This is a genomic window from Brevibacillus porteri (genome assembly GCF_003013475.1).
In the GTDB taxonomy this organism is placed as follows: Bacteria; Bacillota; Bacilli; order Brevibacillales; family Brevibacillaceae; genus Brevibacillus; species Brevibacillus porteri.
Window position 1 is genome coordinate 1 of sequence record NZ_PXZO01000021.1, and the last position, 56,277, is coordinate 56,277.

A 56,277-nucleotide genomic window follows, 5' to 3' on the forward strand; every position below is an offset into this window, starting at 1 on the left:
CAAAAGATTTTACAGTCTCTTTCTCGTTAATCTGGAAGAGGGGATGCCCCCTCTATGCTAGTTATCGTCTGCTTCTGCTTCTCTGTCTATTTCTTCAATATCTTCGTCGGTAATATCAAAATGTTTTTTTAAGTTCGATAAAGTTCTATTTTCAGGCTGATTACTATTCAGCCACTCGTAGAAATCATCTTCTCCGATATAATCAATCAATATTTGCTCAATGAAGTACTCGGGATCGTCAAAGTTGTCATGGATAGGGGAGTGATCGCTATGATCACAATGATCACTTTCATTGGACATTAGTGCAGAATTTTCAAAAATTTTTGGCCAAAAATACGCTGGGTCGATTGTATCTGAAAATTTTGGGTTCTCTTTACCTTCGTTATTTATATCAAAGTGAAGGTGGTAGCCTCTTCCTTTGTCTTCTCCGGGTGCTCCTGTGTTCCCAGATGTACCAATTCTTTCGCCTCTAGAAACCACTTCATGCTTTTTAACTATGTATTTATCTAGATGTAGATACCTTGCTATCAGTCTATTCCCATTAGGATCTTTATCGTCATGTCTAATCGTCACATATTTAATTGGCAACTTTGTATATACACCAACGTCAAGAACTTTGCCATCAGCTACTGAATAAACTGGTTCTAACTTTACTCCAATATCAATTCCTTTGTGTTTAGTACCACCTGGCTCTTCGTCTCGGTAATGTCCAGTAATTTCATTACTTGTAGTTGGCCACCTCCACCCCAGCGAAGAGTATGGATCATCAGGAGTGGACATAGTTTTTACATCAGTGGCTTGAGCTAAAGAAGTACTACTAATACTTAGTGAAATTACTGTAGTAAGTAATCCCAAAGTAAATCGTTTCATTGATTCAGAATCCTCCCTTTTTTGTGCGAAAATGTAAATATTATACAAATTAATTCTAACATTAATAATAAAAAATTCAATATATTTTATGGTCATTTATTTTTAGATTTCTTAACGGAAGGGTGGATATTTGGTAGCGATTATGCTTTCCCCCGATCATGTACCATTTCAGTTTCTCACGAAACACCTGGTCTGCAAGGGCCAGTTCAACAACAAATGCCTGAGCACTCCCCAGCGACCGATTTCGAAATAAAGGCCCTCTCCAACTAATGGAAAGGAGAGAGGGGTCTTTAAGTACATATCATTTAACATAGAATAAAATCCGTGACCCCGTTACAGGTGAGGAGATGAATCCAGATGAGCGCCTGATGCGTTCCATCGAGGAGCAAATCGGCATCTCGGAAAATGCCAAGCGGGCCTTCCGTGAAGAAATTCTCATCCATATCTCGGCCTATGCACGTAAAGGGAAGCGTTTTGACTACAGCACGCATGATCGTTTGCGGGAAGCTATCGAGAAGAAGCTGTTTGCCGATCTGAAGGATGTCGTCAAGATTACGACCTCGAACAAAACACCGGATGAGCATCAGCTCAAGAAAATTAATGAGGTTACCAAGCGTCTTATCGAAGAGCATCAATATTGCCCGGTTTGCGCAAATGAGCTGCTGCGCTACGTGGGAAGCCTGTTGAACAGATGACAGAACGTTGGCGACATGAGGGGCACGTCATAATCATATTCGGCGCAGATAGCGCCAGTTGCTAGCACGAAAAGGCATACTATATCGCATGCACGCTTTTAGTAGCAGTTGGATCGATTTTGACACAAAAAGTAGTGAGAGATAATGCAGAGGATCGAGCAATTATTGAGGAGCAGGAAAGAGAATTTAACTGGAAGGTATCGAAAGTGGAGAAAGAAACGCCGAAATAGCCCAATAAAACCGTCAGAGTCATGCCCTGACGGTTTTTCGAATGAGCTCGATAAACTCCTCTGCTTTCTCGATATGTGGAGAGTGCCCCACATTTTCCATGACTATCTCCTGATAGGAACCACCAGCGCGCTGATATTGTTCGAGCACGTTTCGAATTTGGGAGACCATCGGCTGCGGAGGATATTCGTCTTCCCCCGGCCATCCGGGGACATAGCCAAGCTTGCCCAGTGTACCGAAATCAGCAAGCGACTGATCCGAGATAATGGCATCATCCGCACCGCGAATCCATAAAATCGGACACTTCGGCTCCATCTGGACAATACCGGACAAATTTACGTATTTGGGAGAAATCGCATTCGTAATCCCTGTTGTCCCAGGAGCAACACCGGGCCAATCGTTTACGTATTCAAAGGCACCAGGGTAAAAGCCCTCTCCCGTTCTCGTAGAGATTATCGCGCTCACATAACGGTCTTCCTGCTCTGGGCCAACCTGGAACGGCGGTTTGAAATAAAGCTGGTTCATGACATTGCGAGGACTGGAAGGGGATTCATTGCCCATATCTTTGGCAGCTATCCTTTTGACCAGCTCGGAGTTGACAGCTCCTCCACCTGAGCCTGAGAAGCTGCTGTAGCACGGGGTGCCAGCTATATCCTTGATTCCACCAAAGCCGTAAGGAGACATGGGGGCGATTAGAATCAGGGAGCGTACTTCCTGCGGGTGATCGATGGCAAACTGCATCACGATCCCACCGCCCAACGACCAGCCGGCAAGATGGACGGGTGTTGGCAAGTCCAATGCCCGAATAAACGAATGAAGGTCATCCGACCAGTCTCGCAAACCGCGTGTCGCATCGATGGGCAATGCTTCACTTGCTCCATAGCCACGCATATCAGGTGCGTACACACGGTACTGGTCACATAGAGCCGCAATGGTATCATCCCAGAACAAGTTGGCTGATGCATTGCCGTGAATGAGGAGGAGCGGTTCTCCTTCTAGTACGCCAGCTGTAAGATAAGAAACGAGCAGTCGATCGGTCTGAATCGTTTTTGTTTCGATTCGTGCATCCATCCATGATGTGCTCCTTTCACTGTATAAGATTATAAATATCAGAATATTTACATTATATATCTGTTCGGTTACAAAATGAGAAAAGAAAACAACCGCCCGTGAAAGGCGGTTGCAGGAAGGTTACATATGGAGACCACGCATCTGTTGTTCGATTTTCTCAAAGCCGCCAGAAACCTTAACGACTTCGTCTTTTTGTTCAGAAACGAGAACAAGCACTTCTTCCAGGCTCTCTTTGTTCTTGTCGGTAATATCTGCGTTGACTTCAACTTTTGCGCCGACTTCTTGAATCATACTGTGAACATGGATAATGAACTCTTGCAGGTTTTTCGTTTTATCCGCGAAGTTTTGCATGTAGTTGTCTACATTGGTGAACATTTCTTGTACTTCAATGATGCCCTCGCTATTTTTCTCAAAAGAAGTCTGTGACTCAGAAATCATATCTGATACGAGCTTCATTTTTTCGCGAATGGTCATGAGCAGGTTCGAGATCGACTCAGAGGATAGCTTGGAGGATTCAGCCAGCTTGCGTACTTCATCTGCTACTACAGCAAATCCTCGGCCGTGTTCGCCTGCGCGAGACGCTTCAATCGTGGCATTGAGTGCCAACAGATTGGTTTGTGCAGAAATCTCGGAAATGGTTTGAATGATTTTCCCAATCGATTCGGTTTCTTTATTGAGCTCTTGAATCAGCTGGTTCGTACCTTGGATATCCTTGATGAATCGTTCAAAGTCATTGCCGATGTTGCCGATGCGTTTGCCGCTCTCATTAGTGGCTTCTTTGGTCGATTCAACGTAATCATGCATCTCCGTAACAGAACGGGTCATGTCCTCCACTTGCAGATTCGTAGAGCTCATTTCCCGACGCAGCTCGTCCGTATTGCTGGTCTGAACCGTAAAGGACTCCATAATGTCTTGCAGGGAAGCGACAGTTTCGACTGCGCGAATATTTACACCGTCCGTCACCTTGTTCAAATTCTCTTGATAGTCTTGCATAGAGGTGAGTGATTCATTGATCTGATCCAGAACACGTTGCAACGATTCCTTTGAGGCAATCGCTTCTTGTTTTTGTTGCTCACTTTCCTCTTGCAGCTTGTTATTGAATACAGCATGCATCATGCTCGTGACAGAGACGAAGCAGAAGGTAAGCAAGAAGTACATCAGATCAAGGTTGTTTGTCGAATGGAAAATCGTTTCTCTCTGTGTCAGGAAGTAGTAAGAGACAATGCCCAATGTCGATACAATCGTCAAAATATTGATGAGTCGGTTTTGATAAATCCCCATGACTGCTACAAAGAACATAATGGTCATGATATTGATCATATGCGGGTCCAGTCCAACTACGATGAACATAAAAATTCCGATTACGGCGAAGTTGAAAAACTTCATGAAGGGCGCTGCTTTTTCACGGAACCTCGGGCGATTGGAGATGTAAGTAAAAGGTGCCAGCACGCCATACAAAATACCCAGTATCGTGAAAACGAATGTGTACGATACGCCTAGAAAAAGGTTTAGGACCTGAACTACCGTAATAATACTTGCGAATACGATTACGACCCAATTGTTTCTTCTTCTCAATAGATCAATGTTATCCATGTTACCCACCTACCTCGACTTTTACTTGGTTGGATGACGACGAATTGTACCAGGAATATTTCGGATCGTGCTTATTGTCATAGACATCTTTTAGATGGAAGAGGGTCGGAATGGCATCGGCCCCTTTGTAAAAGACGATATCTTTGGTCTGAGTCGCCTTTACTTGATACTTCTTGTTAATGAACGTAAAAAAAGTCGGATCTGCTACCCCGATTGCGTGGGTATAACCGTGCTTTTCAGCGTAATCTATCATCAAGCAAATTCCTTTTTGCCCTAGTTGTCCGCGGTATTTCGGCAAAACAGCGAGACTGTCTACCTCCATTACTTTCATATCTTCTGTAACAACATCCTGAAAAAGTGATTTCATATAAGCACTTGATTTGGAAAAGGGCGTCATTTCAAATGTTCCACCTGCTTCACCATCTTCGGCAAGTAAGAGGAACTGAGCCGAGCCTTCTTTCGCATGCTCCATCTCGAAGCCCATGCTTGTCCATACTGTTTCTTTGATTTCATGAAATTTTGCTAACTCTTGTACGGTTTCTACTTGTTTGTACATAACTTCTCCACTCCATCATTTTCTCTGATTGAACCATGTTGTGTATGTTTGACGTCACTAAAGTTATGTTTTTCCATCCGATACGAAAATGAAAGTGCTTTCATCCTCCTTTCAAAAATGTAAACACAAAAAAAGGCCGTTCCATCGAAATGGAACAACCGAAGCTACCAACATCGAATAAATGGTCTCAAGATGATGGCAACCCGGCTATCATGGTCAAAGACTGTAGACCCGTGGTTTTGCGTCGCCACCTTTCGATGACTTTGCCTTTTGCATTTTTTAGCAGAAGTTGTAAAGATGTGTCGAATTTTGCTAGACATAATCATGCAAAATATAAGCCAAAAGATATATTCTTGTCAAGTTTTGGTAGGGAAAATAAACTAATTGTTCATAAAGCATAGACGTAGAAAAAACCAGTTGTGTGATCAACTGGTTCTTCGTTATATAAGCGTTAGGGTAGGGTACGCAGAATGTCTAAAACTTCACTAGGCTCCATGCGTTTTTTGTAATCAGGATCTAAGCCTGCTGAACGGATTACGCCCTGGTTGTCGAGGATATAAGTAGCAGGTATGGGGAGTGTCCATGAATCTTCGCTATTAAAACGATGGAGATCAATATCCAATGATCGGTAGGTATCATGTAAAAAATCAGGCAGTCTGAATCTGAGTTTATATTTTTCTGCTACTTGGTTATTGGTATCGCATAACACGGGAAAGCTCAGCCCGTTTTTCTCTTGCATAGTAAGAGAGTGTGCAGGAGATTGTGGACTAATGGCAAACAATTGGGCACCCAGAGAGGTTATCGTATCGATCTGTTTTTGGTATGCTTGCAGCTCCAAATTGCAGTAGGGGCACCATGATCCACGGAAAAATGTGAGGACGACGGGACCTTTTCCGATTTTTTCCGACAAGGTAATGGTTTTGCCAGTGTGATCGTTCAACGAGAAATCAGGTGCAATCGAACCAACCGGCAAGCCCTTTGCGTGTCCAGAGGTCCGCAGCTCCTCGATTGATTTTGTAAATGCATCTGTTACTTCACGAGTGAGGAAGTCTGCTATTTGTATGGTTGTAAAATCTAGCTCTTCGCGCAGGCTCTGAAAATGTGGTTTATCCATATGTCGTTCCCCTCTTTTTCGAAAGAATAGTAAAAGCCATAGCTTTACGATATCTTTCTTTTGGAGGGAAAGATGTAACCTGGATTACATTCTCTTCAAAATTTCGTCCCGATGAATGGAAATGGATTTAAAGCCTGTTTGAATCAGTTCTTCTCTTACTAAAGCACGTAATGCTACCGTCACAGCTTCCCTGGATGCCCCGACAAAATGGGCGAGTTCTTGATGGGAAAGAGGTATGTCAATTTGTTGAAATGCCGAACTGTTAGGAGTGCCAAATTGATCGGCAAGCCTTACTAATGTGGAAATAATGCGATCTTGTAAAGGGAGAAGAGCAAGATTTTCGGCTGCCTGGATGATCGAAACCATTCTATCGCTAATGATCTTCATGATCTTCATCATCAGTTGCGGATGTTCGATTATGTAGCTCTCAAATTTTGCTTTGCTCATTTTACAAATGAGGCAGTCTTCGATGGCTTCTATATACATCTCCCGTGTACCTAATGAGAGGAGATCCACTTCTCCAAACACATTGCCTTCCCCGAGGATATCGAATGTGAACTGCCGCCCATCCCGATTTACTTTATATAAACGTACTTTCCCCTGTTTGATGAAGTAAAAGCCCTCTGAAAAAGTTTCTGGTGTTTGAATGCACGTATTTTTGGGAAAAGGGGATAAGGAGGTTAATTGATCGATTAAGCGCAAACTTTCCTCGGATAATGAATTTAACAAATAAAATTGAGATAAATATGTGATTTGGTTCATCATTTCTGTTCGGTTTGGGTCTTCAGAATCGTTCTTTTCGCTTTGGTGACAATTCTTTTCGTTTCCTTTGTATCAGAGATTCTTAGCCAATCGTCACCCGTTTCTTCTAATTGATCAACAAGTTGAGAGAGATAAACATGAGGCAGAACGCTTTGTACCAGATGAATATGATCAACAGCCTGCCATTCAGTCAAATTGACGCTTTCTAATTCTCCAGCATGAAGGAGTGCTAAAACATTGTCAGGGATGAGCGAGGCTTTACTTGCTCCTTTTCTCGTGTGTACCGAATCCGGCATTTTCAACAAACCCCTTTTCACAGAAATGGTAGACATTCAAAACGGAATAGCTGCAACAAAAGTATACCTAAAAAATCACCCATAACAAAAATTTTCCAACCATCCGATAACTAGAAGGAATAGGAGGGGATTTTATGAAGGAAGTAAAGGTGATTCAATTTTACTTTTCCGGAGGCGGTGAAACGATTAGCGTTGAAACGACGGAACCGGAAGAGATCATTCAAATGGTCGCTAATCAAGACGGTGGATGGCTACAGTACGATGATGTTGTTATCAACGTCAGAAATGTTTCGTATATCAAAGTACGCAGTCAGGCGTAAGGATAGGAAAAGCGCGTCAAGCTCTTCAGGAAAAAGCTCTCCTTTAAATGAGGAGGGTTTTTTCGTGTTGGAGGTAACGCCGCTGGTTATCCTAATTAATAGAAGAAAAAGGAGGGTGACAAGATGACGCTGGAAGAAGTCATGCAGAAGCTCGAAGCGATGGGGACAGAGCAGACGAAAAAAACGTTATTGCGGCATGGAGCAAAAGAGCCTTTGTTTGGCGTGCGAGTCGGCGATATGAAAAAGCTGGTCAAGGAGGTCAAGCGTGATCAGCAGCTCGTCCAGGCGCTGTACGATACGGGAAACTACGACGCCATGTACTTGGCCGGATTGACGGTTGACCCAAAGAGCATGACAAAAGAGCGGCTGCAGACTTGGGTCAAGGAAGCGTCTTGGTACGCGCCCGCCGAATATACGGTTGCGAGTGTAGCGGCTGAGAGTCATTTTGCCATGGAGTTGGCACGAGAATGGATCGAGTCAAAGGAAGAGATGGTAGCCACATGTGGGTGGAATACGTATTCGAACTACTTGTCGATTGCTCCCGATGAACAGCTACATAAAGAAGAAATCAAACGGCTCCTCATGAGAGTGAAGGAGACGATTCATCAGGAACAAAATCGCGTACGGTACACCATGAATCAATTCGTTATTTCAGTAGGGGCGTATGTACCGGAACTTCATCAGGAAGCGTTGGAAGTGGCCGCAGCGATTGGCAAAGTACATGTGGACGTCGGACAGACAGCGTGCAAAGTTCCGTTGGCTACGGAGTATATCAAAAAGATAGAAGAACGAGGGAGTGTCGGAAAAAAGAAAAAGACATGCATCTGCTAGTCGGGCATTTTACTCATTCATTTGGCGTATATTTCTAAGGTGCTTTTGTTTGCTAAAGTATCGACTATTCCTTGCTAATGTGCTATCATGATACCTTGTTAACGTATTACCACTTTATCAGAGTAAAATATAGAGTAGGGAAACGAGGGGGATCATCACGATGAAGAAAATAGCATGGATGTCTTTGTTGTTGAGTGCGATGGTTTCATTGGTAGTGGGCTGTTCCAGCGCAAAAACTGGTGCTGACGCGAACAAGCTGATTATCGGAATTGATGATAAGTTTGCACCAATGGGATTCCGGGATGAAAAAAATGAGCTAGTCGGTTTTGATATTGATTATGCGCGTGCAGCCGGCGAAAAAATGGGAAAACAAGTCGAGTTTCAACCAATCGATTGGAGTGCAAAAGAGTCTGAACTAAATAGCGGTCGTATCGACTTGATCTGGAATGGATATACGATTACAGATGAGAGAAAAGAGAAGGTTCTCTTTACCAAGCCTTATCTGAAAAACGCGCAAGTAGTGGTCACGATGGCAAATAGCAACTGGACCAAGCTGTCAGACTTGGCTGGTAAAGCAATTGGTTTGCAAAAGCTGTCTTCCGCAGCTGACGCTGTCAATGCAAGTGACATGAAAAATCAGGTCAAATCAATTACAGAGTATCCTGATAATGTACTGGCATTGAGCGATATGAAGATTGGCCGCGTGGAAGCAGTTGTCATCGACCAGATTGTAGCCGATTACTACATGGCAAAAGAACCTGGAACCTTTAAGCTGTTGGAAGAATCACTTGCACCTGAGGAGTATGGAGTGGGCGTCAAAAAAGGGAACGAGGCGTTATTGAACGAACTGCAAAAAGCCTTGGATACCATGAATCAGGATGGAACAGCAGCTAAAATATCAGAAAAATGGTTTGGCGAAAATCGCGTGTTGAAATAAACGGAAGATACGATGGCTTCGCCGAATGATTGGCGAAGCCACGCTTTATTATAAGGATTAGGAGCATACCAGATGAGCTTAGACTATATTATCTCCATTACCGTGCCCATGCTAGAAGGGGCGCAGATGACGGTGTTGCTGTTCTTCATCGCTATTCTGGCATCGATCCCATTGGGATTTCTCATTACCTTAATGGCGAATAGCAGCAACAGAGGTCTGTCTTGGTTCGCGCACACCTATGTATATGTCATGCGTGGAACGCCTCTATTATTACAGCTATTGTTTTTTGTCTTTGGTCTCCCACTCTTGCCAGTGATCGGAGAATACTTGGTTATGGATCGATTCGTAGCTGCATGCCTCGGCTTCGTGCTGAACTACGCAGCGTATTTCGCGGAGATTTTCCGTGGAGGACTATTGTCGATCGACAAAGGACAGTACGAGGCGGCGCAGGTCCTCGGCTTTAGCAAATGGCAGACGACCAACAAGATTATTTTGCCGCAAATGTTTCGCGTGGCTTTGCCTGCCGTCGCAAATGAATCCATTACTCTCGTAAAGGACACAGCGCTGCTCTATGCGGTTGCCGTCCCAGAATTGCTTCACTTTGCACAAACGGCTGTGAATCGCGACTTTACCATCGTTCCGTTTTTTATTGCCGGAATCATTTATTTGTTGATGACGCTATTGTTGACGTTATTCTTTAAGTGGCTGGAGAAAAGGTTCAAATTCGAATAAAGGGCTGGCGCAATATGGATATCATTCAAGTATCGAATCTAAAGAAATCGTTTGGCAATCAGGAAGTTTTGCGAGATGTCTCGTTTTCGGTGAAAAAGAACGAAGTCGTGGCGGTCATTGGACCGTCTGGCTCCGGCAAAAGTACAATGCTACGTAGCTTGGTCAATCTGGAGCAGGTGAATGGTGGCAGCATTCGGGTGCAGGATGATTATTTGGTGAAGGACGGCGTTTACGCCAGTAACCAGGAAATCAAGCAGATCACATCGAGAATGGGCATGGTATTTCAGCATTTTAATCTGTTTCCTCATTTGACGGTGAAGGAGAATCTTGAGATCGCACCTAGAGTGGTTAAAGGGGAGGCGGCGGAGGACATCCAGCGCATGAGTGCAGAACTCTTGGAAAAGGTCGGCTTGTCTGATAAGGCAGGCGCATACCCAGCAAGGCTCTCAGGCGGACAGAAGCAGCGTGTGGCGATCGCCAGAGCATTGATGATGTATCCGCAAATCTTGTTGTTTGACGAGCCTACGTCTGCGCTCGATCCCGAGCTGACGGGTGAAGTCCTACAAGTCATCAAGCAGCTTGCTCAGGAGCATATGACGATGATGGTTGTGACGCATGAGATGGGATTCGCGCGCGAGGTGGCGAACCAAATCATGTTTATGGACAACGGGGAATTCGTAGAGTCGGGGACACCTGAGCAATTGTTTACAAATGCTAAATTTGAGCGGACCAAATCATTTTTGCATCGCGCATTAAAATAGAGAAGATCAACAACAAATGCCCTCAGTGTCGAGAAGACAGACTGAGGGCATTTTGTATAGACAGGCTACATCACCTGATAGTTCAAGTACCGTTGGCTGATGAACGAATGAAAATGATCGCTGAACGAGTCAGCATTTAAAAACGCATTGTAAGCGTAAGGAGTGACCCGACAGTAAACGACCTCGCGTCCATCGTGAAAACGGATGTAGAGGTGGTTTGTAACCAGATCGTACCGAGCAGCTTTGATCAATTTCGAATCCAGTTCCTTGTAGGTAATTTCTTGGGGTTGATTCTGACGTGGCAGAAATTGGCGGAAAAAAGATCTCAATGTACGTGCAAACTCCTTTATCTAAAAATCGGCTTATCTATTTCTACGAGTCTTCAGTTTACGCAAAAATTTGGATTCGGAATACAAAAATAGCACACCAATTGCAAAATAGGCTAAGAGAACTGCGTTCAGAACGATCGATGAAAAGTCGGCAAGCATGTAAGTGCCTCCTGTTAGAGAGAATGAAGTCACGAATTGAAAGGAACCTGCTCCATAAAAGGGAAGATCTTCTTTTTGGTTCATTCTATGGGCCTATTATCTAGTTGTGTTTTGAAAAGAATGATCATCAAAAAGTACGTAGACTCATGAAAAATCTTGTCGAATATAGTCTATATTACCTATTTTGATATTGTCAATAATTACATAGAACCAAATGCATTATCCGCAAATTTCCTTGATCAACTACCTTGTATCACGAGGTATAGTGTGGTAATCTCTAGGCATGTCACAGGGAGGAGATGCTTTTGTGAACAAAGAGTTGTTGAAGGGAAGCATCGATCTATTGCTACTCTCGCTGATCGCACAGAAAGATCAGTACGGCTATGAGTTGGCCAAGAAGATTCGCGATAAAAGCGATGAGCTGTATGAAATCGGTGAAGGCACACTATATCCTGCCCTAAAGCGATTGGAGACGCAAAAGGCAGTGGAGTCTTACTGGGGGGAAGCCAATGAGGGCGGACGCCGTAAATATTATCGGATCACCAAGACAGGCCAGGGACTTCTTCAAGACAAGATGAAGGATTGGCAGAGCTTGAGCAAACTCATTACGCTCGTCAATGAGGGAAGTGAGTAAGCGAATGAAGCTGGAAGAATACGCAGAGCGGGTTGTCAATCGTTTGCCGTGTTCCAAATGGGAAAAGCAGGATGTCAAGGATGAGCTGATGGATCATTTAAGGAGCATGAAGAGTGAGCTGGTCGAAGAAGGCTACGGGGAACAGCAAGCCGTCTCTCTGACCATTCAACGATTTGGACCTACGGGGGCAATCAGCCGGGAACTGTCTGAATCGATGCCGCTCATTGATAAATACTTCCGCAAATGGTTCATGACGTTGTTTTTCTTGTATGTAGCGATCTCCAGCTATCTCTTGTTATTGTCGCCTGATCGCTTCCGGCGCAGAGCTTTTACAGTGGAATGGAAGCAGAGGATGATCGAGTACGGCGTCCCGCAATATACGCATCTTTTTCAAAATACGAAGCCATTTCAATCCTTGGTGGATTACGTCTTCCATTATGATCATTACAGCTTCGGTACGGTGATGTATAACTTGATAGGGAATATCCTTATTTTTTTGCCGCTGGGATTGTTTTTGCCGCTGTTATTCTTGTCCTTTCAAAACATGCATCGCGTGTTTTTTCTCACATTGTCTGCCAGTCTTATCATTGAAGCGTTGCAGCTTTTGCTTGCATTAGGAAGCTTTGATGTCGATGATCTACTGCTGAATGTAATTGGGGGACTGATTGGTTATGGCATGTTTCGATTAGGAGCAGCTATGATACACAGGCGAAGGAAAAGTATTCGCTTCGATGATGATTTGTCCGCTACACCCTCGTAAAAAGCAACATAAGTCGAAGAAGCCTCATGGACCGAGGTCGCCGGGTTGTAAGGTGACCTTGGACAAGGTTTTCGATGACTTTTTATGCATATGTACATCGTAATACGACATACATAGTTATTCGATCTAGGAGGATTTCATGAAAAGAAAAGCGATTTTACTCATCGTGTTCGCCCTCATGCTCCAAGTAGTAGTTGGTTGTGAGAGCAACCATGCTAACGGGCAAGTGCAGGCGAAGCAACACGCAGATTTTACTTTTGATGTGAAGCCGGAGACCTTCGAAGTATTTGTAGAGAAAGACGGAGTGAAGGAAAGCGCTTCTGAGCCTATGCCAGCGCGTAAGGTAGCGAATGTACAAAAAGGTGAGCAAGAGATTACCTGGAGCTACCCAGACGATAAGCTGGACGTCTCGCTTCAAAAGAAAGAGGATTATTTGCAAATCACTCTAACCTCGACAGGGACAGAGAGCTTTTCCTGGCCTACCGTGAAAGGACCTAGCTATATGCTGCCTTTGGGGGAAGGAAAGTGGATTCCTGCCGCCGACAGAGAGTGGCAGTCCTTTTTCAAAGAGGAGAGTCTTACTTTCGCGGAGTCATTCTCCATGCGCTTTTTTGCTGTCAATAAGAACAAGTACGCGCTCATGTACGTGGTGGACAACTTGTTTAACAGTACAGTTGATTTTGCAGTCGATCCGACGATTTCCTTCACGTTCTCGCATGAGTTCCCGACGATTAATTCAGACAAGACCTATGGATTCCGCTTGTATGTGACAGACAATGATCCAGTCAGCATTGCAGGCGTGTACAAGGATTATATAAAGGAAAAGGGAGAGCTGCTGACTCTGGCTGAAAAAGCGAAAGCGAACCCGGATGTGGAAAAGCTGTACGGAGCTCCTCATTTTTATTTGTGGAACAAGAGCTTCCTGACTGCTGAGGATGTAAAATGGCGTGCATTGAAAACCAAACTGGACGCGAACTTCATCGGATGGATGGAGCAGTTCTTGCAAAGCAGCGAGGATGGAAAAGAGAGCATCCAGCAATTCCGCGAGATTCAAAAACAGGATTACGTCGCGGACTACCAGAAGAGAGCGATCATCAGCGGGTTCAACTATGCGTTGCGCTCGCGTGAGTTTTACAATCCGAAGCTATTTACGAACGTCGATGAGAAGACAAAAGAACTCATCGGAAAAGGGATCGACAAGCTGACGGAAGCACAGCTGTACGACTTGAACAAACAACTGCTGAAAAGTGTATTGCAGGATGCCGTTCCACCGGTAGAAAAGTGGGGCAATGCGGATTCTACTGATCTGCTCAAGGACATGAAAGCAGCCGGAATTACGAATGCATGGATCGGCTTGCCGGACTGGACTGCCGCTTACATGAAGCCAGCATTCATTCAACAGGCGAATGATACAGGCTATTTGATCGCCAGCTACGACTCGTACCATTCCATTCATAAGGAAGAAAATCAGGATTGGAATACGGCCATTTTCAAGGATAAGAGCTTGTATGAGAATGCGACAATCACGAAGAAAAATGGAGAAAAGAAGGCTGGTTTTCTGCAACGTGGCAGATTGCTGAATCCAACCTTATCGCTGCCAAGTGTGAAGCAGCGCATGGATGAAATCATGAGGAACGATGTCGCTTTTAACTCGTGGTTTATTGATGTGGATGCAGCAGGAGATTTCAACGATGATTATTCGCCTGAGCACACGACGACAGAAGCACAGGATATGAAGGCGAAGCTTGCGCGGATGGACTATATTCGTGATGAAAAGAAATTGGTCGTTGGCTCTGAGACGGGCAACGACTTCGCTAGCAGAAGCATTGCTTTTGCCCACGGGATTGAGACGCCTGTCATCAAATGGGCAGATCCAGATATGCGAAAAAACAAGCAAAGCCCGTATTATGTGGGAGGTTATTGGTCCCCAGCGGGTGAGATTCCAGAGCGATACAAGAAGCAGGTTCCGATCAAGGAAGAGTACCAGCATGTGTACATTGATCCAGCATACTCCTTGCCGCTATACAAACTGGTGTACAATAACTCGGTGATCACAAGCCATCACTGGGAGTGGGGGAGCCTGAAGATCAAGGGAGAAGTCGGTACTCGTATGCTCAAAGAGCTGCTCTACAATGTTCCGCCGCTCTATCATGTGGATAGAAAGATGTGGGATGCTGAACAAGAGTTGATCATGAACTATCTGAAGGTGTGGTCTCCCTTCCATAAAAAAGCAGTGCAGCAAGAGATGACCGATTATCGCGTGTTGTCTGAAGACAGACTCGTGCAAAAGGCAGTTTATGGGGATGATTTGCAAGTGATCGCCAATTTCTCACAGAAAGATTTCACGTACGAAAATCAAGTGGTGAAGGCTAGAACGGCTCTCATCATCGATGGTAAGAATAAACAGACATTCCTTGCTCCAGCGCAGTAAGAATGAATAGAAAAAGGCTGTCCGCGAAAATAATGCGGCAGCCTTTTTGCTTACTAAAGAAGCGGGGAGTATTTCTTGCTTTTCAAATCGTATTGGAGTCGATTGATAAAGTTCATGGAAATGCGGGAGTAATGCCGTTCCGCAGAGCGGACCCAGCCATAATAAATAGGTTGTTGATAAGGGATATCTAAATCAAGGGTTCTCGTATCGGAGTCTTGCAAATGTGGTTCATGAACAAAAGAGTAGTCCAGTCCGATCGTAACAGCGAGATTTTGCCGGATCGCATTGCGGAGGGCTTCTGTGTTGTTACTCGTAAACAAAATGTCGACAGGACCATACGTAGCGGCAAAATCCTCTACGAACCATTTGACATAGTCGTCGTTGTACAGGACAAAGGATTGCTTGCGAAGCTCTTCGGGCGTAACGGAATCCTGATAGGCAAGGGGCGAGTTTTTGGGGACGCCGACGACCATTTTCCCCTCTAGCAGCTGTTCGAACACCAAGCCAAGTCCCTCGCTCTTTTTGAGCAGGTTCTCGTGGATGATGACTAGCCCGATGTCCAGCTTGTCATGAAGAATGTCCTCTAATATTTCCTGCGTGCCTTTTTCTGCAATTTCGGTACGGATGTGAGGATAATCTTTCTTAAAGCTCGCGACGGCATCGACTAGTAGATTCATGGGCCCGGGAATCGTAGCGAGTCTCAGCTCACCCGTCAACGTGTTCGTGTAGTTTTGTGCTTCCTCCCAGATCTCCTGGATTATTCCCAAGGCTTCAAACGCTTTTTTGATGATGATGCGCCCCTCAGAGGTCGGTACAGCTCCAAGGCGCGAACGTGTAAACAGAGTAACGCCCAGCTCTGCTTCCAGACTCGCGAGTGACTGGCTGATGGCGGAGAGGGTCACATGCTTGTTCTGGGCCGCTTTGGTCAGGGAGCCTGCCTTCGCTATTTCTACGATATATTCAAGCTGTTCCAGATGCATAGCGTAGTGTCACATCCTTTAGTCGTACTTAAGCAAGGGTAAGTATGTTTACATATTTTTAAATATAAAAGAGTCCTATAATGAAAGCAAGGCAAGGGATCAGATACAAGAGAAGAGCGAAATGGAGGCGTTTGCAATGGCAAGACTCGAAGGAAAAGTAGCGGTTATTACCGGTGGAGGAACAGGGATTGGGAAAACAACGGCGATCCGCTTTGCCAAGGAAGGTGCGAAAGTAGTCGTTACCGATATTAATCTGGACAGTGCCTCGCAGACGGTAGCGGAAATCAAGGATGCAGGTGGAGAAGCCATCGCGATTGCGCATGATGTAAGCCGCGAAGAGCAATGGCAGCAAGTAGTGGCAACCACCGTTGAGCAATACGACAAAGTAGATATCCTGTTCAACAATGCAGGCATTTATATCATTAAACCGTTGGCGGAGATTACCGTAGAGGAATGGAATCGCCTCATGGCGATTAACGTAACGGGTGTCTTTTTGGGAATGAAGCATGTGATGCCCCTCATGGCAAAACAACAAGGTGGTTCTGTCATCAATGCCTCTTCCATCGCTGGGCTTTTTGGTGCACCGGGTCACGTCTTGTACGGAGCGAGCAAGGGAGCGGTTCGCATCATGTCCAAGGATGCAGCGATGGAGTATGCGGCACACGGTGTGCGCGTGAACTCGATTCACCCTGGCTATATCGATACAAACATGGTGTCCTATGCTTCGGAAACGACAAAGCATTCCAAATCAGAGTTGGCACAAGCGACTCCAACAGGTCGACTCGGAACTGTTGAGGATGTAGCCAATATGGTGCTGTTCCTCGCTTCTGACGAGTCTTCTCATGTCACAGGGGCGGAATTCGTCATCGATGGCGGCGCAACAGCGAGATAAAACGGTATGAATACCATTTTTGAAAATAGGAGGAGTTACCCATGAGACTCGAAAATAAAGTAGCGATCGTAACAGGTGGAGCAAGCGGAATCGGAGAGACGACCGTCCGTCTCTTCGCAAAAGAAGGGGCGAAAGTAGTGATTGCTGACTTCTCCTCACGTGGTAATGAATTGGCGGAAGAGCTGAATCAAGCAGGCTTCGATGCGTTGTTCGTGAAAACGGACGTAACGAAAGAAGACGAAGTGAAAAACATGGTGAACGCCACTGTAGAAAAGTTCGGAAAGGTAGACATTCTGTTTGCCAATGCGGGTATCGCGAAAGACGCACCAGGTCATCTGTTGAGCATGGATGATTGGCAAAGAACGATTGATATCAATCTGACTGGCGTGTTCTTGTGCGATAAATACGTTATCGAGCAAATGCTGGCGCAAGGAACTGGCGGCGCGATTGTCAACTGCGGCTCGATCCATAGCCATGCCGGAAAAGCTGGCGTGACCGCATACTCTTCCGCCAAAGGTGGAGTGAAGCTCCTGACCCAGACACTGGGACTTACGTATGCGAAGCAAGGGATTCGCGTAAATGCGGTTTGCCCGGGCTATATTGACACGCCGCTGATCGCTGGTCGAGATGAAGCCTTAAACGAGCACCTGATTGGATTGCATCCGATGGGGCGCTTGGGTAAACCAGAAGAAGTCGCCAAGGCTGTTCTGTTCCTTGCCAGCGATGATGCTTCCTTCGTCACAGGGACAAGCCTGCTGGTCGACGGCGGTTATACCGCGCAATAAAAAGGTCTTTCTCCTCGCGTAGATTTGTCTACTCGGGGAGATTTTTTTTTCGCAAGACCACATCGGACAAATGCCCTCAACCATCGTCCAAGCGGGCGCAAAACCGTCCGAATATGATGGGAATAAGCCATTGCAGACGGGGAGGGAGAGGAATTGCCGACTTTTGTGGGAACTGTGACAATCAACAACAATGTCGGAAACATTAACTTTGGTGATACGGCAAATAACTCTCCTAAAAGCGTAACCAAAGCGTTTGCCGGTTCAGGTGGAAACAACAGTGGTAACGTGGTAAAGGTCATCAATGAAAATAGTCAAACCATCACATGGGTGGGTTCAATTACCCGTGGAATGAAGGAAAAAAAAGCAAAGAAACAAATCCGTCGCAAAGCCCGAAAAGGCAAAAAGAAAAAGTAGACTTGATAAAGGCATTTGCGAATGTGGACAAGCTTGTGGAATAGAAAAGAGATTAAGACTATTGCGAATTTATGTGAATTGAGATAAAAAAGATGAAAGACGATCGCAGAAAGGAAGCAAACCAGATGATGAAAACAAATGGGGAATCACTCTTATTTACCCGTGTGAACAAAGACACGCAGGCACTGCCGATTTCCATTGAGGATTGGGAGAAAAAGGCGCGAGAGGTGTTACCGGATGGGCCATTTGATTACGTTGCCGGGGGATCAGGGGCAGAGGAAACGCTGGTAGAAAACCGGACAGCTTTTTCCCGTTGGGCAATCATTCCGCGGATGATGCGGGATGTGACGAATCGCACACTTGGTATCTCGATGTATAATCAAGCGTTACGCACACCGATCTTCTTGGCTCCTGTGGGTATGCAGACGATTTCACATCCCGATGGGGAGCTGGCGTCTGCAAAGGCGGCGGCAGCAGCCGGAGTGCCGTTCGTAGCCAGTACGGTTTCCGCTCACTCGCTCGAACAGATTGCTGAAGTGATGGGCGATGCCTATCGTTGGTTCCAGCTCTATTGGTCGAATGATCGAGAGGTTTCTGCGAGCATGGTCAGACGAGCGGAAAAGTCTGGCTATTCTGCCATTGTCCTCACGGTAGATACCGTTATGCTAGGGTGGAAGCGCAGAGACTTCCGTAACGGGTATTCGCCACTGCGCGAAGGAAGAGGACTGGCGAATTACTTGACAGACCCTGTTTTTTGCTCGAGACTCCCTGAGGTAACGCCGGAGAATGCAGTGGAGGAAGTGTTGAAAAACATTTATCATCCAGCGCTGAATTGGAACGATATCGCCTTTTTGCGTGAGCATACTCGCCTGCCGATTTTGGTAAAAGGCATTTTGCATCCGGATGATGCGCGGCTTGCTTTAGAGCATGGCGTAGATGGAATCATCGTTTCCAATCACGGTGGGCGGCAGATGGATGGCGCCATTTCTACGCTGGATGCGTTGCCAGCGATTGCCGAGGTGGTAGCTGGCAAAATACCTGTCTTGCTCGACAGTGGCGTGCGTACAGGAGCAGATGTCGTGAAAGCAATTGCTTTAGGTGCCAATGCTATCCTGATCGGTCGTCCATTCCTGTATGGTCTGGCTGTTGCCGGAGAGCAAGGCGTAGCGAGTGTGTTAGATACACTCATCCATGAATTTGACGTCGCGATGGCGCTGTCTGGCAGCAATTCTGTCGCAGACCTCAATCGCAGCATTTTGGCCCGTTTGTAAGGGGTAGCAGTCCAATCATACCCATTGTTGAAAAAAGTGAGCCAGGCTACGTGTGCTGGTTCATTTTTTTCGTATGGACACCTCAAGAAGTTTGTAAAAATGTTGTTTCTACCGCAGTTGTTCTCGTTGATCTTTCGGAAAAACATGGTAAAATGGAACGAACTGTATCCAGAACGTTACGATCCTTCTGTAAGGATCATTTTTTTTGACTGTATTCGAAAGTATAAACAGGAGATTGAAATGAATAACCAAATGATATCTTCACTGACACCCCAAGATTGGGCTGGGCTACTACGCGAAAAAGATGGTGAGCTGAACATGGTTGTGAATGAGCTGGCAGATGTCAAATACGCTTTGGACCAATCCACGATCTTGGCAATTACGGACCATAAGGGGATTATTTTGCGGGCAAATGAGCAATTTTGCCGCATATCCAAATACGAACGAAGCGAATTGATTGGAAAAGACCATCGTATTCTTAATTCGGGTTACCATCCGAAAGGCTTTTTTAAAGAAATGTGGTCTTGTATTCGATCTGGCCAGGTCTGGCGGGGGGAAATTCGTAATCGCGCCAAAGATGGCAGCTATTATTGGGTCGATACAACCATCGTGCCATTTAAGAACCAAGAGGGCGAAATCTATCAATACCTTTCCATTCGCAGTGATATCACATGTCGCAAGCAAATGGAAGACGAGCTCAAGCGGAGTGAAGAAAAGTATCGCATTATCGCGGAAAACACATCGGATATCATCAGCATCATCAACCTGGATGGGGAGTTTCTCTATTTGTCCCCATCTCACAAGCGGGTATGGGAGCATACCGTTCCTGATGAGGAAATCCATAACCTGTTCGAGTGGATTGTGGAGGATGACCGAGATATTTTTGCTTATGCGATTCAGCATGCCTTCTCTACACGTAAAGAGTACATGGTAGAGTGCCGGATTAACACCCAAAGAAACGATGTTATCTGGACAGAAAGCAAAATCAATCCGATAGCGGATGAAGAAGGAAATGTGACCAAGCTGCTCCTCGTTACCCGTGACGTTACAGACCGGAAACAGTCCGAAGAGACGATTCATCACTTGGCTTATCACGATGCGTTGACAGACCTGCCGAATCGACGGATGTATGTTCAACAGCTCAGCAAGGAAATGATGCAGGCCAAGCGTTTCCAATCGAATCTGGCTGTGCTGTTTTTGGACATGGATCGCTTCAAGGATGTGAACGATTCGTTCGGTCATGATGTAGGGGATATGTTGCTGATCGAAGCATCAAAACGTCTACAGGCATGCCTCAAGCCAGGAGATGTCGTGGCCAGGTTGGGTGGAGACGAATTTACGATTATGCAGAACCATCTGCAAGATCGAAGCGAAGCGTCTGCATTGGCAGAGCAGATCATGAATCAGTTGCAGCGGCCGTTTGAATTGGAGGGTCATGTGTTCAACGTGTCGTGTAGCATCGGCATCGCCTTGTACCCGCAAGATGGGGACAATCCCGAAGATTTGTTGAAACGGGCCGATACGGCCTTATATACAGTGAAATCGCGCGGGAAGAATGGCTATGACTTTTTCGATCCGACGATGGAGGCGAAGTCGCTAGAGCGTATCTTGATGGAAAATGAGATGCGGAAAGCCATTGCACAAGAGCAGTTCCAAATTTACTACCAGCCCAAAATCGATATTATGACAAGCGCGATGACTGGCATGGAGGCGCTCGTTAGATGGGTGCATCCAGAGCTGGGCATCATCCCGCCGAATCGTTTTATTCCTATCGCTGAGGAGACAGGGATGATTCTGGCGCTTGGGGAATGGATTTTGAAACAGGCGTGCAAACAAAATAAATTTTGGCACGATCAAGGATATACCCTGAAGGTCTCTGTGAATTTGTCAGCGAGACAGATCTATCAAAAAGATCTGGTCGAGATGATCAAAGATATTCTTCGGGAAACAAATCTGTCCCCTGATTGGCTAGAGCTCGAGATTACGGAGAGTATTTTTGTCAAAATGGAAGAGGCGACGGCAGTCCTGCAGCAGATTCGGGACATCGGCATCCAAATTTCGATTGATGATTTTGGGACAGGCTATAGCTCGTTTAGTTATATTAAGAGCTTGCCAGTCGATACCATCAAAATTGACGCCTCATTTATTCGCGACATTCATCACAACCAAGAGAGTCAAGCGATTGTAAAAGCGATTGTCACGATCGCGCAAAGTCTCAATATGAATGTCATCGCAGAGGGAATTGAGCTCCATGATCAAGTAGCGGCTTTGAAGGAAAATGGCTGCGACCATGGTCAAGGCTATCTGTTCAGCAAGCCGCTTCCGACAGATGCTTTCGACCAGTTCCTGCGCCAAGAGCTGCAATAATATGGCAGGAAGCAAAGCCGGGTGAGAACATCCGGCTTCTTCTTTTGTGTGGTACTATAAGAGGCGGACAAAAACAGAAGAGCAAGTGTGCAGCTAGAAAGGGAGGCCCCTCGTGGGAAAGTTTTCGGGTAAGACTGTTGTCGCTATTGCAAGTTTGGTATTGATGTGGGGATTAAGCTGGTCGATCTACAAAATGTCACTCGCCTATACGCCACCGATTTTATTCGCAGGAATGCGTTCGCTGATTGGCGGACTTCTGCTCGCTTTATTCATTTTACCGAAATGGAAAAAGATCAACTGGCGTGAAAACTGGTTGCGCTATTGTATATCTGCCTTTCTGAATACCTTGTGCTTTTACGGCATTCAGACGGTTGGACTCGTATATTTGCCAGGTGGATTATTCTCTGTGTTGGTGTACTTCCAGCCAATCTTGATAGGACTCTTTGCTTGGTTGTGGCTGGGTGAGAGCATGACGGTCCTCAAGGTCATTGGGCTGATCATGGGATTCCTCGGGATACTTGCGGTCAGTGCAGATGGACTGACTGGACAGGTTTCCATCGTTGGCGTCATTTTAGGTTTGTTGACGGCTCTTACGTGGGCGCTGGGCGTGATCTATGTGAAAAAAGTCAGTGCCAAGGTAGATTCGCTGTGGATGGTTGCCATGCAATGCATCATCGGTGGCGCGGCCTTAACTCTTTTGGGGACAGGCGTAGAGAGCTGGTCCGACATTGTCTGGAATGTTCCGTATCTGATCGGTCTCAGCTATGGCGCTACATTTGGGGTACCGATTGCCATTGTCATTTACTTTGGGCTCGTGAATGCAGGCGAGGCGAGCAAGGTGGCCGCCTTTACGTTTCTTGTGCCGCTCATCGCAGTCGTCACTGGCACCATTTTTATGGACGAGCCGATTACGTATTCGCTCATTGCTGGTCTGGTATTGATCGTGTGCAGTATTTACTTGGTGAACTATCAGAAAAAGATAAGACAGCCTGCAATTGCTAATACTCTCAATCGTTGATGGAGACGACAAAAACAGCCGACACTTCTCAGGTTCGGCTGTTTTTCTTTTTGGATTTATACGTAGGGCTCTTTGTAAATTCCTTTTTCATAAATGTACTGAAGGCAAGCATCCGGCAACAGGAAGCTGGGGTCTCCGCCTTTGCGGATTTCGTCTCGGATATAGGTAGAGCTAATTCCCATGTTGATGCCTTTGCTCATAATGAGAAAATGCTCGTCGTGATTGCGCAGCAGCGCGTCCTCCGCAATCAGGTCAGCGGTCGGATAGCCTTCGCGCGACATCACGATGAAGTTGAAGCCTGCGACCAGCTTTTCAGCGTTGCCCCAGTTCGACAGCCCCTCTAACAAATCCGATCCCATAATGAAAAAGAGCTCGTCGTTCGGATACTTCTTTTTCATGTGAATCATCGTATCATACGTATAGGTTTCACCTGGCAAGGCATCCATCTCGACTGTAGAAATTTCGAAAAGTGGTTCGCCATACTTGTTTGTTTTGTGTGTACTGCTTTCCAAAGCCAGTTTGAGCATGTGCAAGCGATGGACGTCCTCTGTCTGCAATTTTTTATCATGACGCTTTGAAGAGCATGGTACGAAAATGACTTTATCCAGTCGTCTCCGATGAGCGACGGTCGCTGCCGTGAACAAATGGCTGTACGTGATGGGATCAAAGCTGCTGCCATAAATGCCGATTCGCATGAAGATTGCCTCCTATTCGCCATGAGCCTGTTATTTTTTGCGGACAGTCATACCAAGCTGGTTCTGAAAATGACCGAGAGCCCATTTGTGACCTTCTGGAAGAAAGCTCGCTACTGCATCCTCGTGGATGACGACAGAAAAGCCATTATAGAAGCCTTCAATCGCTGTATGCAATACACAAATGTCCGTGCAGACACCTACCAGATGAATCTCAGTGATACCTCTCGTACGCAACAATAGCGCAAGGTCGGTGCCTTGAAAAGCACTGTAGCGCGTCTTATCCATCCAGTGAATCGTATCTTCGAATTCCTCGTAAATCTCCTGAATGCTGCCATACAAATTCCGGCCAGACGTACCGATAATGTTATGCGGAGGGTAGAGGCCTGTCTCAGGGTGGTACGGGTCCTGCTCGCGATGAGCATCGACTGCCATGACGACAAAGTCGCCTTCTGCGAGGAAGTCGCGGATCAATTCTCCAATGCGTCCTTCAATAGCCTGACCAGGCTCACCACAAGTCAATGCACCATCTGTCGCGACAAAATCATTTGTGTAGTCGATCACAATTAAAGCTTTCATGGCAAAAACCTCCTGAATTTGTGCGTTCAAAAAGTCAGCTGTTCAGCACCGAGAAAGTGTCCTTGCTCAGTAAATCATGGCAATTGGGGTAAAGCCAGTAAAGCGATAGAGCTTGGCTGGCGAATTCGAAAACTCGGTCGAGTAGACAGGCTGTCCGTCAGCGGATAGAACTGGCTCGAGAAGTCCTTGTCGTCGGGTTGTCGCAAGCAAGCGACGCTCAAAATTACCGCGATCTTTTGCCGAAAAGGATGGAACGACAGTCTCAATCACTTGCAGCAGCTCACTCAAGGTAAACTCATCTGGCAAAAACGCTTTGGCAATAGTCGTTTGCAGCATCTGCTCACGAACTCGCTGTAAGGCGTCAGTTAAAATTTCACGATGGTCAAAAGCAAGGTTGAGGGCAAAGGCTTCCTCAATCGGAAACAGCTGCGCGTCCGATGCGTCATCATTTGCCTGTGCGTGCTTCAATAAATCTTCATGAACGAGGGAGACATAGGCAACACTCGGGATCCAACCACGAGGGTCTCTTCCCGGCTTGTAGTACGTCTTCAACTGCTCGATGTGTACATCGCGGTCAATATTCGTCTCTTCTTTCAGCTCACGATAGGCGCATTCGTCCAGTGTCTCCGATTCATGGGAAAACCCGCCAGGCAAGGCCCATTGCTCTCCAAATATATCGCTTTTTCGCTTGATTAAAAGAACGGCCAATTGCTTGTGTGGCAGCGATTTTGTTTTCGTTTGGCGCGGGATGGAAAGGATCGTAAAGAGGCAAATATCTGTTGGAAGCCCATCCGGCGAGCGGTACTTTTTGGTCCGATAGTGGATGCGTTTGGCTCGAAGGGGAGACGTACTCACAAGATCATCCTTTCCGTTTGCTCGAATCTGTTATCATGCTTTTATGGTATGATATCGAATTAACAATGTCAATATCACAATGTAAAAATATGTGAAAAAAGACGTCTGTGAATGTCAGACGTCTCTCGAAGCAGTTCCTGCGAAAAGCGAGTGATTAAACAGCATCCAGCGCGAGTCGCAATGTAATGTTAATGTTTTCTTCCGTTTTGGCCACGATTGTATGAGGGCTGGTCAATCCGAAGTCACCAAACGTTACGATGGATGTTCCTTCCAACTGTAGCTTGCCTTGGGAATAAATCGCGTCAGCATTAATTTTCACGTCTTTGGCAATTCCTTTTACGGTCAGGACGCCATTGATGGTGAACGAAGCCTTTTGTCCCTCTGTCCATGTGGTTGGCCAGTTCTCAAAAGATTTCGCTTCAAAAGTAGCAGCTGGGTGCACGGCAGTATCAAAGTAATCAGGAGATTTAATATGGGTGTCGCGCTTTTCATTACCGGAGTTCAGCTGATTCAAGTCAGCGGAAGCTGTTGCTTTCATTTGATCTGGTGCAGAGAGGTTCACATCCCAGCTGCCGGTAATCCCGTCCATTTCAAAGTTTACCGTTTCTTTCGACGTCGTTACGGAGAAATAGACTTTGGACTGGTCATTAATCGTCCATTTTTTATTCAGTTGATCTGCTGTCAAAGCCGTTGAGGAAGCGGTAGATGAGGCTGTGGTTACCGCAGCTGCAGGCTGAATCTCCACATGGTTTCCCACGAAATAGTCATAGAGCATGTAACCTCCGATACCGACCACGAGCGTGGCAATTGAAGCTGTCAGGATAACCGAATTCTTTTTCATTATTGTATAACCTCCATGTTTTTGAAGTGTTCAGATTTGAGTCGTATGTATTTGACTACGCAGGGATCATTATGAGAGAGGAAGCTGAGTGGGTCTTGAAAGCTGGCTGAAAGTTTGTTGAAAGTGCAATGGTAAGAGAATTATCAACGTTTTTTATATGAAATTTACATTTTTTGGTTTGTTATTCTGTAAAAAGCTTTCAGCTCGTACTCAGGGCATATTCAGCAAACATTCAGCTACTCTTGGCCTGTTCAGGTAAAATAGAGGTGAGGTGAAAAAAATGAGCCTAAACAAAGGCATTAAAATATTGCTTGTCGATGATGAACCGACCATCCTGCAATTTTTGGAGATGGGTCTTGAAAATGAAGGCTTCCAAGTATTGACGGCACAAGATGGGATGACCGCGGTGACCATGGTGAAGGAGCATCAGCCCCATGTCGTCATTCTCGATGTGATGATGCCAGGTATGGACGGCTTCGAGGTATGCCGGATGCTGAAAAAGATACAGAATGTAGCAACGATCATGCTAACAGCCAGAGAAGACGTAGAGGATCGGGTAAAAGGGCTGAAGTTGGGTGCTGATGATTATATGATCAAGCCGTTTAGCTTTGAGGAGCTGCTTGCCCGTATCCATGCTCGCATTCGCAATCATTACCCGCATCTGCTCTCCAAGGTACATCTCGGCCCCTTCCAGATCGATGACAGACGAAAGGAGATTAGCTACGAGGACACGCTTCTGGAGCTATCGCCAACGGAATACTCTTTGCTGAAATATTTGGTGACGAACCACGGCTTGGTGTTGAGTAAACCCATGATTCTGGATAATGTGTGGGGCTATGATTTTGGTGGGGAGGAGAATATTGTCGAGGTGTATATCCGCTCCCTGCGTGACAAACTGAACGATCGTCAGCATCGGATCATTCGCACATTGCGCGGTGCGGGCTATCGGGTTGATTTTGTATGACGATGAATCGAAACAATCAATGGGCCGCCTTCCTAGAACCGAACTCTTTGCGCTACCAGCTGTTGTCACGTTCGTTATTTATCTTATCCGGGTTGCTGCTTCTAATCGGCATGATTCAATACTTATTGATGGAGCAGTTCTTATATCGCAGCAAAGCGGAAAGCCTGTTAAATCTGGCAGTTACCGTTCCTTATCAGGTCTTGGAAGACACGGAAACGCTCCCGAAAAACGATCAGTATGTCAGCGCGTTGCTTTCCTTGCGTACACCCGATATCAAGTATGCCTTTATTGACAATGACGCCAACGTGACGGAGCTGTTTGCGAATCCGACCGAAGGGTATTCCCCGCGCTTTCCTGAGAGTTTATACCGCGAGATCTTAGCTAGTGGTGTATGCAGTTTTAAATACAAAATTTTGGAAGGTAGCACTGGGAAGGATTATTTGGTCGTGCTGGCACCTATCAAATCACCTGAACAGCTGCAAGGAATCGTACAACTGAGTACACCTGTTGGCTCGATGCGGGAAGTGCTCTTTCCACAGTTGATCATTTTCTTCTCTGCGTCTGCACTCGCCTTGCTCATTGGTTTGTTAACCTATGTGCCTGTGCTCCGTCGTACGCTGAATCCACTTTCGCGTATTGAGGTTACAGTTGAACGGATCAATGCGGGTAATTTGGATGAACGACTGCCGATGGATCAAGGTCAGATGGAGATTGATCAATTATCGGCGGTCTTTAATGGAATGCTGGAGCGGTTGGAAACCTCCTTTAAAATCGAACAAGAAGCTGGAGAACGGATGCGACGCTTTGTGGCGGATGCCTCTCACGAATTGCGAACACCGCTGACATCCATTCATGGTTTTTTGGAGGTGCTGCTGCGCGGTGCGGCGGCAAATCCCGAACATTTACAGAAAGCATTGAAAAGCATGCACGGCGAGACAGAGCGGCTGAACAAACTCGTCAACGATTTGCTGTACCTGGCTCGGATGGATCGGGAACCAGCTTTCTTTTTGCAAGAAGGGCAGTTGGACGCGGTCGTGCACAGTATGGAATCGCAGCTCATGGTTCTGGCCGGTGACCGAAACGTTCATTTCCGCGTAGAACCGAATGTTTCGGCTACTTTTGATTGTGACGGAATGAAGCAAGTCATTCTCAATCTGTTTCAAAATGCGGTGCAGCATACTGGACCTGTGAACGGTGAGGTCGAGCTTACATTGAGAAAGCTTTCCAATGGGATTGAACTGACGATTAGAGATAATGGGGCCGGGATCGCACCGGAGCATGTCCCGCATGTATTCGACCGTTTCTACCGGATTGAATCCTCACGCGCACGCAAAAGCGGAGGTGCTGGCTTGGGGTTGTCGATCACCCAATCCATCGTAGAAAATCATCGGGGAAAAATTGACGTACAAAGCAGCCTGGGAACAGGGACGGTGTTTCGCGTCTGGTTGCCTATCGGTTTGAAAGAGGTCCAGAAGACAGAAGTTGTTGGTTGACAATGAGAGAAAACCTCATTTATAATCTGAGACATTCAATAAAACAACCAACACAGCCGTGAAAAGGAAAGTAAAAAAGGGATTTTGACGTCCAGAGAGTTGCCTGTTAGCTGAGAGGGCAGCCGCGAACTCTTTTTGAAAGCCACCTTGGAGCTCTGCTTTTGAAAATGCCAAGTAGAAAGCAGCGGATGGCCCACGTTATGGGGCGCATGTCTTTGTAGACAGCACAAGTTTGCCTTTTGTGAGAGAGGCAAAAAAGCTGAGTGGTACCGCGATACCTTCGCCTCAGCAATCGGATTCATGGAAATCATGAGTCTGGTTGCTGAGGCTTTTTGCATGATGCCGTTGTTCAAAAAGTCGACTACTTGAACACGCACTTATGTACAAAAAATAAAGAGAAAACTGGAGTGGTGGGGCATGGATCGCTTGAAGCAAAGAGAGCTGTTGCACCTGTTGGAAGAAGACAGTCGCATGAGCGCTGAGCAAATCGGAAAAATGATCGGAGAGCCGACCGAGGTCGTTGAGCAGACGATTGCAGCATTGGAAGCCGAGAAGGTCATTGTTAAATATCCAGCGCTGGTGAACTGGGAGCGTGTGGATGATCATCCGTACGTGAACGCCATGATTGACGTGAAAGTCACGCCGAAGCGCGATGTTGGCTTTGATGAAGTGGCGGAGCGAATCTGCCGTTTCCCAGAAGTGAAGGCTGTTTACTTGATGTCTGGTGCAAGCTATGACTTGTCGATTATTTTGGAAGGCAAAACGATGAAAGAGGTAGCCACTTTTGTTTCGCAAAAGCTGTCCACTCTCGATTCAGTTGTCTCAACAGCTACACACTTTATTTTGAAACGTTACAAGCACGATGGTATTGAGCTGGAAGATCGTGACGAAGATCACAGGATGGTGGTTACACCGTGAGTACACAAGTCAAAGTCAAAAACCGTTTATCCAATACAGTTCAGTCGTTGAAGCCATCAGGTATTCGCCGCTTTTTCGATTTGGCAGCATCGATGGAGGGAGTCATTTCCTTGGGCGTAGGGGAGCCTGATTTCGTCACTCCTTGGCGCATGAGAGAAGCTTCGATTTCTTCCTTGGAGCGTGGACATACAGCTTATACATCCAATGCAGGTATGCTGCCATTGCGCGTGGAAATTCAGAAATACTTGGAAGAACGTTTCTCTGTCAGCTATCATCCAGAGACAGAAATTCTCGTGACGGTTGGTGCCAGCGAAGCGATTGATATCGCACTGCGTGCCATTCTTGATCCGGGTGATGAAGTATTGGTCGTGGAGCCTTGCTATGTCTCCTATGAACCAGTCATTCGTTTGGCTGGCGGGGTGCCTGTTTTCCTGAAAACTACGATGGAAAACGAGTTCAAGCTGACACCGCAAGAGCTGGAGACGCACATCACCGCGCGTACAAAAGCAATCATTTTCTGCTATCCAAATAACCCGACTGGGGGGACCATGACGGCTGAAGAGTGGAAAACACTTTTGCCGATCATTGAAAAGCACGACCTTATGGTGATCTCTGATGAGATTTATGCAGAGCTTACTTACGGTCGAATGCACGATAGTATCGCGGCTCTGCCAGGGATGAAAGATCGGACGATCCTGATCTCCGGTTTTTCCAAAGCGTTCGCGATGACCGGCTGGCGTCTGGGATATGTTTGCGCGTCGCCTGATTTGCTCGCAGGCATGCTGAAAATCCACCAGTACACCATGCTGTGTGCACCGACGATGGCTCAGATGGCTGCATTGGAAGCCCTGCGTCATGGACGCTCTGATATGGAACGAATGATTGAGAGCTACCGTCAGCGCCGCAATTATGTGGTAGATGGATTCCGTCAAATCGGATTGACTTGCCACGAGCCGGACGGAGCATTCTACGCATTCCCGTCTGTAGCTTCTACAGGTTTCAGTTCTTCTGAGTTTGCGGAGAAGCTGCTGATGGAGGAAAAGGTAGCTGTTGTACCTGGAGACGTGTTCGGCGAAAGCGGACAGGGTCATATCCGTTGTTCTTATGCAACATCGATGGAGCAATTGAAAAAGGCGCTGGAACGTATGGAGCGCTTGATGGGACGGCTGTCCTAACATTTTCCGGGAAATAAAGGGGGGGCGGCTTTCAAGCTGCTCCCTTTTTTATGAGTAGTTGTTGGGGGGAAGAAGCGCATTTCCAGTCTGCACTTCGGCCTACGCCCCAGAGGCGTTTGACTGGAAATGCGCTTCTTCTTACGCGGCTGTGGTAGGGGAACAGCTTGAAAGCTGGGGCAAGAGGATGTTTTGCAAGTAGTTCGAGGAGGGGGTTCCTAATGATTTCATTGCCAACCCAATTTACCCAAACAATTATGGGCATACATAAAGAAGCGGGACGTCTTTGGCTCGATTCCTTTCACGAGCTGATTGACGATTGCGAAGCACGGTGGTCTCTAAAGGTACTAGATCCGTTTCCACTCTCCTATAACTTTGTCGCACCTGTTGTGTTGCAGGATGGGAGAAACGCAGTGCTGAAGCTGGGCGTGCCTGGACTGGACTGGCAGAGAGAGCTGACGGCGATTCGGGCTTTTGCGGGGCGGGGGATGGTGCAGTTACTCGATGCTGACGAGGAAAAAGGGATCATGCTTTTGGAGCGCATCATGCCAGGGGAGACACTGGACAAGCTGAGCAGCGAAGAAGAACGAATTCAATGCTTGGCGGACGTGATTAAAAGGATGCATACCCCCGTTTCGAACGCTGGCAAGCTTGCGTCTACGTTTCCAACGATAGCGGACTGGGCTGTGGGACTGGAAAAGATTCGTCCACATTTCCAAGAGGGGATAGGACCGATTCCCGAGCAAATGGTGGAGCGAGCCATGCAATGGTACAAAAAGCTTCTCTCCACACAAAAAGAACAGTGCCTGCTGCATGGTGATCTGCATCATGAAAATATTTTGCGCGCAGAAAGAGAGCCGTGGTTGGCAATTGATCCAAAGGGGCTAATCGGGGAGACGGAGTATGAGGTGATTCCGTTTTTGCTGAACCATTTGCCAGAGGATGGGGTAGAAGAAGTAATGAAACAGCGGGTCGATGGACTGACGAAGGCGCTGTCTTTGCAAAAAGAGAGAGTGTTGACGTGGGCGTATTGCCATAGTGTGCTATCGGCTTGGTGGTTTATAGAGGATTTTGGTGTAGACGGTGGTCGTCTGGTGATGCTGGGAGTTTTTGAGAGGCTAATAAATGAGTAAAGGCTTCACCCTGTGGGATGAAGCCTCCTTTATTTTAAATGAATAGATGAGATCCTTCGTGATACGAAATATTAATAACCAGTCGACTGATTCAAGGTGGTAGCAGCGAGATTGTATTGATAAACCGATTCGATTGCTTTTGCTTCGGAGTCAAACAGGTTTGCTTCGTCTTCCATCAGTTCTTTCATCGATGCTTTTCCTAATCTATATTGATCGATTGTTGCCTGATAGCGCTCCAATGCGGTTTCTTTCTTTGTTGTACTTTCCTCTAATGCCTTTTTCGCTGTCAGTACCTTCGTATAGTTGTCACTTACTTCTTGACCGATTTTCTTTTGTGTTTTTTGTTTTTGCAGTTCCGCTTTTTTGTGCTCATTTTTTGCGATTGTACCTTTATGTGTGCTGAGTGCGGAATACTCTGCTGTGTAATCAATTCTTACTTGGGCAAAGTCTATTTCTGCTTGTGCTTTGATCATTTCAGGACGATTTTCATAAGCTTTTGCTTGCAATTGCTCTAAGGAAAGCAACTCGTGTTGGGTCAGATCAGTAGCGATGATTTTCCATTGTCTATCTGCTTTTTCATTCAATAAATCGTTGAGTTTGGCCAATGCTTGCTTGTAGCTGGTTTCAAGGGCAGCAAGATTTTTGTGAGCTTCTGTTTCTTGGGAGTCCAACCAGTACTGTCTTTGCAAGCTTTTCTTTTGTGCTTTGATTTTGGCGTCTAGTGATTGGGCTTCGAAGAATGCTTTTTGCACCTGCAATTGAATGGTGTTTTTTTGCGTATTCAGGGCGACTTCATCGACAACCACCTCTTTGACCGCTTTGGCAGCGTCTTCGAATTTCTTTTTTGCATCAGCTAGCGACATGATGTCGGCTTTTTTGATTTCTGCTTTTTCTCTCAATGTGATGGATGTTTCGTACTTTGTAATATCTAAGTCAAGCCGAAGCACCTCCAGATCAACGCTGTTCTTTATTGCCTGTTCGACTGCGAAATCTAGCGACAAAGGGGAAACATCCGTCTGTTCAGCAGTGGCCACGAGTGGTGCGGCCAGAGCCATATGGGCGCCACCTGTGAGGAGAGAAGTGACTAATGTTGTGCTGTAAATGTGTTTGAAGAGCCTGGATTTCATGGGGCAACCTCCTGATCATATATACAAGAATCTGATAACGATTCTCATTATCAAATCCATGAAAAGTATATATTTCCAATAGAGTTTCGTCAATAAGAAAATGTTCTTTCGCCATGTTCTTGGTCAGAAATCCAAAAGGTATCCCCTTCTGGAAACAGGCAAAGTGAGCATCTGCCTGTTTCCCCAAAGGGGATTTGTTCATCGTGACGGGAAAAGAACTATTCTTTGTCCCTGTTTTCTTTGTTTTCCGCAGCCGCCTTGTCAGTTTGGTCCAATGTCCCTTCCTTGGCTGTAAGAGAATAACCATGCATATTGCTTCCGTTATAACCCATGTCCGGTTTTTCCTTTGAGCTGCGATCAGTCATTTGCTTCCCCCTTATTTTGTCCAGTGGGTGTAGAGTCTTGCTGCACATACGGATTGTCGACGTCATTTGGTTCCTTGTCTAGATTGGTACGGATTGCGATTATGGGGCTAGTAGGAGGCTGAGCGATCAGTCTGTCATCCAGTTGTTTGAAATCAGGCAGGTCGTTTTCGCGATTGTCATACATGTTCGTCCCCTCCTTTACGGGTTAGTATGTCCATCAACTACACCAAAAAAAAGAGCCCCAGTCCCAGGGAAGTTCGGGAGGAGGCTGTGACCATCATCTTTGTGTAGTTAACTTGTTTTCTTGGTCAAGATCTTCATAAAAGAGGCAAGATTCGTTTGAAGCAATGGTGTGAAGGTAGAAAAGGAAGCATTTTCAGCGAGCGTATTCATTTGACGAACAAATTCAGTGGCGTCCTTTGTATTTACATTCTCAAAGCGGTTAGTGATTTTCGTATTTTTTAAATCGGAAAGAAGCGTAGCTTGTTCGTTCCGGTATTGAGAGATCCAGTCTGGTCGATGTTGCAGCTTTTTGACGAATTGAATCAGCATGCTTACTTTCTCTGTTTGATTGGTAGCCGCATGCATTTTTTTGTAGGCTTCCGGGTCATACCGCTCCATCAGCTTGGACGGGTTAACATAGTCGCTCGGCGCCCCATGTGGTTTTTGCGGAAGCTCTACGTAGCTGACACTGCCGGTTGCAGGGTCAAGCTTTCGTGTTTTGGCAACGCCAGCGAGCAAATGGAGGGTATCCAAAAATTCAGCAGCATTTTCATCAGCCATGTATTGGTCTGCCAAATATTTGCCTTGGGTTAGACCGACTTCTACCAAAGCAGCTCTTTCTTCATCGGTGTAGGTGGATGGGGAGTTGAAAAAGTTTTGCTCCAGGATGTGGTCAAAGGCTTTGCGAGCCTCGGGTGGTTTATCTGCAAAAATTTTATCCAAACGCTCATTAATCTCTGTGTTAAAGAAAAATTGGACACTGTGATGCTCGATGACACCAGCAGGGAGCTCGCGTGCCTTGTGAGAACGAAGGTCTACTGTATCGTGCTCGGGCAATCCTAGACGAGTTCCTGTCACCATTTTGGGTGCAAGTTGGTTAGTTGAAAGCTGGGGGGTTAGGTAGCGGGTATTCGATTGGATGTGCATGTTCTACTCTCCTCACATGGATTCATGTTCAGTCGTGATGGCAGGAGATCTGGTTACCTTATATCAGATGACTGGTATGAGTTGTGAGAACGGAAGGAAACGGATCTCAATGGCTTCTTGTCTATACTATCGGCAATTTTTGGGCAGTTTTTAATATGCCAACAAACATGAAAAAGGACTCCCGTTTAGATAACGGAAGTCCGTACTTATTTCTTCGATTATTTCGTGTGCTCATCCATGCTGAAGTCTACTTGTTCAAGAGGGACGAGCTCGGTCTTTTTGGTAATTTTATAAGCGAGCCAAACGATTAAGAAGAGTGGCAGGCCAATGTAAGAGACCAGGATGCCATACCAGTCAACCGTTCCACCCATGAATGCGGAGTAGTTTTGCCCAATAATAACGATACAGCAAATGATGAAGGCTAAAATCGGTCCAAACGGGAACCACTTTGCCCGATAAGGCAATTCGCTTAAGTCACGACCCTGAGCGATAAACGCTTTACGGAAACGGTAGTGACTAATGGCAATGCCCAGCCAAGCGATGAAGCCTGACATACCGGAAGCATTCAGAAGCCAGACGTACACTTCGCCTTCCCCAAACAGAGAGGACAGAAAAGCAAGGGCGCCGATGAGCGCAGTCAAGATCAAGGCATTGATCGGTACGCCGTTACTTGTTACTTTTGCGAACCATTTTGGTGCGTTTCCTTCTTTCGCCAAGTTCCACAGCATGCGTGTAGAGGCGTACATGCCAGAGTTTCCAGCAGACAATACAGACGTAAGAATAACGGCATTCATGACGGATGCTGCAAAAGCAAATCCGGCATTTTCAAAAACAATCGTAAACGGACTGATCGCAATATCCGTAATGTCGCCACTGATCAGATTTGGATTATCGTATGGAACCAACAACCCGATGATCATAATAGCGAGGATGTAGAAGAGCAGGATGCGCCAAAAAATTTGACGGATGGCCTTCGGAATGTTGCGGGCAGGGTCTTCGCTCTCCCCAGCTGCGACACCAACCAGCTCTGTCCCTTGGAAAGAGAATCCGGCAATCATAAAGACACCGAGCAGGGCCATGAAGCCGCCATTGAATGGCGCGTCGCCTTTGGTGAAGTTTTGGAGGCCGACTGCTTGGCCGCCCATAATGCCAAAAATCATCAACACACCAACAATAATAAAGACGATTACCGTTACTACTTTAATCAAGGCGAACCAATATTCAGATTCTCCATAGGCTTTCACAGACAGGAGATTCAAGGCAAACAGCAATCCGAGGAACAAAGCGCTCCACAATATCGCTGGGGTATCCGGGAACCAATATTTCATAATGAGTGCGGAAGCTGACAGCTCGACGGCAATGGTAATGGCCCAGTTGTACCAGTAGTTCCAGCCGAGAGCAAAGCCGAGAGATGGATCGACGAACCGTGTGGCATACGTCGAAAACGAACCAGAAACAGGCATGAAGGCCGCCATTTCCCCCAAGCTGGTCATTAAAAAGTAAACCATGATACTAATGGCGAGATAGGCAACTAAAGCTCCACCAGGTCCGGCGGAATGAATCGAGCCTCCGCTCGCGAGAAACAATCCCGTCCCAATCGAGCCGCCAATGGCGATCATCGTCAGGTGTCGGGCTTTTAAACCACGTTGCAATTGATTTTGTGACATAAGCTACTTGCACGACCTTTCTTGATTTTTGAGAAGGAAGGTCGGAAACGAAAAAACCGCCATAGCCAAAAAAATGGCATAGGGCGGTATCATCCAATCCCCACCAAGCCTTCACTGAAGATAGCTCACCACGCTTGCTTGGCATGCAAACGTGACAGTTCTGCCCCTTTCGAGTACAGCCCCAACCCAATCGCACAGAGACGCGATATGAGCTTCGGCGGATTTTCCTTACCTGGAGTCATTGATTTTCTCTGAATCTCGTACAGGATGATATAAAAGCCGCGACCTCTATCCTCACCGTGAAAGATGAGGATAACATGTATGAAATTATGTGATTTATCAACTATAAAGGATTGTTTATGATTAATCAATGTGAAATTTTGTTATTCAAATGAGCGTCTGGCAGGCCAAGAGCCTTGTAACTTGCGAATTTGGACAATTTGTCCCGTATGAAACGCATCATGCAGGACCAGACTCATCACGGTTTGGTAAATGGGCGTATAAGTAGCCGTCTGGTTTAAATCCTCATCCGTCAGCAAGGAAAGCTTTTCATGAATGTGGCGATGGACGCTTTCCGTGCGCAAGAGGGTAGCTTGCCAAGCGTCTTCGTCATCCGGACCGCCGGACGGGATGAAGGTATCATCGTTCGTCTCAGCCGAGCCAGGAAATTCAGTGCCCAATAGACGATGCAACAGGCGTTCTTTGTAATAAAGAAGGTGGCTGACGTTTTCCCAGATCGTGTTGGCTGCTTCTCCTACAGGGCGCCAGCTGGCCTCGGCTGCTGATACTCCGGAAAGCGCTTCTTTTAAGGGTGGATACCAGTCTTCCTTGTCATACGTACATTCCCATCCATGCAAAAGCAAGTCCTTCCGATTCATACGCTTCCTCCTCGTCTGTGAAACAGATTGATGAAACGCTATAATAGCAGTAAGAAATGAAAGTGTAACCAGTTAATTTAATTACGGTAGTTACAAAAAGATATTACCATATTCTGTATAGTCATACAAGAGAGAAAAATGTAGGGTTTCGTCAGGAGAGATAATAACATGGACTGGTTTTGTATCGATTTTTTAAATAGTGATTGGCGGGATTGGCGTGGTTCTGGTCGTGCGGAAAATCGTTTGGAGAACCAGGAATGGCTGTCATCCTTTTTACAAACATACAAGCTAACCGCTCCGCTTCCGATAAATGAGGAGTGTGCCGCTTCCCTTTTGCGGCTGCGCGAACGTTTGAGATGTATGCTGGAAGCTGTTGTCCGTGGAGACCGAATCCAAGAGGACGACCTTGCGGAATTGAACAGAGTTTTGGCTCAAGCCCCTTTTCATATACAGGTGTTGTATGTAGATGAGGAGGGCGTCTACGGGCAAAAGCAATCCAGCTCAACAGAGGGCTGGCCCCTCGTCATGGCACAAATTGCGGCTTCTTTCGCGGAGCTGCTTGCCCCGCAGCATCTGGAGCGAATCAAAATATGTGACAACGAGGATTGCCGCTGGGTGTTTTATGATGAAAGCCGCAATCGGGTGCGCCGCTGGTGTGATGACAAAATGTGCGGAAACCTGATGAAGGTGCGCCGTTTTCGGGAGCGACAGAAGGAAAAAGGCTGATGGAGCCATTACCAACGACCGTCGGGATTTTGTCTCTGACGGTTTTTTTCTAGGTTTGAGACATAATATATAGAACTATACATGGGAACGGAAACGAGGTGGGTAGGATGAGTCAAGCACGCAAAAAATGGTTTCAGGCACTCGTATTGGTGACACTTGGAGCGATTTGTCTGGCGATATGGTATTTGCAGCCCTATCAACCCGATCAGGCAGCATTAACGGCCATGCAAGGTGGTGAAGGGATTACGGTCATGGATACGAATGACTGGATTATTTTCCAAGGCGGAGAGTCACGCGAGCCGGGACTCATCTTATATCCAGGAGCACTGGTCAAACCGGAGAGCTATGCACCGATTGCCCGTGCTTTGGCAGGCTACGGCTACCATGTTTTTCTCGCACGAATGCCGCTGAATTTGGCTGTAAGTGATATGACGAGAGCCACACAAGTATTAAAGGCGTACCCGAATAAAACGTTTGTCATCGGAGGACATTCGCTCGGTGGTACTATGGCAGCTCAATTCGCAGCAAACCATCCGGACCGAATCAGTGGAGTATTTTTGCTGGGAGCGTATCCGAACAGTCAGGGGAACTTGAAGAAGGTGAATTTGCCTGTGCTGTCTTTACTCGGATCTCGCGACGGTGTGATCCATATAGAAAAGTTTGAGGAGAGCAAGCAATACTTGCCGGAGCGTACCGTGTACATGTCCATAGAAGGGGGGAACCACTCCCAGTTCGGAAGCTATGGATCTCAGGAAGGCGACCAGCCCGCTGCCATTACTCCGCAGGAGCAGTGGCAGCAAACGGTGGCAGCGATCAAGGATTGGCTGCTTAATGAGGTTACGATGATGAACGTGGAATAATACCGGATACAACACCTGTAATGCGAATGTTTTCCGAGGGGAGTAGCAAGGGGGTGTCTTGCTCGCGTGTGGTTGTAAACAGACATTCCAATGGATTGACGTCTGCTGCGATACGCACAAGGAACTGCCCCTCCTGTCGGATCAATACAGGTCTGTCTTTTACAGGTTCCATCGAAAAGTCTGAGATCAAGAGGGCGTCTCCGGGAAAAATACCGAGACCCCGAAGGCCGTCATCTCGCATGATGAGAGCAAAGCGGGCCACGTGATAGCTGGCTACCTGCAAGGAGGGTAACAGCGACAGCTCCTCGTCTTGGTCCAAGGCGAGATCAAAAAAATGAGTCGTGTATGCATCTCCGGCAATAAAGACTCGTTTCATCAGGTTTCGCCTCCTACATAATAGCGTCGTAATTTACCCATAGACGGGAAAGCCTTTGGCATACATACGGCTCAGTATGCGCTCAAAACGGGCACGGGCAAGAGGCATCGGTACCTGAAAGCGCTGAGCCAACATAGCTGGAGCGTTGTATCGAGAACAATCAGCAAGCAAGGGGCTCATCATGTAAATGGGAAGCAGCAAATGCTCGGCAAAATGATTCGCCTGCGATTCTTGCCAGTCAATCATCCATTCGCTGCTCTGGGGCTGAATGCCTTCATGAAGGAGCAAATGGCCGAGTTCATGCGCGATTTTAACCCGTTGGGTTGCCAGATCGAGTCGCTCGTCCACCGCAATGACATAACGTCCCGGCAAAAAAGGATGCGCGTGTGCACGACTCCTGCCGCAAATACGATGGATCTCGATGCCGTACGTCTCACACAGCAGTTGCAGATCGATTTGTTCGGGCGAATCGATGCCGTGATGCTGAAGCAGCAAGTACACGCGACTCTCGAGCCATGTTTGCGGTTCGCAGATTTCTTTCAAAAGGGAGTGAAGCATCAAGAACCTCCTAAATGAATGATGAGGAACGTACGTTCTACTTTTCGTTGAAAAGAAAACCCCGCACAGGGGTTATTTTTTTTTGATGTCTTCCGTGATGTCAAACAAAGACGGAGGTCTTTCTTCGCGTACTTTACTGACTTTCCACTGTTTCTTCAAGTCGTACCAGTAGCGGCGAATTTCTTTTTTCTCCTCTTCTGAAGCGTCCAGATACCCGTCTAGGAAATAGTAGTCGTCCGGGTCATCGATCTTTTCCTGCAAGAGCTCGTCCAACGAACGTTGATTTGTCTGCTCTGTTGTTGGGAGAATATAGGCCGTGACTTCATCTGTGCGACCCAACAACCAATCGGTCGTGACGTCCAGCACATCAGCCAATTGCCGCAGCATGTCATTCGGTGGTGTGCTGTGGTTGTTCTCGTAGTTACTGATCGTCCCCTTGGTCGTGCAGACATGCTCTGCCAACTCTTCCTGGGTCAGACCTTTTGTCTTACGAGCTGTGCGTAAGCGCTGAGATAGCATGAGCGAGCCAGTCCTTCCTGTGAGGATGTACAAATTTATTGTACTAAAAGAGAGAGAAAAAGAAAAGTATGGATATTAATTTTGTTTTCAACGAATTATGTACAAGCCTTTTGTACAAAATACAGATAAGGACGATGCAGGAACACTCGTTCTGTACAGCGACAAAAGGGGAGATCAAACATGGAAGATCAAGTAACAACCGTATTACTTCAGCAAGGGCCATTTGCTGCTTTGTTTGTCTGGTTGTTGTTTTATATTATGAAAGCAAATCGCGAGCGCGAGGGGCGTTTACAAGACTTGCTGGACAAATACAGCGACAAATATGATCTGATCCTCGAGGAATTGCGCGAGATCAAGGGAAAAGTAAAGAAATAACCCTTTTACTTATGTTGCCCGATTCCTTGAAGAGCTTATTCAGCAAAGGGGACAAATCGTTGCAGCCTGTACCAGACCTTGATCGGCCTTTAGCCATTCAAGGTCCTTTTTTACTTGCTGTGTCCTTTTCCACATCCACACGTCTCTCCTAATAAATGACCAATACTTAGCAAAAAGGAGCAGCATGACTATGCATCTACCCGTCGTCTACTCAACCATCTGTGAAAAAGCATTACAAAAAGTACTTCAGGAAGCATATCCAACTGAACAAATACAATCGGTTCACTACATGCTTCGAGGCATGAACGATACGTACCTCGTGGAGACGATCGATCAAAAACGAATATTCAGGCTGTATCGCAGCGATTGGCGAACAGAGGAAGCAGCAGTCGCTTTCGAGATGGAGCTGTTGCTCCATTTGAACAGACAAGGAGTATCTGTTTCTGTGCCAATTGCGGCCGGCTCAGGAAATCATGTCTTGAGACTGCAAGCAGCAGAGGGGAATCGCTTTGGTGCGCTGTTCACTTATGCCTGTGGCAAGGAGCAGGAGATCGATAGCGAGGAACTGAGCGCACGGTTTGGCAGAGCCGTTGCTGAGTTGCATGTCAAAGCAGAAGGTTTATCCACCCAACAAGCTCGCGAGGTGTGGGACGTCAAGACGTTGATTCATCGCCCGTTAGCCATCATCGAGCCACGTCTGCAGCATCGGAAGGAAGATTTTCAAATTCTCCAAAAGCTGGCGATTGAGCTGGAATCCAAGCTGAACGAGCATATCCGTGCGGGACTTGACTGGGGGATTTGCCACGGAGACCTTCAAGGGAATTTTAATACGAATTTTTGCGAGGACAACACCTATACCCACTTTGATTTCGACCTGTGCGGATATGGTTGGCGTGCGTATGATCTGGCTGCTTTCAAGCTGAGCCGAATATTGATCGAAGAAGATGACGAACTGGTGGAATTGCTATGGCGTGCTTTCCTAAAAGGATATACCGAGGTTCGTCCCCTATCTGAAAACGATCAGGCTGCGGTGTCTCTCATGACAGGTATTCGCCAATTGTGGCTAATGGGGCTTTGCATGCATGATCCTCATATCATGGGTAGCAGCGAATCAGATGATGCTTTCGTGAGGGAGAAGATAGAATTTTTCAGCAAATATTTCGCGTGAACGAGAAATGTTTTGCAAAGCGTTGTCAGAAAAACATGCGACCCGAAGTCAATGATAGGTAAGCCATACATTGACGAGAAAGAGGGAGAAACGCATGTTACCGTACATCGGAAGTGGCCACTACTGCTACGCAAATTCATCATCAATGCTTTTGGAGACAATTGGGGAGAAGGTATCGCCTGCCGTACTCGAGGTACTCTCCGGCGTAGGAGTTGGAGCCATCTGGTATGAGGAGCAGAAGGTCATTTATTTCGGACAAGTGATTCCTGACCGTGGTGTCAGTCATGCGCTAGAACTGCTTGGTTTTCGTTGGACGGAAAAGTCAGGAGATGCGGAGGGCGAGCCACCGTTGGCGGAATTACGGCGCGATTTGGAAAAGGGGCCCGTGTTACTCGGACCGCTTGATATGGGCTACCTGACTTATAACCCAAATGCTCAGTACTTGGGTGGCGCTGATCATTTTGTTCTTGCGTACCAGATGGATGATCAAGCGATCTACGTTCATGATCCCGCAGGTTTTCCTTTTGTCAGCCTGCCGTTGTCTCAGTTTGTCCTGGCGTGGAAGGCTGAGAAAATCTTTGATGGCCTCTTTTCCTACCATTATTGGACAGCACCAAAGCGTGTAGGCAATCCGACAGAGGAGGAGCTGGTTGCAAATGCGCTTCGTTTATACCAAGGAATCTATCAGGAAAGCGCAGCGGCGGAACCAAACCCTTCGATCCTATACGGAAAGGAAGCAATCTTGCGTGTAGTGAAGCGGATGGAAGAGGAAGGTGGACTTTCGCCAGCGGAAATGGGCCACTTATCCTATTTTGCTTTCCAGCTAGGGGCGAGGCGAGCGATGGATTTCGCTATATTTTTCTCGAAACATGAGCCGGAGCTGGCGGCGATCAAAGAGAAGCAAGCGAAGCAATTCGGACGTTGTCACACACTGACCGTAGAAAAGAAGGAGAAAGAACTCGCGGATGCCATGCGCATGCTGGCACATATTGAAGAAGAATTTCGCCAAGTGATTTGCGCCAAATAATATCGTTCCCCCAAGTGAGTAAGCAACGCTCATTGGGGGTTTTTCTTTAATTTAAATATTATTACTTTTTTATGATTCATGACAATCTCATCCCGGATGTGTTACCTTGTTATTCATTAGTCCATGCAAAAGAGACACAATCCATTCCACACGGACATTTTTGCCAACACGTAACGGGGGTTCAATTCATGAAACAGCTAGGTTTACTACCCAAAATCCTGATCGCCATTGTCCTTGGGATCGGGATTGGCTCCATTTCGCCGATTTGGGTTGTGAAAGGATTGGCTACATTTAGTGGCCTATTTGGAAATTTCCTCGGATTTGCGATTCCGTTGATTATCATTGGATTTATCGCGCCAGGCATCGGTGAGCTGGGCAAAGGGGCAGGGCGCTTGCTTGGGGTAACCACAGGGGTGGCTTACTTATCTACGATCCTTGCAGGAGCGCTTGCTTATTTGGTCAGTACGAGTATTTTTCCACACATTCTTGAGGTAGGTGGACTGGCGAATCAGTATGCCAACCCAGAGAAAGCACTGGTGAAGCCGTTCTTTACGGTGGACATGCCGCCGATTGTAGGTGTGATGACAGCATTACTGCTCGCCTTCACCCTTGGTCTAGGGGCGACTGTCATCAAAGGGAACGCCCTGCAAAATGTGATGGTAGACTTGAGAGATATCGTAGAGAAGCTCATTGCTTCCGTCATTATCCCGTTGCTTCCATTCCATATCCTGTCTGTATTTTCCAACCTGACCTATGGTGGACAAGTCACGATGATTTTGTCCGTGTTCGTTAAAGTTTTCGTTATGATTATTGCCTTGCATCTATTCTATCTGTTCGTGCAGTACTTGGTAGCGGGCCAGATGGGGCGCAAAAACCCATTCACGCTGATGAAAAATATGCTTCCCGCTTACTTCACAGCGATTGGAACACAATCCTCTGCGGCCACCATTCCTGTGACACTGAACCAGACCAAGAAAAACGGTGTGAGCGAAAAGATCGCGGATTTCGTTGTTCCACTCTGTGCGACGATCCATCTTTCTGGAAGCACGATTACGCTTGTCAGCTGTTCCATGGCAGTCATGATGCTAAACGGAATGACGACATCATTCGACGTGATGTTTCCATTCATTTTGATGCTTGGTGTAACGATGATTGCCGCACCAGGTGTGCCGGGCGGAGCAGTCATGGCGGCACTGGGATTGATGGAGTCTATGCTCGGATTTACTACCACGTTGACTTCGTTGATGATTGCTTTGTACATTGCGCAAGATAGCTTTGGTACCGCTTGTAACGTAACGGGTGATGGAGCGATTGCTGTGATTACAGATCGATTGAGTGAAGAGAAAGTAGCTTGATGATGTAATAGAAAGAAGTAGGGGAAAAAGACCTGTCCATTTTTGGATAGGTCTTTTTTTGTAGGATTCTGAGTGCTTATGCTATAACTCGACAAAGTTTTTGCGAGAAATTACACAAAACAACAAATAAAGGCAAAAAACATTATGTTTTTACAATTTTTGAATAAAATGGTATATTCCAATTATCCCATAATATAGGAGGCACTCATTGTGAAAAAAATCTTACTCGCATTGACACTAGTATTTGCACTATCCTCTTCCGCATTTGCTGCGAATACGGAAACAGAACCAAACGATACTATTGCAACGGCGGATACTTTAGAGGTTAACTCCTCTATCTCAGGGAAAGCAGATAACAACGATGTAGATATTTTTGTTTTTGTAGCAAACCAAACCGGAAAAATGAGAACGAACCTTACCAATAAGAACCAATCAGTAGCTCCATACGTTGTATTGGCTTCAGACAAAACTACCAGCCTTGCAGAGAGTTCCGGTGAAGCAGAATTTGAAGTTGTTGCTGGTGAAACATACTACATAAAACTCATTTCTTTTGGAAAGTCTGATTACACTCTCTCATTGAACAATCTGTAAATATTCTTGAAAAAATACAGATAGCTTTTTACGAAAGCAGATTATGGCTTGGTAAAAAGCTATCTTTTTATTTTGTAACCTGTGGCTATGATTGGGTGCTTCAAATTCCCATTTTCAACTAGTGAGAATTATATTATCATTGGGTATAATTCCATCATTCTACTTTTTGCGAAAAGGGGAATACATAACGCAATGTTTAACGAACGGAAAGCGTTACAAATGACATTGCAGGCCATGCTAGAACAGCGTATGGCACTGCGTCGACAGTATGTCGATCAGGACAAGCAGTTGGGAGCTGACATCAAGCAGCTTTTGAGCCGCATTCGTGAGTTGGATAACGAAGCCGGGATCGGAGACGATGAAAGCTCAGAAGATACAGCTATGCCGACAGAGGAATTTTCCGATGATCTGATGAAGCGAATGAAGGTGAGAAAGGCGCACATCCGTCACGATTATTTGGAAGTTGCAAAGCACATCGAAAACCTGTTACAGGAAGCGATGTCTCCGATGTCATTGGCTGATCTCTGTTCCGTGTTGAAAGCACGGCACCAGGTAGAGTTTGCGAGTCCCTACATTGGTGTACAGAAGTCATTAAAGTATCTACCCCAAGTAAAAGTAGAAAAGGACGGGCGGAAACTGATATTTTCACTTTAGGCAACCAGGGTGGATAAGCAGTTTCACGGGAGGCAAAACCCAAAAAAGGCGATGTGTCTATGCACAATCGCCTTTTGGTGTCTATTGATTTACTTGCTTATTGCAAGAAGGACTTGAGCATCCAAATGTGTTTTTCCAGGCCACTGCGGATTCCCAGCAGCATATCGGCTGTCGCTTCATCGTCAGCTTGGTCTGCCGTTTCCATAGCCAGCTTCAGCTCGTCTACGAGAATGGAGAAGTCTCTTGCGATCGTTTCTACCATTTGCTCAGCTGTTTCGCTTCCTTCTGCTTCGGTGATGCTCGCTGTGTTCAGACATGCAGCCAAAGTCGCTACAGGTTTTCCACCGATGGAGAGGACACGTTCAGCGAGGGAATCAAGATTCGCTGCTGCTTCGTTGTACAATTCCTCAAATTTTGAGTGGAGCGTAAAGAAGTGAGGTCCTTTTACATTCCAGTGAAAATTGTGTAGTTTCGTATAGAGGACTGTCCAGTTCGCTACTTGTTTATTTAGAACGCTGTAGAGTGTATTTTCCATCGAGAATCTCTCCTTGTTTAAAATGATTATTTATTTAAACTTATTATAAACTAATAAGGATTATTGTCAACACCCAGGAGGAAATTTATGCAGCAGCTGCGTATCGGTGCGGTTATTTTAGCGGGCGGAAAAAGCAGCAGAATGGGCTCGCCCAAGCAAAAATTACCGTGGAGGGACGGAACCTTTTTAACAGAGCTGGTAAAGGAAGTACAGGCGGTTGGTTTGTCTTGTTTCATTGTAGCGAACGATTTTTCGGACACTCAAGTGACACAAAAGGAACAAATTGATGAACAGCCTGTCACAATTACACCTGATCTGGTACCATCCTGTGGCCCTGTCAGTGGACTGGTTACTGCCTTTCGCGTAAGTTCCGAGGATGCTTTGCTGGTATTGTCCTGTGACCTACCTTTTATGGATCGTGGGCAAATCGCCAAACTTATTGAATTTGCGAGGGAGAGAAACGATTGGGATGTGATTGTCGCCCAATCAGAGGGACGAATCCACCCATTATGTGCAGTGTACCATCGGAGAACACAGACTAATTGGGAGCAGGCGCTGTTGTATGGACAGCGAAAACTGATGCGGACTTTAGATGAACTGCGCGTGGTGCCCTTGCCTGATGAATGGTTGGACCCTTGGGCTGTTTTTAATGTCAACACGCCTGAAGAGTACGAACAGGCCAAAATTGAAGAAGAACGCAGAAAGACAGGACATGCTTGAGGTATGTCCTGTTTTTTGTTTGGAAAAAAGAGGCTTTTCATAGAGGGCTATCATACAAGCGTTTCTCTGGACAAACCGTATAAATAGTAGTGATTGCTAATGAAAGGAGGGAATCGCAATGATAAGAAAGTGCAAAAAACAAGGCAAACACCACGACCACCACTGTTGCGGCAAAAAACACGACAAGCATCACGACCACCACTGCTGCTGCAAAAAACACGATAAGCATCACGACCACCACTGTAGTTGCAAGAAACATGACGATTACTACGAGCTTCACTGCTACTACAAAAAACACGATGAGCCGCATTGCTGCTGCAAAAAGCATGAACATTGCCACGATCACTGCTGTTGCTGCAAATGCCATGATTGCAAATGCCATGATTGCAAATGCTTTGAAAAACATGACCATCACTGTTGCAAGAAGTATGGAATCGATGATGAAGATGAAGAAGAGGACGACGACGAAGACGAAGATGATGACGACAACCATTGCAAGCATCACAAAAAGAAACATTGCTGCTGCAAATAAAAAATTCCCACGTACAAAGAACAAAAGCCCGAGAGATAACTCGGGCTTTGAGATTACCAACAGCTTGTCCCGCTTTTGATTGATTCCTCCTTTAAGGTAGGAGGATTCTCTGGGCTTGTGTATACACGTTCATTTTGTCATTGCGGATAAATCCGACAGCGGTGAGCTTCAGCTCATCTGCCAATTGTAGGGCGAGATCAGTTGGAGCGGACTTGGACAATATGATGCCAGCACCAATCTTGGCAGCCTTGAGCAGCACCTCAGACGAGATGCGTCCACTGAAGACAAGAATTTTGTCCGTGGTCGAAATGTCATCTCGCAAGCATTTCCCATAGATTTTGTCGAGAGCATTGTGACGTCCGATGTCGGAGAACTGAAGCAAAACTTCATCCGGTGTACAGAGAGCTGCATTGTGGACGCCACCTGTTTGGCGGTGGATCTCAGACGACGCTTGCAATTCTTTCATCAGGCGCATGCACTGAGCAGGGGTGACAGTTGTTGTGCTTTCAACGGGCTTTGCTGTGCGCGCATCGCTAAAAAAGTAAAAGGATTGTCTGCTTTTTCCGCAGCAGGAAGTAATTCTGCGTTTGGAGTAAAAGCTCTGCGACAAAATTGTTTCTTTATGCAAATCAACGTAAGCAAACCCTTGGGCCTCATTAATCGTAAGCTGTTTGATTTCCGAGTAGCTCTTGATAACGCCCTCGGCTGCGAGAAAACCGATGACCATTTCTTCCAGGTCGGCCGGAGTACATACGATTGTAGCGAATTCCTCATCATTGAGGAAAATGGTGAGGGGGTACTCGGTAACGATTTCGTCGTCTTCCCAGCCATGTTGGTCAGCCGAAATTTTCAACACAGGCAATCGGGTGGTGATGGTTAGTTCGGACATACGGGCCTCCTTTTTGTCGAAAATATGAAGTTTTTATGGCTATTTTGTGAGGAAAATATTGTCGAGTGAACGCTTACATGGTAGTATACTATGTGAGATGAAAAGTGTCATAAAATTTTCGTCTTTCCATGTATGCATAGCGTAAGGACAGATTGACACGGAGCAGCGACCCTGCCACCGATTATTTTGTAGCCTTGCAGAGAATTACATAGTGAACACAATGCTTGTTGATGCTGATGTAGCGTTCCTGCTGATGATTAACTGCTGTGTTTCATCGTAGCCCTCGTTTCCATTTGTGGAGACCTGGGTGAGTCGGTGAAATCAGCAGTTTTTCTTTTTTTCGAGAAGGCTGCTGATGGATCCACAGCATGCGAAAGACCATTGCGAAGGAGATGAATGATTTGGAACAAAAAGTGAAAAACCGCTGGCTCATCGCGTTGGCTGCGGTAGGCATCCACATCTCGATTGGATCGGTATACGCATGGAGTGTATTCACCAAGCCAATTACCGAGCAGTTCGGCTGGGACTTGCCAGACGTTCAATTTACGTTTAGTATTGCGATCTTGTTCTTGGGGCTGTCTGCTGCCTTTCTCGGTCATTATGTAGAAAAGCACGGCCCGCGCAAAGCTGGCATTCTCGCATCTATCTTTTTTGGAGTAGGAACTGTAGGGGCTGGCTTGGCGATTCAATTAAGCAGCTTGCCTCTGTTGTACTTATGTTATGGAGTGCTGGGTGGTATCGGACTTGGGGTAGGCTATATTACGCCAGTATCGACGTTGGTCAAATGGTTTCCGGATCGCCGTGGTTTAGCAACAGGTCTTGCGATTATGGGCTTCGGCTTTGCTTCCATGATTGCCAGTCCGATTATGAACGCTTTGATTGCAAATGTAGGTATCGCGAACACCTTTTATATTTTGGGCATTATTTATTTCGTTGTAATGTTGGCTTCGGCTCAATATTTGGCTCCACCTCCAAAAGGCTGGGTACCGGCTGGATTTTCCGCTGAGGGAAGAGCTGGCAGCAAGCAAATCAAAAAAGATTTGTGTCAATTGACTGCCAATGAAGCGATCAAGACACGCCGTTTTTACTGGCTGTGGCTGATGTTGTTCATCAATGTGACATGTGGAATCGCGGTTATTTCGGTAGCATCGCCGATGGCGCAAGAAATGGTGGGCATGTCTGTCGGAACAGCAGCTCTGATGGTAGGGCTAAACGGTTTGTTCAACGGTGGTGGACGCATCGGCTGGGCGTCTCTGTCTGATTTCATTGGACGACCAAATACGTACACAGCTTTCTTTGCCATCCAAATGGTATTGTTCTTCCTGTTGCCGAATTTGACCAATCCAATCCTGTTCATGGTTGCGATGTTTATCATTATGACCTGTTACGGTGGTGGCTTTGCATCCATTCCGGCATACATTGGTGACTTGTTTGGAACAAAGCAATTGGGCGCGATTCACGGCTATATTCTGACGGCATGGGCTGCTGCCGGCTTGGCAGGACCGATCTTTGCAGCATGGGTTCGCAAGACGACAGAAAGCTATACAGGAACCATGAGTGTTTTCGCGGGAATGTTCGTTGTCGCTCTGGTGATCTCGCTAATAGTCCGTCTGGATATCAAAAAACTGAAGGAAGAAGCCAAACAAAGAGAAAAGTCTGTTGAATTGGCTAGTTAATCAATGGTAAAGTTTAAGTAGAGAATGATTTGAAGTAAAGGTGATTTTCCTCGATGAATAAGTTCGAAGCAGAATTCAGTAATTTGGTCAGGGCTTTCCGAAAGCGCCATATGGGAAAGGGACCTAGCAAGATCAGCACCACGTTCTGCAAGAACTGGGCGATCTGCGAGATGGAAGGCAACCTTTCTCCGGTGGAAAAGTTCATCGCCACTTCGGAAGACGGAAAGCAGACATTACGAGCTGCCCGAACCGAAATGGTCAAAGAGATCTATCGGAAACACCAGCCAGTTGACATGGAAGCGTTTCTTGGAGCAAAACTCGTTGATCTTTTCGTCGATATTGACATTGAACGGGATTTTGGAATGTCGATCTTTGTTTTTGATCAAGACATCGAAAAAAGAATGAAAAACGAACCGTAAGTCTAAACGAAGCAGCGTTCCTGTTCACCGGCTTAGACGTAACGGAATTCGCGAAAGCAAACACGAAGTTGAGACTAGGTAGCGAACCTGCCGTAGACAACCACCGTGAACACGCTCTTTTCCTATAGGACAAGGGACGGTTTCATGGTGGTTTTTTCGTTTCAATGGAGTTTATTAGAGGGGAGACAAAAGAAATGGGCAAGACCAAGCATGGAGGACCAATTAAGCTGGATACTTCGTGGAAGCCTTCCTTATGGGCTTCACTGATGCCGATGGGACTCGGAAAAATCAAGCCGCATCACATTCGCGATACGATGAAGGTGGCCTATGACAATCGCGATAATTTGGGCTATGCGTATCGTATTTTGACACAAGGGGTATGTGATGGTTGTGCTCTCGGCGTATCCGGTCTCTACGATCAGACGTTGACTGGTCCTCATTTGTGCACCACGCGACTGAATGTACTGCGTCTCAATACTATGTCTGCCATGGATGCCAAATGGTTTGAAGACGTGAATGCGCTGCGCAAGCTATCTAGCGAAGAATTGCGCAAGCTGGGAAGAATTCCATATCCACTTTCAAGAAAGCCAGGCGAAAACAAGTTCACCCGCATTAGCTGGGATGAAGCGTTAAACCGCATCGCCACAAAAATTAAAAACATCAGCCCGAAACAGCTGGCCTTTTTCTTGACCGCTCGTGGGATTACCAACGAGGTATACTACACGGCAGCTAAAATGGCTCGTTTCCTCGGAACCAACAACATCGACAACGCATCACGTATTTGTCACTCGCCGAGTAAGACAGCACTAAAGCGTTCGGTTGGAATTGGTGCATCGAGCTGTAACTATCAGGATTGGATCGGTACCGATGTGCTCGTATTCTGGGGCTCTGTACCAGGTAACAACCAGCCTGTATCGACGAAATACATGTATGCTGCGAAAAAAGCAGGAACGAAAATCATCCTGATCAACCCGTACAGAGAGCCAGCGATGGAGAAGTACTGGATTCCATCTGTACCGGATAGTGCTTTGTTTGGAACGAAGATTGCAGACGATTTCTACCAAGTGAACATTGGCGGCGACATTGCATTCATGAACGGCGTGATGAAGATTTGGTTCGAGATGGAGGAAGCCAAACCAGGTTCTGCGATCAATCATGAATTCATCAAGGAGCACGCGAACGGAATCGAAGAGCTGCGCAAGCATGTGATGAATGAATCTTGGGACAAAATCATTCAATCCTCCGGTCTCAGCCGTGAGCGTATCAAAGAATTCGCGCAACTGCTCGCCAACTCCAAAAATGGCGTATTCGTATGGAGTATGGGACTGACTCAGCACAAATTCGGTACGGACAATATTTCTCAAGTAGCCAATCTGGCTATCCTGCGTGGATTCTTCGGTCGTAAGCACACAGGTCTCATGCCGATTCGCGGTCACTCCGGCGTACAAGGCTCCGGTGAAATGGGGGCCGATCCATTCAGCTTGCCTGGCGGCGACTTCGAAGAAAAATCGTGGGACCGCATTGAAAAGATCTGGAACTTCCCGATCCCGAAATGGCAAGGGGATATCGTGGGTATTACTTTGGAAAATGCAGTGTTGCCAGATGGACACGAGCGCAAGACCAGACTGTTCTACACGAGCGGTGGTAACTTCCTGGAGACGATGCCAGATCCGGACTTCATGGAAAAATGCTTGGAAAGCGTAGAGCTACGTGTACATCAGGACATCATTTTCAATACATCTACGTTGGTGGACGCGAAGGAAGAAGTGATCGTTCTGCCGGCAATGACTCGTTACGAGCAGCCGGGTGGCGGAACTTCGACTAGTACAGAGCGTATGGTCTATTTCAGTGCAGAAGTCGAAGGGCCACGTATTGAAGAAGCCCGTTCGGAATGGGAGATTTACGTAGACTTGGCGGCACGGGTAAATCCAGAGAAAAAGCATCTGATGCACTTCTCCAATGCGGCTGAAATTCGCGCAGAGATCGCCCTAGCGAATCCGAACTACGACGGCATCCAGCATTTGAAAAACCGTGGAGATGTCTTCCAATGGGGTGGCGCATGGTTGTGTGAAGATGGCGTATGCCCGACACCAGACGGACGTGCGAATCTGATCCCGATTGAGATTCCGGATTTGAACAAGCCAGAAGGCCACTTCTATGTAACGACTCGTCGGGGCAAGCAGTTCAACTCGATGGTCTATAGCAAGAAAGACCCGTTCAACAATGCGGACCGTTATGATATCCTGATCAATGCAGAGGATGCAAAAGAACTGCGCATTGCAGAAGGCGAAAATATCGTCGTTTACAATAAATATGGAACGTTCCAAGGACGGGCCAAATTCGAGGACACCAGACGCGGAAACATTCAAGTACACTGGCCGGAAGGGAACGTACTCATTCCGAAGGGTGTATACGAGACATACGCAGGTATTCCCGAATACAATACAGCCGTGAAGGTTGAAAAAGCGGACACTTTCCACGCCAACAAAGATTTGAAATACGTGGAGAGAGAAGTAGAAGATTTGGAAGTAAACGTCGGCTGACGAGCTGTAGCAATGGGTGGTCAAGATTAGGAGGAACAAGCCATGCGTTTTTCGCGACAAACACTCTCGGTTGAAGAAGCGATGAGCAAGCTGTTGGCAAAATTGCTGACAGGGAGAACGGAACAAGTGCAGATCGAGGAGGCATACGGGCGGATACTGGCCTCTGATCTATGTGCAACATATGATTTGCCGCACTTTGACCGATCGCCGCTGGATGGGTTTGCCGTGAGAGCTGCGGATACGGTTGGGGCCTCCGTTGACCACCCGATTACGCTAACAGTGCTAGAGACGGTTGCGGCCGGGCAAGTACCTACTAGAGAATTGAAAAAGGGCTACGCTACGCGGATCATGACAGGAGCGATGATGCCTGCGGGTGCGGATGCGGTCATCATGTTTGAGCAAACGTACAACCCAGCCGAAGAGGCGGATACTGTACGGCTCAAGCGTGAGATGAAGCCTGGGGAAAATGTATCGCGTCGCGGTGAAGAGATGGCCGCAGGAACGATCATTGCCAAGGCGGGCGAGCGGATTAACGCAGGTACTCTCGCCAGTTTGGCTACGTTTGGCTATTCGCAGGTTGAGGTGTTCTGCAAGCCGCGTGTCGGTCTGATTTCGACTGGAAGCGAGCTGCTGGAGATTGATCAGCCGCTTGCTCCAGGCAAAATTCGCAACAGTAATACGGTGATGCTGACTGCCTTGATTGCCGAGGCAGGGGGCATCCCTGTTTCGTTTTCAAGGCTGCCGGACGATTTGTCGGTGGCAAAGACGAAAATCAATGAATGCTTGCAGGGCGTGGATCTGGTCATTTCAAGCGGCGGTGTGTCCGTTGGGGATTTTGATGTGATCGCGGCATTAGTGGATGAGCCTGAGGTGGAGCTTCTGTTCAACCGGATCGCGATACGTCCGGGAAGTCCGACAACAGCGATGATCATGGAAGGCAAGCCTTTTATTGCCCTATCAGGTAATCCGGGTGCCTGTTTTCTCGGATTTGAGTTATTTGCGCGAACAGCGATTCGGCGCATCTCGGGAGAAGCCCATGTAGTGCAACAGGTGATTAAGGCGAGACTTGGCGTCGATTATACGAAGCCTTGTCCATACCCGCGTTACCTGCGAGGGAAGCTCCTTGAAAAAGACGGGGTTTTGCACGCGATCCCTGATTTTAATGAAAAGGCAGGGAATCTGGGGACGTTGAAGGACAGCGAATGCTTTATGATCATACCAGCCGGGGGAAGCGGGCAAAAAGCAGGAGAGCTGGTTGATGTTCTCACGCATACCGCCCCAACCTGGAGAAGAGAGGGATAGCGAATGGTTAAGCCACCTTGTGTTTTGCAGATTGTTGGTTATTCGAACAGTGGCAAGACGACGCTGCTCACCAAGCTCATTCCGATCCTCGAAAAGGCAGGGATAAGAGTCGGGGTCATCAAGCATGACGGGGGACATGATTTTGAGTGGGATCAGCCAGGGAAGGACACCTGGCGTTATCGTGAAGCCGGGGCATCGCTTGTTGCTATCACTTCGAAAACGAAGACAGCCATCGTGGAGCAAAAGCCGCAGGAGTTGTCCGTCCTTATCCAGCGCTTAGCAGACGCCGGGGCCCAGCTCGTTTTGGTAGAAGGCTTCAAGCGTGAAGGTTATCCCAAGCTCGTCCTGCTTCGCAGGCCTGAAGATCAGGAGCTTTTATCGACCGTTACTCATCTGGTAGGGATCGTAGGTTGGTCAGACAATCGTCAGCCGGGGTTGCCATTTTTCGATATTAATGACATAGACAACTTGGCCACGTTTGTAAGGGAACGGGTATCCGTTTGGTATTGTCAAAACTGATTAGAATAATTGAGATCATTCCAGCTTGGTTGGGATGATCTTTTTTTGTAGAACTTGCTGGCAGATTATCCATGTAATGAAAGATGTGGTAATGTAAATAAAAAATCGGCAAGAAATGATAAGGAGCAAAGAACATGAAATGCCCTCACTGTAACGAAGAATTAAATGAACTTCCTTTCTGTTACGGAATGGAAGCACCACATTATTTTTACATGGTACCAGAAGAGAAAAGAACAGAATTAATCAGAGACTTTTGTGTAATAGATGAACAGCATTTCTTTATTAGAGGACACATTGAAATACCAATAATGGATACAGATGAGAAATTTATATGGAGTGTTTGGGTTTCTCTTAGTGAAGAAAACTTTTTGAAATCGAATGAATTGCTGCACGTAGAAGGAAGGGAGAATGAAAAACCTTATTTTGGTTGGTTATCGACTGAACTTTCCATCTATCCAGAAACTACCCTATCCTTAAAGACATTGGTACATACACAAGAAGTTGGTGCGGTTCCATTAATAGAAGTAGAACAAACGAGTCATCCACTTGCAGTTGAACAAAGAGAAGGAATTACAATGGATAGAGTGAAAGAAATTGCTCATTTAATCCATCATACTGAGTAAATGGATTGCTTCAATCTGATAGTTTTGGACGTATATATTCACTCCAATGGCTGATAAACTTGCAGCATATTTCAAAATAATAGGAGTGATAACAATGGATGGAGTGCGTTACAAAATTAGAGAAGTATTGGATAAGAGCAAGATTGAGGCATTTTTGCAGCAAGCTAGAATCGGACATCTTGGAATGGTCGATGGTCATTTGCCGTATGTTGTTCCGCTCAATTTTGTCTGGACAAACGGGAAGCTATATTTCCATGGGGCCACCGGCGGGAGAAGAAATCAGGTTATGGATGCGAATCCAGAGGTCTGTTTTACGGTTTGTGAAGAATATGGAACGATTACTGATCCGGTGCCAGCTAAGACGGACACAGCGTATATGAGTGTAATGATTTTTGGCAAGGCACAGCCTATAGTCGATCTGGATGAAGCTACACACATGTTGCAAGAAATGATGAATAAGTATGTACCTGGCTACTTCAATCGGCCTTTACCCAAGCAGCACGTAGACAAATACCGTTCAGCAGTATTCGGTGGTCCGGTTCAGGTGTATCGAATAGATCCAGATCATATCACTGCGAAAGAAAATCCAATGGAAGAAGAAAAAATGTTCAAACCGGGTAAAACTGTGTAAATGCATTTGTAAAAACATGAATGCTGCCGTTATTTATGCGGCAGCATTTTGCATGATGAACGCCGTGTAATCTCCGCAAGACGAAGAATGCCTTCTTCAATGGTTGATTCATCTACTTTAGCAAAACCCAGCACCCATCCTTTTCGATCGCTTTTCAAACAATACTTGCTAAGTGGATAAACACGGATTCCTTTTTCGAGTGCTAGGTTCGTCTCGGCTTCTTCGACAAACGATTTATCAGCTTCAAGAAGGATATGCAACCCCGTTTCTACGCCGCTTAGTGTGAAATGTTCGCCGAGACCTGTCGTGATGATGGCCTTTGTCATGGCTTCATGTCTGCGCCGATATACATTTCGAACTCGTCTCATATGGCGCATGAAATGACCATGCTCAATAAAATGAGTAAGCGTTAATTGTTCCATAATCGGAAGATGACGATAGGTTAATTCATGGACTTGGACGAGCTGACGAATGGCTTCTTTGGGACCAATGATTGCCGATATTCGAATACCAGGAGCAATCATTTTGGAAAAACTCATCATATACAGCGTGTTCTGAGGTCGCTGACTGAACAAGGTTGGAAGTGGGTCGCCGCGATAGCGAAATTCGCTGTCGTAATCATCCTCAACAATCCAAAACTGCTGCTCGGCAGCCATGTGTAACAATTGTTGCCTGCGAGGTTCCGACATAATGACTCCAACCGCACACTGGTGCGATGGCGTAACATAGACAAGCTTGGACCCCGGATGAATATGGTCTACGCATAACCCGTACTCGTCAACTGGAACGGAGACAACTTGCATACGCCTATACTTCATTGCCATCCAAGCAGCAGGGAAGCCAGGATCTTCAACAGAAACGGTATCTCCTTCCTGTAAAAGGGCTTGGGCGATCAAATCAATGCTATGTTGGGCGCCTGAGGTTAACATGATTTGATCGATAGTTACATGAACGCCCCGTTCAAGTGACAAATATCGTTGGATCTGTTCACGTAGCGGTTGGTATCCATAGGCATTGCCATAAGCCCAACTGTCCAGATT

General features: G+C 46.5%; 61 protein-coding genes, 2 pseudogenes, 2 riboswitches and 1 other annotated feature (1 of these 66 only partly in view). Of the genes and pseudogenes, 37 read left to right on the forward strand and 26 right to left on the reverse strand.

Annotated features, from left to right (window positions below):
* Nucleotides 1-57: 57 nt before the first annotated feature.
* Nucleotides 58-870 (reverse strand): M23 family metallopeptidase, encoded by an 813-nt coding sequence (locus tag C7R92_RS12770; RefSeq protein WP_158265749.1) that lies wholly within the window; start codon nt 868-870, stop codon nt 58-60.
* A gap of 317 nt (nt 871-1,187) precedes the next feature.
* Here C7R92_RS12770 and C7R92_RS12775 point away from each other — a divergent pair.
* Together C7R92_RS12775 and C7R92_RS32870 are read left to right on the forward strand one after the other, a co-directional pair.
* Nucleotides 1,188-1,565 (forward strand): annotated as a pseudogene (locus C7R92_RS12775) (protein prkA); the annotation flags it as partial.
* A gap of 65 nt (nt 1,566-1,630) precedes the next feature.
* Nucleotides 1,631-1,795: pseudogene (locus C7R92_RS32870) on the forward strand (YiaA/YiaB family inner membrane protein); the annotation flags it as partial.
* A gap of 19 nt (nt 1,796-1,814) precedes the next feature.
* On the opposite strand, the gene C7R92_RS12785 reads toward C7R92_RS32870, so the two are convergent.
* From C7R92_RS12785 to C7R92_RS12810, 6 genes are all read right to left on the reverse strand, one after another.
* A complete protein-coding gene (locus C7R92_RS12785) occupies nt 1,815-2,864 on the reverse strand; it encodes an alpha/beta fold hydrolase (RefSeq protein ID WP_106834503.1) in 1,050 nt (349 codons plus the stop codon).
* 120 nt (nt 2,865-2,984) lie between these two features.
* Nucleotides 2,985-4,457, reverse strand: coding sequence for a methyl-accepting chemotaxis protein (locus tag C7R92_RS12790; protein ID WP_106834504.1), 1,473 nt, complete (start codon nt 4,455-4,457; stop codon nt 2,985-2,987).
* A gap of 1 nt (nt 4,458) precedes the next feature.
* The gene (locus tag C7R92_RS12795) at nt 4,459-5,013 is read right to left on the reverse strand and encodes a GNAT family N-acetyltransferase (protein WP_017251940.1); all 555 of its coding nucleotides are present in this window, start codon (nt 5,011-5,013) and stop codon (nt 4,459-4,461) included.
* A 194-nt stretch (nt 5,014-5,207) separates the two neighbouring features.
* A riboswitch (cyclic di-GMP riboswitch) is annotated at nt 5,208-5,291 on the reverse strand.
* 173 nt (nt 5,292-5,464) lie between these two features.
* Entirely contained in the window at nt 5,465-6,127 is a 663-nt protein-coding gene (locus C7R92_RS12800; RefSeq protein WP_106834505.1) for a peroxiredoxin-like family protein, read from the reverse strand.
* A gap of 84 nt (nt 6,128-6,211) precedes the next feature.
* Nucleotides 6,212-6,889 (reverse strand): Crp/Fnr family transcriptional regulator, encoded by a 678-nt coding sequence (locus tag C7R92_RS12805; protein ID WP_106834575.1) that lies wholly within the window; start codon nt 6,887-6,889, stop codon nt 6,212-6,214.
* Nucleotides 6,889-7,191 carry a hypothetical protein gene (locus C7R92_RS12810; protein ID WP_244195736.1) on the reverse strand — a complete coding sequence of 101 codons (303 nt, stop codon included), beginning with the start codon at nt 7,189-7,191 and terminating at the stop codon, nt 6,889-6,891. Before C7R92_RS12810 ends, C7R92_RS12805 begins: the two co-directional genes overlap by 1 nt.
* 128 nt (nt 7,192-7,319) lie before the next feature.
* On the opposite strand from C7R92_RS12810, the gene C7R92_RS12815 reads away from it, so the two are divergent.
* From C7R92_RS12815 to C7R92_RS12835, 5 genes are all read left to right on the forward strand, one after another.
* Nucleotides 7,320-7,505: a hypothetical protein gene (locus C7R92_RS12815; protein WP_017251944.1), complete on the forward strand. Its 186-nt coding sequence runs from the start codon at nt 7,320-7,322 to the stop codon at nt 7,503-7,505.
* A gap of 123 nt (nt 7,506-7,628) precedes the next feature.
* Entirely contained in the window at nt 7,629-8,336 is a 708-nt protein-coding gene (locus tag C7R92_RS12820; protein WP_106834506.1) for a DNA alkylation repair protein, read from the forward strand.
* A gap of 160 nt (nt 8,337-8,496) precedes the next feature.
* Nucleotides 8,497-9,273: an amino acid ABC transporter substrate-binding protein gene (locus C7R92_RS12825; protein ID WP_017251946.1), complete on the forward strand. Its 777-nt coding sequence runs from the start codon at nt 8,497-8,499 to the stop codon at nt 9,271-9,273.
* A gap of 72 nt (nt 9,274-9,345) precedes the next feature.
* Nucleotides 9,346-10,005: an amino acid ABC transporter permease gene (locus C7R92_RS12830; protein ID WP_017251947.1), complete on the forward strand. Its 660-nt coding sequence runs from the start codon at nt 9,346-9,348 to the stop codon at nt 10,003-10,005.
* Between the two features lie 14 nt (nt 10,006-10,019).
* Nucleotides 10,020-10,766, forward strand: a complete 747-nt coding sequence (locus tag C7R92_RS12835; RefSeq protein ID WP_106834507.1) for an amino acid ABC transporter ATP-binding protein — start codon at nt 10,020-10,022, stop codon at nt 10,764-10,766.
* 65 nt (nt 10,767-10,831) lie between these two features.
* Here C7R92_RS12835 and C7R92_RS12840 read toward each other — a convergent pair whose 3' ends face one another.
* Complete coding sequence (locus C7R92_RS12840) at nt 10,832-11,095, reverse strand: KTSC domain-containing protein (protein ID WP_017251949.1); 264 nt, start codon at nt 11,093-11,095, stop codon at nt 10,832-10,834.
* Between the two features lie 466 nt (nt 11,096-11,561).
* On the opposite strand from C7R92_RS12840, the gene C7R92_RS12845 reads away from it, so the two are divergent.
* The 3 genes from C7R92_RS12845 (at nt 11,562) to C7R92_RS12855 (ending at nt 15,079) form a co-directional block, all read left to right on the forward strand.
* Nucleotides 11,562-11,888 carry a PadR family transcriptional regulator gene (locus C7R92_RS12845; RefSeq protein ID WP_069853065.1) on the forward strand — a complete coding sequence of 109 codons (327 nt, stop codon included), beginning with the start codon at nt 11,562-11,564 and terminating at the stop codon, nt 11,886-11,888.
* Entirely contained in the window at nt 11,881-12,648 is a 768-nt protein-coding gene (locus C7R92_RS12850; RefSeq protein WP_244195737.1) for a VanZ family protein, read from the forward strand. The genes C7R92_RS12845 and C7R92_RS12850 overlap by 8 nt, the downstream gene beginning before the upstream one ends.
* 139 nt (nt 12,649-12,787) lie before the next feature.
* Nucleotides 12,788-15,079 (forward strand): glycoside hydrolase, encoded by a 2,292-nt coding sequence (locus C7R92_RS12855; RefSeq protein WP_106834509.1) that lies wholly within the window; start codon nt 12,788-12,790, stop codon nt 15,077-15,079.
* A gap of 53 nt (nt 15,080-15,132) precedes the next feature.
* On the opposite strand, the gene C7R92_RS12860 is transcribed toward C7R92_RS12855, so the two are convergent.
* Nucleotides 15,133-16,059 (reverse strand): LysR family transcriptional regulator, encoded by a 927-nt coding sequence (locus C7R92_RS12860; RefSeq protein WP_069853058.1) that lies wholly within the window; start codon nt 16,057-16,059, stop codon nt 15,133-15,135.
* 136 nt (nt 16,060-16,195) lie between these two features.
* On the opposite strand from C7R92_RS12860, the gene C7R92_RS12865 reads away from it, so the two are divergent.
* The 6 genes from C7R92_RS12865 to C7R92_RS12890 all read left to right on the forward strand — a co-directional run bounded on the left by C7R92_RS12865 (nt 16,196) and on the right by C7R92_RS12890 (nt 22,806).
* Nucleotides 16,196-16,951, forward strand: a complete 756-nt coding sequence (locus tag C7R92_RS12865; RefSeq protein ID WP_106834510.1) for an SDR family NAD(P)-dependent oxidoreductase — start codon at nt 16,196-16,198, stop codon at nt 16,949-16,951.
* Nucleotides 16,952-16,992: 41 nt separating this feature from the next.
* Complete coding sequence (locus C7R92_RS12870; protein ID WP_106834511.1) at nt 16,993-17,736, forward strand: SDR family NAD(P)-dependent oxidoreductase; 744 nt, start codon at nt 16,993-16,995, stop codon at nt 17,734-17,736.
* 153 nt (nt 17,737-17,889) lie between these two features.
* Nucleotides 17,890-18,150 carry a spore germination protein gene (locus tag C7R92_RS12875; RefSeq protein ID WP_017251957.1) on the forward strand — a complete coding sequence of 87 codons (261 nt, stop codon included), beginning with the start codon at nt 17,890-17,892 and terminating at the stop codon, nt 18,148-18,150.
* Nucleotides 18,151-18,275: 125 nt separating this feature from the next.
* Entirely contained in the window at nt 18,276-19,421 is a 1,146-nt protein-coding gene (locus C7R92_RS12880; protein ID WP_167403205.1) for an alpha-hydroxy-acid oxidizing protein, read from the forward strand.
* Between the two features lie 240 nt (nt 19,422-19,661).
* Entirely contained in the window at nt 19,662-21,788 is a 2,127-nt protein-coding gene (locus C7R92_RS12885) for a bifunctional diguanylate cyclase/phosphodiesterase (protein ID WP_106834576.1), read from the forward strand.
* 112 nt (nt 21,789-21,900) lie between these two features.
* Entirely contained in the window at nt 21,901-22,806 is a 906-nt protein-coding gene (locus C7R92_RS12890; protein WP_017251960.1) for a DMT family transporter, read from the forward strand.
* 56 nt (nt 22,807-22,862) lie between these two features.
* Here C7R92_RS12890 and nadD read toward each other — a convergent pair whose 3' ends face one another.
* From nadD to C7R92_RS12910, 4 genes are all read right to left on the reverse strand, one after another.
* Nucleotides 22,863-23,501 (reverse strand): nicotinate-nucleotide adenylyltransferase, encoded by a 639-nt coding sequence (gene nadD, locus C7R92_RS12895; protein WP_106834513.1) that lies wholly within the window; start codon nt 23,499-23,501, stop codon nt 22,863-22,865.
* 30 nt (nt 23,502-23,531) lie between these two features.
* Nucleotides 23,532-24,077, reverse strand: coding sequence for a cysteine hydrolase family protein (locus C7R92_RS12900; RefSeq protein WP_017251962.1), 546 nt, complete (start codon nt 24,075-24,077; stop codon nt 23,532-23,534).
* A gap of 66 nt (nt 24,078-24,143) precedes the next feature.
* Nucleotides 24,144-24,932, reverse strand: coding sequence for an NUDIX hydrolase (locus C7R92_RS12905; RefSeq protein WP_017251963.1), 789 nt, complete (start codon nt 24,930-24,932; stop codon nt 24,144-24,146).
* A 154-nt stretch (nt 24,933-25,086) separates the two neighbouring features.
* Entirely contained in the window at nt 25,087-25,773 is a 687-nt protein-coding gene (locus C7R92_RS12910; protein WP_106834514.1) for a YceI family protein, read from the reverse strand.
* A 280-nt stretch (nt 25,774-26,053) separates the two neighbouring features.
* Here C7R92_RS12910 and C7R92_RS12915 point away from each other — a divergent pair, with 280 nt between their 5' ends.
* The 5 genes from C7R92_RS12915 to C7R92_RS12935 all read left to right on the forward strand — a co-directional run bounded on the left by C7R92_RS12915 (nt 26,054) and on the right by C7R92_RS12935 (nt 31,453).
* Nucleotides 26,054-26,737 carry a response regulator transcription factor gene (locus C7R92_RS12915; RefSeq protein WP_069846543.1) on the forward strand — a complete coding sequence of 228 codons (684 nt, stop codon included), beginning with the start codon at nt 26,054-26,056 and terminating at the stop codon, nt 26,735-26,737.
* Nucleotides 26,734-28,230, forward strand: a complete 1,497-nt coding sequence (locus C7R92_RS12920) for a sensor histidine kinase (RefSeq protein WP_106834515.1) — start codon at nt 26,734-26,736, stop codon at nt 28,228-28,230. The genes C7R92_RS12915 and C7R92_RS12920 overlap by 4 nt, the downstream gene beginning before the upstream one ends.
* 49 nt (nt 28,231-28,279) lie before the next feature.
* Nucleotides 28,280-28,521: a binding site (T-box leader), on the forward strand.
* 126 nt (nt 28,522-28,647) lie between these two features.
* Nucleotides 28,648-29,148, forward strand: coding sequence for an Lrp/AsnC family transcriptional regulator (locus tag C7R92_RS12925; protein WP_007722565.1), 501 nt, complete (start codon nt 28,648-28,650; stop codon nt 29,146-29,148).
* Nucleotides 29,145-30,323 (forward strand): aminotransferase, encoded by a 1,179-nt coding sequence (locus tag C7R92_RS12930; RefSeq protein WP_017251967.1) that lies wholly within the window; start codon nt 29,145-29,147, stop codon nt 30,321-30,323. Before C7R92_RS12925 ends, C7R92_RS12930 begins: the two co-directional genes overlap by 4 nt.
* A 218-nt stretch (nt 30,324-30,541) precedes the next feature.
* Nucleotides 30,542-31,453: an aminoglycoside phosphotransferase family protein gene (locus C7R92_RS12935; protein ID WP_106834516.1), complete on the forward strand. Its 912-nt coding sequence runs from the start codon at nt 30,542-30,544 to the stop codon at nt 31,451-31,453.
* A 71-nt stretch (nt 31,454-31,524) separates the two neighbouring features.
* On the opposite strand, the gene C7R92_RS12940 is transcribed toward C7R92_RS12935, so the two are convergent.
* From C7R92_RS12940 to C7R92_RS12960, 6 genes are all read right to left on the reverse strand, one after another.
* On the reverse strand, nt 31,525-32,580 hold the full coding sequence (locus C7R92_RS12940) for a TolC family protein (RefSeq protein ID WP_106834517.1): 1,056 nt from the start codon (nt 32,578-32,580) through the stop codon (nt 31,525-31,527).
* 218 nt (nt 32,581-32,798) lie between these two features.
* Complete coding sequence (locus tag C7R92_RS32325; protein WP_167403206.1) at nt 32,799-32,945, reverse strand: hypothetical protein; 147 nt, start codon at nt 32,943-32,945, stop codon at nt 32,799-32,801.
* Nucleotides 32,938-33,129, reverse strand: a complete 192-nt coding sequence (locus C7R92_RS12945) for a hypothetical protein (RefSeq protein WP_106834518.1) — start codon at nt 33,127-33,129, stop codon at nt 32,938-32,940. Before C7R92_RS12945 ends, C7R92_RS32325 begins: the two co-directional genes overlap by 8 nt.
* Nucleotides 33,130-33,236: 107 nt before the next feature.
* Nucleotides 33,237-34,094: a hypothetical protein gene (locus tag C7R92_RS12950; protein ID WP_106834519.1), complete on the reverse strand. Its 858-nt coding sequence runs from the start codon at nt 34,092-34,094 to the stop codon at nt 33,237-33,239.
* Between the two features lie 218 nt (nt 34,095-34,312).
* The gene (locus tag C7R92_RS12955) at nt 34,313-35,761 is read right to left on the reverse strand and encodes an amino acid permease (protein ID WP_106834520.1); all 1,449 of its coding nucleotides are present in this window, start codon (nt 35,759-35,761) and stop codon (nt 34,313-34,315) included.
* Between the two features lie 113 nt (nt 35,762-35,874).
* A riboswitch (Lysine riboswitch) is annotated at nt 35,875-36,060 on the reverse strand.
* A gap of 84 nt (nt 36,061-36,144) precedes the next feature.
* Entirely contained in the window at nt 36,145-36,639 is a 495-nt protein-coding gene (locus C7R92_RS12960; RefSeq protein ID WP_106834521.1) for a DinB family protein, read from the reverse strand.
* A gap of 168 nt (nt 36,640-36,807) precedes the next feature.
* Here C7R92_RS12960 and C7R92_RS12965 point away from each other — a divergent pair, with 168 nt between their 5' ends.
* The gene (locus C7R92_RS12965; RefSeq protein ID WP_106834522.1) at nt 36,808-37,365 is read left to right on the forward strand and encodes a CGNR zinc finger domain-containing protein; all 558 of its coding nucleotides are present in this window, start codon (nt 36,808-36,810) and stop codon (nt 37,363-37,365) included.
* 107 nt (nt 37,366-37,472) lie between these two features.
* Nucleotides 37,473-38,225: an alpha/beta fold hydrolase gene (locus tag C7R92_RS12970; protein WP_017251976.1), complete on the forward strand. Its 753-nt coding sequence runs from the start codon at nt 37,473-37,475 to the stop codon at nt 38,223-38,225.
* On the opposite strand, the gene C7R92_RS12975 is transcribed toward C7R92_RS12970, so the two are convergent.
* The 3 genes from C7R92_RS12975 to C7R92_RS12985 form a co-directional block, all read right to left on the reverse strand.
* The gene (locus tag C7R92_RS12975) at nt 38,203-38,601 is read right to left on the reverse strand and encodes a hypothetical protein (RefSeq protein ID WP_106834523.1); all 399 of its coding nucleotides are present in this window, start codon (nt 38,599-38,601) and stop codon (nt 38,203-38,205) included. The two genes, C7R92_RS12970 and C7R92_RS12975, sit on opposite strands and share 23 nt — an antisense overlap.
* 33 nt (nt 38,602-38,634) lie before the next feature.
* Nucleotides 38,635-39,159: an ImmA/IrrE family metallo-endopeptidase gene (locus C7R92_RS12980; RefSeq protein WP_106834524.1), complete on the reverse strand. Its 525-nt coding sequence runs from the start codon at nt 39,157-39,159 to the stop codon at nt 38,635-38,637.
* A gap of 72 nt (nt 39,160-39,231) precedes the next feature.
* Nucleotides 39,232-39,678, reverse strand: a complete 447-nt coding sequence (locus tag C7R92_RS12985; protein WP_069846519.1) for a helix-turn-helix domain-containing protein — start codon at nt 39,676-39,678, stop codon at nt 39,232-39,234.
* Between the two features lie 180 nt (nt 39,679-39,858).
* Here C7R92_RS12985 and C7R92_RS12990 point away from each other — a divergent pair, with 180 nt between their 5' ends.
* The 6 genes from C7R92_RS12990 (at nt 39,859) to C7R92_RS13015 (ending at nt 44,848) form a co-directional block, all read left to right on the forward strand.
* Nucleotides 39,859-40,053, forward strand: coding sequence for a BhlA/UviB family holin-like peptide (locus tag C7R92_RS12990; RefSeq protein WP_017251979.1), 195 nt, complete (start codon nt 39,859-39,861; stop codon nt 40,051-40,053).
* Between the two features lie 184 nt (nt 40,054-40,237).
* Entirely contained in the window at nt 40,238-41,221 is a 984-nt protein-coding gene (locus tag C7R92_RS12995) for a homoserine kinase (protein ID WP_244195738.1), read from the forward strand.
* A 94-nt stretch (nt 41,222-41,315) separates the two neighbouring features.
* Nucleotides 41,316-42,248 (forward strand): cysteine peptidase family C39 domain-containing protein, encoded by a 933-nt coding sequence (locus C7R92_RS13000; protein WP_106834526.1) that lies wholly within the window; start codon nt 41,316-41,318, stop codon nt 42,246-42,248.
* Nucleotides 42,249-42,436: 188 nt separating this feature from the next.
* On the forward strand, nt 42,437-43,603 hold the full coding sequence (locus C7R92_RS13005; RefSeq protein WP_106834527.1) for a dicarboxylate/amino acid:cation symporter: 1,167 nt from the start codon (nt 42,437-42,439) through the stop codon (nt 43,601-43,603).
* A 210-nt stretch (nt 43,604-43,813) separates the two neighbouring features.
* Entirely contained in the window at nt 43,814-44,194 is a 381-nt protein-coding gene (locus C7R92_RS13010) for a hypothetical protein (RefSeq protein WP_106834528.1), read from the forward strand.
* Nucleotides 44,195-44,386: 192 nt separating this feature from the next.
* Nucleotides 44,387-44,848 carry a hypothetical protein gene (locus C7R92_RS13015; RefSeq protein ID WP_106834529.1) on the forward strand — a complete coding sequence of 154 codons (462 nt, stop codon included), beginning with the start codon at nt 44,387-44,389 and terminating at the stop codon, nt 44,846-44,848.
* Nucleotides 44,849-44,945: 97 nt separating this feature from the next.
* On the opposite strand, the gene C7R92_RS13020 is transcribed toward C7R92_RS13015, so the two are convergent.
* Complete coding sequence (locus tag C7R92_RS13020) at nt 44,946-45,383, reverse strand: Dps family protein (protein WP_069846504.1); 438 nt, start codon at nt 45,381-45,383, stop codon at nt 44,946-44,948.
* An 87-nt stretch (nt 45,384-45,470) separates the two neighbouring features.
* Here C7R92_RS13020 and C7R92_RS13025 point away from each other — a divergent pair, with 87 nt between their 5' ends.
* Nucleotides 45,471-46,103 carry a molybdenum cofactor guanylyltransferase gene (locus C7R92_RS13025; protein WP_106834530.1) on the forward strand — a complete coding sequence of 211 codons (633 nt, stop codon included), beginning with the start codon at nt 45,471-45,473 and terminating at the stop codon, nt 46,101-46,103.
* 37 nt (nt 46,104-46,140) lie between these two features.
* Here the strand turns inward: C7R92_RS13025 and C7R92_RS13030 are convergent, their stop codons facing one another.
* Together C7R92_RS13030 and fdhD are read right to left on the reverse strand one after the other, a co-directional pair.
* Nucleotides 46,141-46,695: a hypothetical protein gene (locus C7R92_RS13030; protein WP_146147612.1), complete on the reverse strand. Its 555-nt coding sequence runs from the start codon at nt 46,693-46,695 to the stop codon at nt 46,141-46,143.
* A gap of 31 nt (nt 46,696-46,726) precedes the next feature.
* Nucleotides 46,727-47,524: a formate dehydrogenase accessory sulfurtransferase FdhD gene (gene fdhD, locus C7R92_RS13035; protein WP_017251989.1), complete on the reverse strand. Its 798-nt coding sequence runs from the start codon at nt 47,522-47,524 to the stop codon at nt 46,727-46,729.
* A 401-nt stretch (nt 47,525-47,925) separates the two neighbouring features.
* Between fdhD and C7R92_RS13040 the strand changes: the two genes are divergently transcribed.
* From C7R92_RS13040 to C7R92_RS13070, 7 genes are all read left to right on the forward strand, one after another.
* Complete coding sequence (locus tag C7R92_RS13040) at nt 47,926-49,200, forward strand: L-lactate MFS transporter (protein WP_026043355.1); 1,275 nt, start codon at nt 47,926-47,928, stop codon at nt 49,198-49,200.
* Between the two features lie 53 nt (nt 49,201-49,253).
* Nucleotides 49,254-49,619 carry a Na-translocating system protein MpsC family protein gene (locus C7R92_RS13045; protein WP_007722503.1) on the forward strand — a complete coding sequence of 122 codons (366 nt, stop codon included), beginning with the start codon at nt 49,254-49,256 and terminating at the stop codon, nt 49,617-49,619.
* Nucleotides 49,620-49,813: 194 nt separating this feature from the next.
* Nucleotides 49,814-52,162: an FdhF/YdeP family oxidoreductase gene (locus C7R92_RS13050; protein ID WP_106834532.1), complete on the forward strand. Its 2,349-nt coding sequence runs from the start codon at nt 49,814-49,816 to the stop codon at nt 52,160-52,162.
* Between the two features lie 42 nt (nt 52,163-52,204).
* Complete coding sequence (locus tag C7R92_RS13055; protein ID WP_106834533.1) at nt 52,205-53,464, forward strand: molybdopterin molybdotransferase MoeA; 1,260 nt, start codon at nt 52,205-52,207, stop codon at nt 53,462-53,464.
* Between the two features lie 3 nt (nt 53,465-53,467).
* A complete protein-coding gene (gene mobB, locus C7R92_RS13060; RefSeq protein WP_069846488.1) occupies nt 53,468-53,983 on the forward strand; it encodes a molybdopterin-guanine dinucleotide biosynthesis protein B in 516 nt (171 codons plus the stop codon).
* A 134-nt stretch (nt 53,984-54,117) separates the two neighbouring features.
* Nucleotides 54,118-54,606, forward strand: coding sequence for a DUF2199 domain-containing protein (locus C7R92_RS13065; RefSeq protein WP_106834534.1), 489 nt, complete (start codon nt 54,118-54,120; stop codon nt 54,604-54,606).
* 94 nt (nt 54,607-54,700) lie between these two features.
* Complete coding sequence (locus C7R92_RS13070; protein ID WP_106834535.1) at nt 54,701-55,237, forward strand: pyridoxamine 5'-phosphate oxidase family protein; 537 nt, start codon at nt 54,701-54,703, stop codon at nt 55,235-55,237.
* A 29-nt stretch (nt 55,238-55,266) separates the two neighbouring features.
* On the opposite strand, the gene pdxR is transcribed toward C7R92_RS13070, so the two are convergent.
* A protein-coding gene (gene pdxR / locus C7R92_RS13075) for a MocR-like pyridoxine biosynthesis transcription factor PdxR (protein WP_106834536.1) crosses the window boundary here: on the reverse strand, nt 55,267-56,277 show its 3' portion. The gene runs 450 nt beyond the window's last position; only the last 1,011 of its 1,461 coding nucleotides appear in the window; the start codon falls outside the window, past its right edge — the gene reads right to left on this strand; its stop codon occupies nt 55,267-55,269.

Excerpts from the sequence above, each read along its gene's own strand:
- C7R92_RS12805 (WP_106834575.1), bottom strand. The coding sequence starts at position 6,889 with ATGAACCAAATCACATATTTATCTCAATTTTATTTGTTAAATTCATTA.
- C7R92_RS12815 (WP_017251944.1), top strand. The coding sequence starts at position 7,320 with ATGAAGGAAGTAAAGGTGATTCAATTTTACTTTTCCGGAGGCGGTGAA.
- C7R92_RS12925 (WP_007722565.1), top strand. The coding sequence starts at position 28,648 with ATGGATCGCTTGAAGCAAAGAGAGCTGTTGCACCTGTTGGAAGAAGAC.
- C7R92_RS13065 (WP_106834534.1), top strand. The coding sequence starts at position 54,118 with ATGAAATGCCCTCACTGTAACGAAGAATTAAATGAACTTCCTTTCTGT.
- C7R92_RS13070 (WP_106834535.1), top strand. The coding sequence starts at position 54,701 with ATGGATGGAGTGCGTTACAAAATTAGAGAAGTATTGGATAAGAGCAAG.
- mobB (WP_069846488.1), top strand. The coding sequence starts at position 53,468 with ATGGTTAAGCCACCTTGTGTTTTGCAGATTGTTGGTTATTCGAACAGT.
- C7R92_RS12990 (WP_017251979.1), top strand. The coding sequence starts at position 39,859 with ATGGAAGATCAAGTAACAACCGTATTACTTCAGCAAGGGCCATTTGCT.
- C7R92_RS12790 (WP_106834504.1), bottom strand. The coding sequence starts at position 4,457 with ATGGATAACATTGATCTATTGAGAAGAAGAAACAATTGGGTCGTAATC.
- C7R92_RS12800 (WP_106834505.1), bottom strand. The coding sequence starts at position 6,127 with ATGGATAAACCACATTTTCAGAGCCTGCGCGAAGAGCTAGATTTTACA.
- C7R92_RS12915 (WP_069846543.1), top strand. The coding sequence starts at position 26,054 with ATGAGCCTAAACAAAGGCATTAAAATATTGCTTGTCGATGATGAACCG.
- nadD (WP_106834513.1), bottom strand. The coding sequence starts at position 23,501 with ATGCGAATCGGCATTTATGGCAGCAGCTTTGATCCCATCACGTACAGC.
- C7R92_RS12975 (WP_106834523.1), bottom strand. The coding sequence starts at position 38,601 with ATGAAACGAGTCTTTATTGCCGGAGATGCATACACGACTCATTTTTTT.
- C7R92_RS12980 (WP_106834524.1), bottom strand. The coding sequence starts at position 39,159 with ATGCTTCACTCCCTTTTGAAAGAAATCTGCGAACCGCAAACATGGCTC.
- C7R92_RS12900 (WP_017251962.1), bottom strand. The coding sequence starts at position 24,077 with ATGAAAGCTTTAATTGTGATCGACTACACAAATGATTTTGTCGCGACA.
- C7R92_RS13025 (WP_106834530.1), top strand. The coding sequence starts at position 45,471 with ATGCAGCAGCTGCGTATCGGTGCGGTTATTTTAGCGGGCGGAAAAAGC.
- C7R92_RS12920 (WP_106834515.1), top strand. The coding sequence starts at position 26,734 with ATGACGATGAATCGAAACAATCAATGGGCCGCCTTCCTAGAACCGAAC.
- C7R92_RS12880 (WP_167403205.1), top strand. The coding sequence starts at position 18,276 with ATGATGAAAACAAATGGGGAATCACTCTTATTTACCCGTGTGAACAAA.
- C7R92_RS13015 (WP_106834529.1), top strand. The coding sequence starts at position 44,387 with ATGTTTAACGAACGGAAAGCGTTACAAATGACATTGCAGGCCATGCTA.
- C7R92_RS12985 (WP_069846519.1), bottom strand. The coding sequence starts at position 39,678 with ATGCTATCTCAGCGCTTACGCACAGCTCGTAAGACAAAAGGTCTGACC.
- C7R92_RS12865 (WP_106834510.1), top strand. The coding sequence starts at position 16,196 with ATGGCAAGACTCGAAGGAAAAGTAGCGGTTATTACCGGTGGAGGAACA.
- C7R92_RS12835 (WP_106834507.1), top strand. The coding sequence starts at position 10,020 with ATGGATATCATTCAAGTATCGAATCTAAAGAAATCGTTTGGCAATCAG.
- C7R92_RS12935 (WP_106834516.1), top strand. The coding sequence starts at position 30,542 with ATGATTTCATTGCCAACCCAATTTACCCAAACAATTATGGGCATACAT.
- C7R92_RS13045 (WP_007722503.1), top strand. The coding sequence starts at position 49,254 with ATGAATAAGTTCGAAGCAGAATTCAGTAATTTGGTCAGGGCTTTCCGA.
- C7R92_RS12885 (WP_106834576.1), top strand. The coding sequence starts at position 19,662 with ATGAATAACCAAATGATATCTTCACTGACACCCCAAGATTGGGCTGGG.
- C7R92_RS13020 (WP_069846504.1), bottom strand. The coding sequence starts at position 45,383 with ATGGAAAATACACTCTACAGCGTTCTAAATAAACAAGTAGCGAACTGG.
- C7R92_RS12970 (WP_017251976.1), top strand. The coding sequence starts at position 37,473 with ATGAGTCAAGCACGCAAAAAATGGTTTCAGGCACTCGTATTGGTGACA.
- C7R92_RS13050 (WP_106834532.1), top strand. The coding sequence starts at position 49,814 with ATGGGCAAGACCAAGCATGGAGGACCAATTAAGCTGGATACTTCGTGG.
- C7R92_RS12955 (WP_106834520.1), bottom strand. The coding sequence starts at position 35,761 with ATGTCACAAAATCAATTGCAACGTGGTTTAAAAGCCCGACACCTGACG.
- C7R92_RS12830 (WP_017251947.1), top strand. The coding sequence starts at position 9,346 with ATGAGCTTAGACTATATTATCTCCATTACCGTGCCCATGCTAGAAGGG.
- C7R92_RS12965 (WP_106834522.1), top strand. The coding sequence starts at position 36,808 with ATGGACTGGTTTTGTATCGATTTTTTAAATAGTGATTGGCGGGATTGG.
- fdhD (WP_017251989.1), bottom strand. The coding sequence starts at position 47,524 with ATGTCCGAACTAACCATCACCACCCGATTGCCTGTGTTGAAAATTTCG.
- C7R92_RS12860 (WP_069853058.1), bottom strand. The coding sequence starts at position 16,059 with ATGCATCTGGAACAGCTTGAATATATCGTAGAAATAGCGAAGGCAGGC.
- C7R92_RS13000 (WP_106834526.1), top strand. The coding sequence starts at position 41,316 with ATGTTACCGTACATCGGAAGTGGCCACTACTGCTACGCAAATTCATCA.
- C7R92_RS12995 (WP_244195738.1), top strand. The coding sequence starts at position 40,238 with ATGACTATGCATCTACCCGTCGTCTACTCAACCATCTGTGAAAAAGCA.
- C7R92_RS32325 (WP_167403206.1), bottom strand. The coding sequence starts at position 32,945 with ATGACTGATCGCAGCTCAAAGGAAAAACCGGACATGGGTTATAACGGA.
- C7R92_RS13055 (WP_106834533.1), top strand. The coding sequence starts at position 52,205 with ATGCGTTTTTCGCGACAAACACTCTCGGTTGAAGAAGCGATGAGCAAG.
- C7R92_RS12825 (WP_017251946.1), top strand. The coding sequence starts at position 8,497 with ATGAAGAAAATAGCATGGATGTCTTTGTTGTTGAGTGCGATGGTTTCA.
- C7R92_RS12945 (WP_106834518.1), bottom strand. The coding sequence starts at position 33,129 with ATGTATGACAATCGCGAAAACGACCTGCCTGATTTCAAACAACTGGAT.
- C7R92_RS12870 (WP_106834511.1), top strand. The coding sequence starts at position 16,993 with ATGAGACTCGAAAATAAAGTAGCGATCGTAACAGGTGGAGCAAGCGGA.
- C7R92_RS12855 (WP_106834509.1), top strand. The coding sequence starts at position 12,788 with ATGAAAAGAAAAGCGATTTTACTCATCGTGTTCGCCCTCATGCTCCAA.
- C7R92_RS12950 (WP_106834519.1), bottom strand. The coding sequence starts at position 34,094 with ATGCACATCCAATCGAATACCCGCTACCTAACCCCCCAGCTTTCAACT.
- C7R92_RS12795 (WP_017251940.1), bottom strand. The coding sequence starts at position 5,013 with ATGTACAAACAAGTAGAAACCGTACAAGAGTTAGCAAAATTTCATGAA.
- C7R92_RS12820 (WP_106834506.1), top strand. The coding sequence starts at position 7,629 with ATGACGCTGGAAGAAGTCATGCAGAAGCTCGAAGCGATGGGGACAGAG.
- C7R92_RS12770 (WP_158265749.1), bottom strand. The coding sequence starts at position 870 with ATGAAACGATTTACTTTGGGATTACTTACTACAGTAATTTCACTAAGT.
- C7R92_RS12960 (WP_106834521.1), bottom strand. The coding sequence starts at position 36,639 with ATGAATCGGAAGGACTTGCTTTTGCATGGATGGGAATGTACGTATGAC.
- C7R92_RS13005 (WP_106834527.1), top strand. The coding sequence starts at position 42,437 with ATGAAACAGCTAGGTTTACTACCCAAAATCCTGATCGCCATTGTCCTT.
- C7R92_RS12910 (WP_106834514.1), bottom strand. The coding sequence starts at position 25,773 with ATGAAAAAGAATTCGGTTATCCTGACAGCTTCAATTGCCACGCTCGTG.
- C7R92_RS12785 (WP_106834503.1), bottom strand. The coding sequence starts at position 2,864 with ATGGATGCACGAATCGAAACAAAAACGATTCAGACCGATCGACTGCTC.
- C7R92_RS12940 (WP_106834517.1), bottom strand. The coding sequence starts at position 32,580 with ATGAAATCCAGGCTCTTCAAACACATTTACAGCACAACATTAGTCACT.